47 protein-coding genes (2 of these 47 running past the window's edge) are annotated in these 57,671 nt (G+C 55.0%); 22 read left to right on the forward strand and 25 right to left on the reverse strand.

Going from position 1 to position 57,671, the window contains the following annotated elements; translation table 11 throughout:
- The 7 genes from GEOB_RS00705 to mobA all read left to right on the forward strand — a co-directional run.
- A protein-coding gene (locus tag GEOB_RS00705) for a sensor histidine kinase (RefSeq protein WP_012645247.1) crosses the window boundary here: on the forward strand, positions 1 to 888 show its 3' end. Its footprint begins 924 nt before the window's first position; the window shows 888 of its 1,812 coding nt (coding positions 925–1,812); the start codon falls outside the window, past its left edge; it ends in the stop codon at positions 886 to 888.
- Positions 885 to 2,252, forward strand: coding sequence for a sigma-54-dependent transcriptional regulator (locus GEOB_RS00710; RefSeq protein ID WP_012645248.1), 1,368 nt, complete (start codon positions 885 to 887; stop codon positions 2,250 to 2,252). The genes GEOB_RS00705 and GEOB_RS00710 overlap by 4 nt, the downstream gene beginning before the upstream one ends.
- 398 nt (positions 2,253 to 2,650) lie before the next feature.
- A complete protein-coding gene (buk, locus tag GEOB_RS00715; RefSeq protein WP_012645249.1) occupies positions 2,651 to 3,718 on the forward strand; it encodes a butyrate kinase in 1,068 nt (355 codons plus the stop codon).
- Positions 3,719 to 3,731: 13 nt separating this feature from the next.
- Positions 3,732 to 4,637 carry a bifunctional enoyl-CoA hydratase/phosphate acetyltransferase gene (locus GEOB_RS00720; protein WP_012645250.1) on the forward strand — a complete coding sequence of 302 codons (906 nt, stop codon included), beginning with the start codon at positions 3,732 to 3,734 and terminating at the stop codon, positions 4,635 to 4,637.
- A gap of 595 nt (positions 4,638 to 5,232) precedes the next feature.
- Positions 5,233 to 7,269 (forward strand): sigma 54-interacting transcriptional regulator, encoded by a 2,037-nt coding sequence (locus GEOB_RS00725; protein WP_012645251.1) that lies wholly within the window; start codon positions 5,233 to 5,235, stop codon positions 7,267 to 7,269.
- 255 nt (positions 7,270 to 7,524) lie between these two features.
- The gene (locus tag GEOB_RS00730) at positions 7,525 to 9,585 is read left to right on the forward strand and encodes a molybdopterin-containing oxidoreductase family protein (protein ID WP_012645252.1); all 2,061 of its coding nucleotides are present in this window, start codon (positions 7,525 to 7,527) and stop codon (positions 9,583 to 9,585) included.
- Between the two features lie 26 nt (positions 9,586 to 9,611).
- A complete protein-coding gene (gene mobA, locus GEOB_RS00735) occupies positions 9,612 to 10,307 on the forward strand; it encodes a molybdenum cofactor guanylyltransferase (RefSeq protein ID WP_012645253.1) in 696 nt (231 codons plus the stop codon).
- A gap of 286 nt (positions 10,308 to 10,593) precedes the next feature.
- On the opposite strand, the gene GEOB_RS00740 is transcribed toward mobA, so the two are convergent.
- Positions 10,594 to 11,844 carry a beta propeller repeat protein gene (locus GEOB_RS00740; protein WP_012645254.1) on the reverse strand — a complete coding sequence of 417 codons (1,251 nt, stop codon included), beginning with the start codon at positions 11,842 to 11,844 and terminating at the stop codon, positions 10,594 to 10,596.
- A gap of 140 nt (positions 11,845 to 11,984) precedes the next feature.
- Here GEOB_RS00740 and GEOB_RS20375 point away from each other — a divergent pair, with 140 nt between their 5' ends.
- From GEOB_RS20375 to GEOB_RS00750, 3 genes are all read left to right on the forward strand, one after another.
- Positions 11,985 to 12,167: a helix-turn-helix domain-containing protein gene (locus GEOB_RS20375; protein ID WP_268741661.1), complete on the forward strand. Its 183-nt coding sequence runs from the start codon at positions 11,985 to 11,987 to the stop codon at positions 12,165 to 12,167.
- 445 nt (positions 12,168 to 12,612) lie between these two features.
- Complete coding sequence (locus tag GEOB_RS00745) at positions 12,613 to 13,332, forward strand: hypothetical protein (protein ID WP_012645255.1); 720 nt, start codon at positions 12,613 to 12,615, stop codon at positions 13,330 to 13,332.
- Positions 13,333 to 14,011: 679 nt separating this feature from the next.
- Positions 14,012 to 14,350 carry a hypothetical protein gene (locus GEOB_RS00750; protein WP_012645256.1) on the forward strand — a complete coding sequence of 113 codons (339 nt, stop codon included), beginning with the start codon at positions 14,012 to 14,014 and terminating at the stop codon, positions 14,348 to 14,350.
- Between the two features lie 848 nt (positions 14,351 to 15,198).
- On the opposite strand, the gene GEOB_RS00755 is transcribed toward GEOB_RS00750, so the two are convergent.
- The 22 genes from GEOB_RS00755 to GEOB_RS00865 form a co-directional block, all read right to left on the reverse strand.
- Positions 15,199 to 17,166 carry a solute symporter family protein gene (locus GEOB_RS00755; protein ID WP_012645257.1) on the reverse strand — a complete coding sequence of 656 codons (1,968 nt, stop codon included), beginning with the start codon at positions 17,164 to 17,166 and terminating at the stop codon, positions 15,199 to 15,201.
- Positions 17,163 to 17,477: a DUF485 domain-containing protein gene (locus GEOB_RS00760; protein WP_407638383.1), complete on the reverse strand. Its 315-nt coding sequence runs from the start codon at positions 17,475 to 17,477 to the stop codon at positions 17,163 to 17,165. Before GEOB_RS00760 ends, GEOB_RS00755 begins: the two co-directional genes overlap by 4 nt.
- Positions 17,478 to 17,827: 350 nt before the next feature.
- The gene (locus GEOB_RS00770; protein ID WP_012645259.1) at positions 17,828 to 18,760 is read right to left on the reverse strand and encodes a ketopantoate reductase family protein; all 933 of its coding nucleotides are present in this window, start codon (positions 18,758 to 18,760) and stop codon (positions 17,828 to 17,830) included.
- A gap of 32 nt (positions 18,761 to 18,792) precedes the next feature.
- Complete coding sequence (locus tag GEOB_RS00775) at positions 18,793 to 19,251, reverse strand: hypothetical protein (protein WP_012645260.1); 459 nt, start codon at positions 19,249 to 19,251, stop codon at positions 18,793 to 18,795.
- A 221-nt stretch (positions 19,252 to 19,472) separates the two neighbouring features.
- On the reverse strand, positions 19,473 to 20,048 hold the full coding sequence (locus tag GEOB_RS00780) for an indolepyruvate oxidoreductase subunit beta (RefSeq protein WP_012645261.1): 576 nt from the start codon (positions 20,046 to 20,048) through the stop codon (positions 19,473 to 19,475).
- Positions 20,035 to 21,807: a thiamine pyrophosphate-dependent enzyme gene (locus GEOB_RS00785; RefSeq protein WP_012645262.1), complete on the reverse strand. Its 1,773-nt coding sequence runs from the start codon at positions 21,805 to 21,807 to the stop codon at positions 20,035 to 20,037. The genes GEOB_RS00780 and GEOB_RS00785 overlap by 14 nt, the downstream gene beginning before the upstream one ends.
- 73 nt (positions 21,808 to 21,880) lie before the next feature.
- Positions 21,881 to 23,224, reverse strand: a complete 1,344-nt coding sequence (locus GEOB_RS00790; RefSeq protein WP_012645263.1) for a phenylacetate--CoA ligase family protein — start codon at positions 23,222 to 23,224, stop codon at positions 21,881 to 21,883.
- A gap of 250 nt (positions 23,225 to 23,474) precedes the next feature.
- The gene (locus GEOB_RS00795; RefSeq protein WP_012645264.1) at positions 23,475 to 24,344 is read right to left on the reverse strand and encodes a 3-hydroxyacyl-CoA dehydrogenase family protein; all 870 of its coding nucleotides are present in this window, start codon (positions 24,342 to 24,344) and stop codon (positions 23,475 to 23,477) included.
- A gap of 163 nt (positions 24,345 to 24,507) precedes the next feature.
- Positions 24,508 to 25,290: an enoyl-CoA hydratase/isomerase family protein gene (locus GEOB_RS00800; RefSeq protein ID WP_012645265.1), complete on the reverse strand. Its 783-nt coding sequence runs from the start codon at positions 25,288 to 25,290 to the stop codon at positions 24,508 to 24,510.
- 257 nt (positions 25,291 to 25,547) lie between these two features.
- On the reverse strand, positions 25,548 to 26,738 hold the full coding sequence (locus GEOB_RS00805; RefSeq protein ID WP_012645266.1) for a thiolase family protein: 1,191 nt from the start codon (positions 26,736 to 26,738) through the stop codon (positions 25,548 to 25,550).
- Between the two features lie 128 nt (positions 26,739 to 26,866).
- A complete protein-coding gene (locus GEOB_RS00810) occupies positions 26,867 to 28,954 on the reverse strand; it encodes an acetate--CoA ligase family protein (protein ID WP_012645267.1) in 2,088 nt (695 codons plus the stop codon).
- 2 nt (positions 28,955 to 28,956) lie between these two features.
- Positions 28,957 to 30,204, reverse strand: a complete 1,248-nt coding sequence (locus tag GEOB_RS00815) for a 2-hydroxyacyl-CoA dehydratase subunit D (RefSeq protein WP_012645268.1) — start codon at positions 30,202 to 30,204, stop codon at positions 28,957 to 28,959.
- Complete coding sequence (locus tag GEOB_RS00820; RefSeq protein WP_012645269.1) at positions 30,197 to 30,997, reverse strand: acyl-CoA dehydratase activase; 801 nt, start codon at positions 30,995 to 30,997, stop codon at positions 30,197 to 30,199. Before GEOB_RS00820 ends, GEOB_RS00815 begins: the two co-directional genes overlap by 8 nt.
- Before the next feature lie 380 nt (positions 30,998 to 31,377).
- On the reverse strand, positions 31,378 to 33,357 hold the full coding sequence (locus GEOB_RS00825) for a sigma 54-interacting transcriptional regulator (RefSeq protein ID WP_012645270.1): 1,980 nt from the start codon (positions 33,355 to 33,357) through the stop codon (positions 31,378 to 31,380).
- A gap of 196 nt (positions 33,358 to 33,553) precedes the next feature.
- Complete coding sequence (locus tag GEOB_RS00830; protein WP_012645271.1) at positions 33,554 to 35,305, reverse strand: acyl-CoA dehydrogenase family protein; 1,752 nt, start codon at positions 35,303 to 35,305, stop codon at positions 33,554 to 33,556.
- Positions 35,306 to 35,393: 88 nt separating this feature from the next.
- Positions 35,394 to 36,263, reverse strand: a complete 870-nt coding sequence (locus GEOB_RS00835) for a 3-hydroxyacyl-CoA dehydrogenase family protein (RefSeq protein WP_012645272.1) — start codon at positions 36,261 to 36,263, stop codon at positions 35,394 to 35,396.
- Between the two features lie 163 nt (positions 36,264 to 36,426).
- A complete protein-coding gene (locus GEOB_RS00840; protein WP_012645273.1) occupies positions 36,427 to 37,209 on the reverse strand; it encodes an enoyl-CoA hydratase/isomerase family protein in 783 nt (260 codons plus the stop codon).
- 257 nt (positions 37,210 to 37,466) lie between these two features.
- Positions 37,467 to 38,657, reverse strand: coding sequence for a thiolase family protein (locus GEOB_RS00845; RefSeq protein ID WP_012645274.1), 1,191 nt, complete (start codon positions 38,655 to 38,657; stop codon positions 37,467 to 37,469).
- A 60-nt stretch (positions 38,658 to 38,717) separates the two neighbouring features.
- Positions 38,718 to 40,673 (reverse strand): solute symporter family protein, encoded by a 1,956-nt coding sequence (locus tag GEOB_RS00850; protein ID WP_012645275.1) that lies wholly within the window; start codon positions 40,671 to 40,673, stop codon positions 38,718 to 38,720.
- On the reverse strand, positions 40,670 to 40,993 hold the full coding sequence (locus GEOB_RS00855; RefSeq protein WP_012645276.1) for a DUF485 domain-containing protein: 324 nt from the start codon (positions 40,991 to 40,993) through the stop codon (positions 40,670 to 40,672). The genes GEOB_RS00850 and GEOB_RS00855 overlap by 4 nt, the downstream gene beginning before the upstream one ends.
- A 57-nt stretch (positions 40,994 to 41,050) precedes the next feature.
- Complete coding sequence (locus tag GEOB_RS00860) at positions 41,051 to 42,628, reverse strand: acetyl-CoA hydrolase/transferase C-terminal domain-containing protein (RefSeq protein ID WP_012645277.1); 1,578 nt, start codon at positions 42,626 to 42,628, stop codon at positions 41,051 to 41,053.
- A gap of 291 nt (positions 42,629 to 42,919) precedes the next feature.
- The gene (locus GEOB_RS00865; RefSeq protein ID WP_012645278.1) at positions 42,920 to 44,890 is read right to left on the reverse strand and encodes a sigma 54-interacting transcriptional regulator; all 1,971 of its coding nucleotides are present in this window, start codon (positions 44,888 to 44,890) and stop codon (positions 42,920 to 42,922) included.
- A gap of 219 nt (positions 44,891 to 45,109) precedes the next feature.
- On the opposite strand from GEOB_RS00865, the gene GEOB_RS00870 reads away from it, so the two are divergent.
- The 10 genes from GEOB_RS00870 (at position 45,110) to GEOB_RS00915 (ending at position 53,570) form a co-directional block, all read left to right on the forward strand.
- A complete protein-coding gene (locus GEOB_RS00870; protein ID WP_012645279.1) occupies positions 45,110 to 46,153 on the forward strand; it encodes an MBL fold metallo-hydrolase in 1,044 nt (347 codons plus the stop codon).
- 90 nt (positions 46,154 to 46,243) lie between these two features.
- A complete protein-coding gene (locus tag GEOB_RS00875) occupies positions 46,244 to 47,122 on the forward strand; it encodes an AAA family ATPase (RefSeq protein WP_012645280.1) in 879 nt (292 codons plus the stop codon).
- Positions 47,122 to 48,294, forward strand: coding sequence for a vWA domain-containing protein (locus GEOB_RS00880; protein WP_012645281.1), 1,173 nt, complete (start codon positions 47,122 to 47,124; stop codon positions 48,292 to 48,294). Before GEOB_RS00875 ends, GEOB_RS00880 begins: the two co-directional genes overlap by 1 nt.
- A 334-nt stretch (positions 48,295 to 48,628) precedes the next feature.
- Positions 48,629 to 49,234, forward strand: coding sequence for a hypothetical protein (locus GEOB_RS00885; protein WP_012645282.1), 606 nt, complete (start codon positions 48,629 to 48,631; stop codon positions 49,232 to 49,234).
- A 229-nt stretch (positions 49,235 to 49,463) separates the two neighbouring features.
- A complete protein-coding gene (locus GEOB_RS00890) occupies positions 49,464 to 50,816 on the forward strand; it encodes a PKD domain-containing protein (RefSeq protein ID WP_012645283.1) in 1,353 nt (450 codons plus the stop codon).
- A gap of 167 nt (positions 50,817 to 50,983) precedes the next feature.
- Positions 50,984 to 51,589, forward strand: coding sequence for a hypothetical protein (locus tag GEOB_RS00895; RefSeq protein ID WP_012645284.1), 606 nt, complete (start codon positions 50,984 to 50,986; stop codon positions 51,587 to 51,589).
- A 246-nt stretch (positions 51,590 to 51,835) separates the two neighbouring features.
- Positions 51,836 to 52,354 carry an alpha/beta hydrolase gene (locus tag GEOB_RS00900; protein WP_012645285.1) on the forward strand — a complete coding sequence of 173 codons (519 nt, stop codon included), beginning with the start codon at positions 51,836 to 51,838 and terminating at the stop codon, positions 52,352 to 52,354.
- A 41-nt stretch (positions 52,355 to 52,395) separates the two neighbouring features.
- Positions 52,396 to 52,938 carry a cysteine hydrolase family protein gene (locus tag GEOB_RS00905; protein ID WP_012645286.1) on the forward strand — a complete coding sequence of 181 codons (543 nt, stop codon included), beginning with the start codon at positions 52,396 to 52,398 and terminating at the stop codon, positions 52,936 to 52,938.
- Positions 52,939 to 53,089: 151 nt separating this feature from the next.
- Complete coding sequence (locus tag GEOB_RS00910; RefSeq protein WP_012645287.1) at positions 53,090 to 53,323, forward strand: hypothetical protein; 234 nt, start codon at positions 53,090 to 53,092, stop codon at positions 53,321 to 53,323.
- Positions 53,310 to 53,570: a type II toxin-antitoxin system RelE family toxin gene (locus tag GEOB_RS00915; protein ID WP_012645288.1), complete on the forward strand. Its 261-nt coding sequence runs from the start codon at positions 53,310 to 53,312 to the stop codon at positions 53,568 to 53,570. The genes GEOB_RS00910 and GEOB_RS00915 overlap by 14 nt, the downstream gene beginning before the upstream one ends.
- 205 nt (positions 53,571 to 53,775) lie before the next feature.
- Here GEOB_RS00915 and GEOB_RS00920 read toward each other — a convergent pair whose 3' ends face one another.
- Positions 53,776 to 54,318 (reverse strand): HAF repeat-containing protein, encoded by a 543-nt coding sequence (locus tag GEOB_RS00920; protein WP_012645289.1) that lies wholly within the window; start codon positions 54,316 to 54,318, stop codon positions 53,776 to 53,778.
- Between the two features lie 123 nt (positions 54,319 to 54,441).
- On the opposite strand from GEOB_RS00920, the gene GEOB_RS00925 reads away from it, so the two are divergent.
- Positions 54,442 to 55,638 carry a Fic family protein gene (locus tag GEOB_RS00925; RefSeq protein WP_012645290.1) on the forward strand — a complete coding sequence of 399 codons (1,197 nt, stop codon included), beginning with the start codon at positions 54,442 to 54,444 and terminating at the stop codon, positions 55,636 to 55,638.
- A 91-nt stretch (positions 55,639 to 55,729) separates the two neighbouring features.
- Positions 55,730 to 56,905: a hypothetical protein gene (locus GEOB_RS00930; RefSeq protein WP_012645291.1), complete on the forward strand. Its 1,176-nt coding sequence runs from the start codon at positions 55,730 to 55,732 to the stop codon at positions 56,903 to 56,905.
- Positions 56,906 to 57,096: 191 nt separating this feature from the next.
- Here GEOB_RS00930 and GEOB_RS00935 read toward each other — a convergent pair whose 3' ends face one another.
- Positions 57,097 to 57,671: the 3' portion of a type II toxin-antitoxin system HipA family toxin gene (locus GEOB_RS00935; protein ID WP_012645292.1), read on the reverse strand. Its footprint extends 673 nt past the window's final position; the window shows 575 of its 1,248 coding nt (coding positions 674–1,248); the start codon falls outside the window, past its right edge; its stop codon occupies positions 57,097 to 57,099.

Genomic DNA, 57,671 nt, shown 5'->3' on the forward strand with positions numbered 1-57,671 from the left:
CTGTCCACTTTTCTTCATCGTCAGGAACTCTTTGCCAACACACTGTTGGTCACGGTCCTGGGGGTGGCGACTTTGCTTCTCGGGTTCCTCATCAACTGGAACCGTGTGTTGTCGGCTCAGGTTCAAAACCACACCCGTGCCCTCAGTGAGGCACACACCAGGCTGGAGTCCACTTTTGATGAACTGTTGGTGGCGAAGAAGGTCGCGGCGGTGGGGCAGCTTGCCCTTGGTCTGTCCCATGAGATCCGCAACCCACTGTCTGCTATTCAGATGAACATGCAGATGATCAGGAAAAAAATTGACCTTGCCGGTACCTTGCGGGAAAATTTTGCCATCGTCGACGGGGAGATCCAGCGGCTTAACCGACTGCTCAAGGACGTCATGGACTTCGCCCGTCCCAGATCCCTGAACCTGCAAAATACCGAGCTCAAGGAAATTATCAGCAGGCTGATGCAGCTGTTGTCCCAGCGCCTGGAGGAACAGCTGATCAGGACAACGGTCCGCACCGAGTCCCCCATTCAACTTGTCTGTGATCCGGAGCAGATCCATCAGGTACTGCTGAACCTGATTCTGAATGCCATGGAAGCCATGAACGAAACACCAGGAGAAAGGCATCTCACCATCTTCGCCCGCAGTGCAGACGGAATGGCCTTGGTCACGGTAAGTGACACCGGGGGAGGGATCCCCCAGGGCAAGCTGGAACAGCTTTTCGATCCATTTTATACCACCAGGGCTTCCGGCGGTGGACTGGGCCTTTCCATAGTACAGACCATCGTTCTGCGTCACGGCGGGTCGGTGGCGGTGGAGAGCCAGCCGGGGCAGGGTGCCACATTTACCGTGGCCCTTCCCCTGAAAGGACCTGCAGGAACAGGAGATATGAGCCAATGAAAACGATTCTGATCGCCGATGACGATAAAGCAATCCGCCGCACACTGGAGCTGCATCTTACGGAGGTTGGCTACAGGGTGGTCACGGCCGCCAACGGTTCCGATGCGGTCAACCTGGCCCTGGCGGACACCGCCATCGGGCACAACATCGATCTGATGCTGCTGGACCTGCGCCTGACCGGAATGGACGGTTTCGAGGTGCTGACCCTGGTCAAGGAAAAGAAGCCCTTCCTGCCGATCATCATGATCACCGCCTACGATGAAATGCAGACGGCCATCAAGGCCATTCGTCTGGGAGCCATCGATCACCTGGGTAAACCGGTGGATCTGGACCATCTGGACGAGGTCATCGACAAGATCTTCGAAATGAGCGCCCTGTCCCGCACCGGCGTCACCTTCAGCGATTCCTTCGATCCCCATTTCGAGCAGAACATCATGGTTGGCCGTACCCGGGCCATGAAAGAGGTCTATAAGACCATCGGCGCCGTGGCTGACTCCAGGGCGACAGTTCTTATCCAGGGGGAGAGCGGCACCGGCAAGGAGATGGTGGCACGTGCCATCCACTTCAACAGCCAGTTCCGTAATCGGCCGTTTATCGCCGTGGCGTGTTCAGCCCTGTCACCGACTATTCTGGAAAGCGAACTGTTCGGTCATGAAAAAGGGGCTTTTACCGGTGCTATCCGTACCAAGCCCGGCAAGTTCGAACTGGCCCAGGGGGGAACCCTGTTTCTTGATGAAATATCGGAGATCAGTCCGGAAATACAGGTGAAGCTTCTCCGTTTCATCCAGGAAAGGGAATTTGAGCGGGTCGGCGGCATCGAGACGATCAAGGCGGATGTGCGCATCGTTGCCGCTACCAATAAGAATTTGTCGACTCTGGTGGCAAGCGGCATGTTTCGCAATGATCTCTATTACCGGCTCAAGGTAGTTTCCATAGACCTCCCTCCCCTGAGGGAGCGGAAAGAGGATATTCCCATTCTGGTCAAGTTCCTTCTGGAAAAGCTGCACCATGAGACCGGCAAGCGGGTGGAGATCATTCCCCAGGAAACCATGAATAAAATACTGGAACACTCCTGGCCGGGTAACGTGCGGGAGCTGGAAAATACCCTGCGCCGTGCCGTCATCCTTTCCCATGGCAACATGCTCTTGCCCGAATCGCTACACCTGGAAGAGGGCTGCGACGGCCAGGAGCGCTTTCCCCTGCTGCTGAAACCCCTCCATGAAGTGGAACGGGAGCATATCCAGAACGTGCTCTGTTATGTGCGTAACGAAAAGAAACGAGCCGCGGAGATCCTCGGTATTTCGCGGCCTACCCTTGATCGCCGTATCAAGGAATACGGACTTGAGGAGGAAGATAAGCCGTGATTGCACCTATGGATAGCTGAAATTATAATAAAACGAAGTTATCCTTTTTACATGCTTTCCCGGTTCACCCGTCATGGCAGCTGTTATAAAGCCTTTTGGCCTTGCCTTACCCATGCCTTAGTTTTATCTCGCCTCCGCCGCCCGTTCAACTTTTTACCTTATCGATCATAATTTTACATGTCCGCATCTTTTTTTATCCAAATGATAAAATGACATCCTAGTCAAACGAATAGTTTTATAAATACAACATACTGAATTTAAAAAGAAAAAATAACATTTAACATCATGTCGAGGCGGCTGGATCATATTTTGCAAAACATTATTTTGTAAATCAACCGGCTGACCATTGGGACTTCTGATGCCGGTTTTATCAACCGATGTGATGCGGAGGCTTCAATATGGAAAAAACTTTACTGGTTATCAATCTGGGTTCGACGTCGACCAAGATAGCAGTGAGCAAATCGGAAGATATGCTGTTTACCGAGTCGGTCCCCCATACAGCAGAAGAGCTGAAAAAATACCAACGGATCATTGACCAGTACGAATTGAGGGAACGGACGGTACTTGACGTGCTGGCCGAAAAAAAGGTAGCGCTGGAGCAGCTGGACGGCATCGCCAGCCGGGGGGGCAACATGAAGCCGATTCCCGGCGGCATCTATGAAATCTGCCCGGCCATGATCGATGACATGAAAAGCGGCAAATATGGCCAGCATCCCAATATGTGCGGCGGTATTGTGGCCCACCAGCTGGGGAAGAAGCTGAATATTCCGGCGCTCACCGTCGATCCGCCGACGGTGGATGAATTGTGCATCTCTGCAACCTATTCTGGAATCCCGCTGATCAGGAGGCAAAGCAGCTTTCATGCATTGAACCAGAAGGCGACGGCAAGAAAGATAGCTGAGCAGCTGGGCAGGAAATATGAAGATGTGAACCTGATCGTCGCCCATTTGGGTGGGGGGATATCGGTAGGCGCCCATCGCCGGGGCAAGGTGGTGGATGTGAACAACGCCCTTGACGGAGATGGACCTTTTTCGCCGGAGCGGGCCGGAACACTGCCGGCGGGGGATCTGGTCAAGCTTTGTTACAGCGGTGAATATTCCCGGGAGCAAGTATTGCGGCTCGTTCAGGGGGGAGGCGGCCTGATGGCCTATCTGGGGACTACCAGCGGCCTGGAGATCGAAAAGAGAATTACTGAAGGGGATATGGTCGCAGCCGAGGTCTTCGAGGCCATGGCCTACCAGGTGGCAAAAGAAATCGGCGCCTGCGCCGCCGTCCTTGAAGGACAGGTGGATGCCATCGCCCTCACCGGCAGCTTGGCCTACTCGGAGCGATTGGTTGAAAACCTGAAAAAGAAGGTTTCCTTCATCGCCCAAGTCCGGCTGGATCCCGGAGAAAATGAAATGGCGGCCCTGGCTGCAGGCGCAATGCGCTATTTCAAGGGCACCGAACAGCTTTCAATTTACTGAGAGGAGAGGAAAAATGCTGAAATCATTCGACGAACTCATTACCGCCGTACAAGAAAAACCGAGGAAAAAGATCGCCATCGTCAGCCCCGAAGGGTCGACCGTGATGAAACTGGTAAAGCAGGCACTTGAGGCAAAACTCGCCGATTTTATCCTGGTGGGAGATGAAGAAAAAATAAAGACCATGTCTGCGGAGGCTGGCTTCGATGCCAATCTCATCAATATCATCAATATTATCGACCAGAAGGAAGCGGCCGAGGAAGCGGTGCGGCTGGTGGTGGTGGGAAGCGCCAACGCCATCATGAAGGGAAATCTCCCCACCGCCACCTTCATGCGGGCCATCCTCGACAAACAGAAGGGGCTGAACGACAACAAGGTCATCAGCGAGATCACCATCTACGAGAAGATCGTCGATGCTCCGGGAGGAGGCTTCCGCTTCATTACCGACTGTGCCATCAACGTGTCGCCGACCCTGGACGAGAAAAAGCAGATCATCGAAAACGCCGTCGGCCTGGCCCACAAGCTGGGCAACGACTTGCCCAAGGTGGCGGTCATCTCGGCGGTGGAGGTGGTCAATCCCGCCATGCCGGATACCATAGAGGCGGCGGCCCTGAGCAAGATGGCCGAGCGGGGGCAGATAGAAGGATGCCTCATCGAGGGGCCCCTGGCCTTCGACAACGCCATTTCGGTGGAGTCGGCCAGATACAAGAAGATCAAGGGGGAGGTGGCCGGCCAGGCGGACATCATCATGATGCCGAATCTGCTTTCGGCGAATCCGTTGCGCAAGTGCCTGGTTTACTACACCCAGCAGCGCATCGCCACGGCAGTCATGGGGGCGAAGGCGCCTATCGTCCTTACCTCCCGCTCCGATTCGGCCGATACCATGCTGCTGACCATTGCTTTAGCGGCATATATTTCCTGAAGCGAACGCAAAAATTGTCCTGATTAGCACTAATCTTCCGCCAACAAGATTTCCCCCTTTGTGAAAGGGGGGCAGGGGGGGATTTCATAGAGCCGCAACAGCAAATCCCCCTAAATCCCCCTTTCATAAAGGGGGACTTGGATCTGAAGCGGAAGATCAGTAGTAAACACAAAAATAGTTGTAAGTGTGGTGGCGGGACACAGGAGTGTTCCGCCTTTTTTATGCTCACCGGAAACTCTGTGGAAAAAGGCAGTCGCGGCATCGTCCGTACGCTATGTCGCCACAACTGCGGACCTTGTGGTGCCGCCTGTGTAATAGGGCATGATACTTGAAGTGGCGGATCCATTCCATTCAACATGAGGCGGGTGTCTCGCTTGCCGCTGTAGCTTGTCACTCACTCCCGACGCCACGACTGCCTGCTACGGAAATGTGTGAAGAACCCTTTTTCGGTCTGCGGCATGTTAGAGCGCCTGTTGCCGTGACTTTGCCACGTGTGTAAATTCCGGGTCTTTTGCCCCCCAATTCATGGTATAAATAATCACGGCTGCGGCCCTGGTTGCTGCCGGTGATCCCACCAGATTCGGAGGAGAGATTTATGCGGGTCAGCGAAATCATGCTGGCAACAAGGGTGCAGATTCGCCCAGGCGACACCATACGCAGGGCCGTGGAGCTGCTCCAGTCATCCCGGCTGAACGGGGTGCCGGTGGTCGATGACCAGGGAAAGCTGATCGGCTATTTCTCCAAATCCCATCTCTACGATTGCCTCTTGCAGAGCGTCGATATCGATTCCACCATTGAAAAACACTATATCCGGGAGGTGGTAAGCGCCTGCGAGGACACCACCTATGACAGTCTTGAGGCGCTCTCCCAATGGCTGCAATCATGCCGGGTGGGGCAGACCATCGTCGTCAACCGGGAAAACGAGCCGATCGGCGTGGCGACCCAGGCGGGGACCGTCCTGGAGCTGCTGGATCGGACCGACTATCTTTTCCGGGAGCTGTCCGGGGTCATCGAGAACGTGCCGGCCGGCATCCTGGCCACCAGCGACACGGGCATGGTTACCATGGCCAACCAGTACGCCAAGAATATCCTCGGGGGGGTGCAGTCCGGGCGCTACATCGGTGACTACCTCCAAGAGCTGGAAAGGGATTTTTCGCCCGTCATCAGCGGCAACTGGATGCTTCCCCGCAAGATCGAGCACAACGCCCTGAAACTCATTGCCACCGCCGTACCCATATACCAGAATATGAAAAACAAGGGGGTCATTTTCGTCATTCAGGATATGACTGATGTGGAAGGGGTCGCCCATGAACTGGAAACGGTCAAGGAACTGAAAATGACCCTGGAGACGGTCCTTGAGGTTGCTTACGAGGGGGTGGCGGTCCTGGATGAGGCGGGGATGATCACCCTGGTCAATGCCCGCTTCTGCAACAAGATCGGCAAGCCGAAAGATAATATTATCGGAGAGAACATCAACAGGTTCATTCCCCTGTCCCACAACCAGATGCCGCTAAGTGTGCTGGAAATAAATGCCAAGCCCTGTGTGGTGTCCACCCTGCCGATCACCAAGGAGGGGAACACAAAGGGGTTTGTCGTCAAGATATATGAGGATCTTGATAACCTGGCCGATATCGTCCAGCAGATCAACCGGATCAACATGCAGCTCAACTATTACAAGAACGAGCTCTACAAGGTAAACGGCACCAGCTACACTGTGGGGAGCATCGTCTGCCGGGACGAGCGCATTGCCACCCTGAAATCCCAGGTGCTGCAGGTGGGCAGGAGCAATTCCACCGTGCTCATCACCGGCGAAAGCGGCACCGGCAAGGAGCTCTTTGCCCATTCCATCCACAATGCCTCCAACCGCCGCAAGGAACCCTTCATCAAGGTCAACTGTTCGGCCATTCCAGGTGAACTGGCGGAGGCGGAACTGTTCGGCTATGAGGACGGCGCCTTCACCGGGGCGCGCAAACAGGGAAAACCGGGAAAATTCGAGCTGGCCGATTGCGGAACAATCTTTCTCGACGAAATCGGCGATATGCCCCTGGCCCTGCAAAGCAAGCTGCTGCGGGTTATCCAGGACAAGGAGATCGAGCGGGTCGGCGGCGTCAAGGCCCGCAAGGTGGATGTGCGTATCATCGCTGCCACCAACCGGGACCTGAAGCGAATGGTGACCGAAGGGACATTCAGGGAGGACCTCTATTTCAGGATCAACGTCGTCGAGCTGAAGATTCCCCCCCTGCGTGACAGGCGCAAGGATATCCCGCTCCTTGCCGACACCTTTATCCGCAAATACAACAACCAGTTGGGCCGGCGGGTGGAAGGGATTACCGAGGCGGCTCTGGAGGCCTTGACCCGCTACGACTGGCCCGGCAATATCAGGGAGCTGGAAAACATCATCGAACGGATGTTGAATTATCGGGAAAGCGGACTGATCGAACTGCAGGACCTTCCCGAAGAGATCGTTGGCCGCCCAGGCGGAATGGCGGCAAAGGCTACCCAGACCTTGGCAGTCATGGAAATGGAGACGATCCAGGCCGCCCTGGCGGAGGCCGGGGGGAACAAGTCCAAAGCAGCGCGGCTCTTGGGTATCAGCCGCTCCAAGCTCTACGAAAAGCTCGGCAGCGACTGATAGTTATCGAGTTGTCTGTACGGAAAACAGACAGTTGTCCGGATTCCGGACAAAGATTCACTTGAAGAACACCATTGTTTTATCCTGCCTGCCATGTCTCACTGGAAAAATACTGCAGATTCCAGTAACTTTGCCATATCTTAGCAACTTTAATCACTAAAACATCATTTGGCATAACAGTTGCTCTTACTCCGGTAAGCATCACCTCAAGCTGAACCCTTGCCGATGCCGACACTATCCAGAGAAGGAGCACCTATGACTTCATCAAAGCAGGTATTAACCGATTGCACCCTTTGCTATCACAGCTGCGGCACCACCGTTACCGTCGAGGACGGCAAGGCGGTAAAGGTGGAGGGGCTGAAGGGGCACCCCATCAACTCCGACCAGCTTTGTCCAAAGGGTGAAGCGGCCCTTACCCATGTCTACTCTCCCCATCGCATCAAAACACCATTGAAGAAAGTGGATGGAAAGTTCGTGGAAATAACCTGGGACCAGGCACTGGACGAGATCTCCGCCAAGCTGCTCAAGCTGAAAGAGGAGTTCGGCCCCAGCGTCCTTGGCGTGTTCAGCGGTTCCATCGGCGTCGAAAACCTGGAGATGGCTCAATTGACACAGAGATTCAAGGCGGCCTTCGGCTCCCCCAACTTCTTCTCCGTGGAAAGCATCTGCTATCGCATGCGCATCCGCACCAGGCAGATCACCTTCGGCAAGTACCCTACTGAAGAACTGGATTCCAAGCTCTACATTCTCTGGGGACATAATCCGGACGCCAGTGATTTCCCTCTGAAACTGGCCCTGGAGCGGAATCTTGCCAAGGGTTCAAAACTGGTGGTCATCGACCCCCGGCGAACGCCAATGGCTGATCAGGCGGACATGTACCTGAAGATCCGTCCCGGCACCGATGGCGCCATGGCCATGGCCATGCTCCATGTGATCATCAAGGAAGACCTGGTCGACCATGAGTTTGTCGACAAATTCACCATCGGCTTCGACAAGCTGGTACCCCATGTGGAGCCCTTTACCCCGGAATGGGCAGAGGAGATCACTTGGGTTCCCGCAGACAAAATACGGGAGTTGGCGCGACTTTTCGCCACCACCAAGGGGGCTTCCATTTTCCAGGGAACCTGTACCCAGGACCAGACCGCCGGCGGCACCCAGAACAGCCGCGCCTTTTCCGTGCTTCAGATCATTACCGGCAATATCAACGTCCCCGGCGGCTGGGTGATCAGCCCCCGCCCCCACTTCGGCAATGTGGGGCTCAACGTGGAGGGGGACCCTTTAGGCATGGATGAATACCCGCTCTTTATCGAGGTCTGGGGGAGAAAGAGTCCCTACGGCGTCATCACCATGGTGCCGGAGGCGATCCCCGACAAGTTGAAGGCTTTCTATGTGGTGGGAGGCAATCCCCTCGTCTCCATGGCCGATTCCAATGCCTTCCGCGAGGCCTTCCGTCGCCTGGATCTCCTGGTGGTCCATGACATGTTCATGACCGAGACTGCCCAGGAGGCCCACTATGTGCTGCCTGCCTGTTCCCACCTGGAAAAGTGGGGTCTGGCCTATACTTACAACGTCTGCCACTGTCTGCCCTATCTGATGCTGCGCAAGAAGTGCATCGAACCCATCGGCGAAAGCTGGTCGGAATGGAAGGTCTTCACCGAGTTGGCCAAGAGGCTCGGCATCGGCGACAAGTTCCCCTGGCAGAGTGAAGAAGAACTGATCCAGTTCGAACTGGGACCGACCGGCATTACCTTCGAGCAGATGCTCCACGACCAGCCGGAAGGACTTTATTACGGCGAGAAGAAATACGTGGTCAAGGACGGGATGTTCGCGACCCCTACCGGCAAGATCGAAATCTACAGCGATGCCCTGGCCCAGGTGGGAGCCAACCCACTGCCGGAATACATCGAGCCTGAGCGGAGCCCCAGGAACAGCGATGCCAAGTACCTGAAAAAATATCCGCTGATCCTTTCCACCGGCCACCGCAACTACTACTACGTGCACAGCCAGTTCCGCGGCATCGACGAGCTGAAGGCTGAGGCTCCTCACCCCGTAGCCGAAATGGGGCTGAAGACCGGCTCCACCTACGGTCTGGCCAGTGGCGACGACATCCTTATCGAGACCAACCGCGGCTCCATCAAGATGAAGGTGGCTTTGGATGAGCGGGTGGCGGAAGGCTGCATCTTCGTTCCCCATGGCTGGTCGGGTGAGGCCAATGCCAATCTGCTCACCGACACGGATTGCCGGGAGAAAATTCTCGGCTACCCCGACGTCAAGTCTTTGATGTGCTCGGTGCGCAAGCTCTCAGCCGCAGCGTGATCAGTATCTCCATCGGAGGAGGAGTCATGCACGTCCACAGACATCACAAGATAAGGACAGCAGGCCGGCTTGCCGGAGGGAAGATTACGGGCATGACCGGCGTCATACTGGCGGGAGGGAAGTCGAGCCGCATGGGTTACCACAACAAGGCGCTCCTCCTCCACCGGGGAGGACGAATGATCGAGGGGATCTACCGCACCCTTGCCGAACTCTTCACGGAGGTGATCATCGTCACCAACACGCCGCAGCATTACCAGTTCCTCCCCTGCCGGAAGGTGTCCGACATCTTCCCGGGGAAGGGAGTGACAGCCGGCATCCATGCGGCGCTCAGCCAGTGCAACGAGGAGGCCGTCTTTACCGTTGCCTGCGATATGCCCCACCTGAACCCGCAATTGATCCGGCACCTGGCCCAGCAGTACCAGGACGTGGATGTGGTCATTCCCAGAAGCGATGGTGGCTATGAGCCCCTCCATGCCATTTATGGCATGGGGTGTCTCCCGGCACTGGAAGAACTGCTGGATAAAGGGGAACAGCGGGTCATCTCGGTGCTCCCCAAGGTTCGGGTAAAGGAGGTGGAGGCGGCAGAAGTGGCCCGGTTCGATCCCGGATTCTGTTCCTTCGCCAATATCAATACCCCGGACGATTATTACCGGTTGCGCAATGCTGAAAAGGACCCTGACCCTTTGGGACAGGAAAATGAGATGCTTTTGCAGTCGTCTTAGCGGCCGTGGTTGTAACAGGCTGTTAGGTAAAGACCGGCCACACCAAGCAACGTAAGTGAACAAGAGTGGTAAAGAGCAACAGGATCGGGGCAGGAATTGAAGGTAAATTCCTGCCCCGGTTTTTTTGCGGAAGAGTTGTTAATGTTTCGCTGTGGCGATGCCGTAACCGGTGGTTTGCCGGTTCGCCGTTGGACGCTAAAAACCAGCAAACAATGTCCCTTTTTTTGCTCGAAAATGAAAAGGGGAATAGCTGGATCGCTATTCCCTTTTCCGGTGTTTCCCGTAGTTATCTCTCTCGTATCCAAAGCAGATTCGAGCCGTCGTTGTTCTGTTCGTCGGCCACCGAAAGATTAGCCTTGTTAGAGCTGTCCAGAATCAGACGAGGATTCGATTGTCCCTTCACGCTGGCCGGTGCGGACCAGGTAGCGCCGTTGTCGTCGGAACGCCAGACTTTGATGCCGGTAAAGGTGTAATTCCAGTCCACGACCGTTCCGGTTTCAGAGGCTACAGTAATGACTTTGGTCGGCGAGACCACTACACTCGGGCCAGAGGTGATCCCACCATAGGAATGGTCGGCAATCAGGGTACGCGCTCTCCAGGTCGTGCCGCCATCGGTTGTAACCATGAGAGACAAGCTTTCTGTCGGCACTCCTCCAATAACTGCAATGTAGTAAGAGTTTGAATCCGCAACCGCCAGAGAAAGGTCCTGGCTCATGCTTCCCAGGTCAGCTACCAGTTGCGGTGCCGACCAGTTGTATGATAAAGCAGGCTTCTTGTTGAGATAGACCGACTTTGAATCGGCGACGTATGCGGCGTAGACGTTGTCGGATGAATCTACTGCCAACGCCGGTTCACCCACACGCATTTGATACGCCGGCAACGGCAGTACCGTAGGCTCGGAGAAAATTCCCCCGGGGGCTTGCGCGCCAGTGTAATACAAGGTCTCAGCCGGCTGTGCACCAGTCAACGATCCATACACAACGTGAATGCTGCCGCTTGCGGTGACTACGAGTTCGGCTCCGTTCATGACATTTGTGGTGCCGTTGATCTTGACGGGCGCGCTCCAGCCGTTCTGATCCGGTCGTGTCGCGAAGAAGGAGTAATAGATGTTGTCCACACCGCTGCTCTCGGTTGATTTCCATATGGTATGGACAATCTTCTGTCCCGGGTAGAGAGGGTCGTTGCTGATGGCTACTCGGGCGCTGAATTGGTCAACCGCCGTAAAGGCGACGGGGAATGCAGAGAAATCGGAGGTTTGAAGGGCTGTGGATCGGCCCCACAAAGCTCCTCTGTTGGCGCTTTTTACGATTCGCACCGCGTCCTGAATTCGGCCGTTGGTGTTTGCCATGGCCGCAGTCTCGGTGCCAAATGTTGCATAAAAATTCTGGCCATCAACAGCCATACGACCATGCCCTCTGCCGGGTACGCCTTCCCCGAATTTGACAGGAGCATTGAATAAAGGGGTCGATGCTGCAAAGGCCAGGCTGGAACTTACTGTCAGTGCAACAACGAGTGCTACTAATACATTTTTTCTCATGAATCCTCCTCTGTATTTGTGCCGTTAAGGCTGGCAGGCATTCTAAGGAAAAAAGTTAGCTTGAGTCAATATATAATTTTCAATTACAAAATACAAAGGCCGGCAAGGTCGGGCGTGTTTCCACTCTGGAAGTTTCTCCTATTGCTACGGCCCGTCTCAAGATCGGCCTGTCGCAGAGCGAATTTGCAAAATTGCTTGTTGTATCGCTCCGCACCCTCCAAGAATGGGAGCAAGGGCGGCGAACTCCCTCCGGAGCAGCGAAGTCTCTTATCACTATTGCCATCAAGAAACCGGAGCTTATAAAAGAACTGCTGGCTGCTTGATGCTTTCAATTATGGTGAAACGTGTAGCTCTGACACCAATATGTTACCCCCGCCAAGATAAAAGCGAAAAACTCTTTACACTGCCAGACGGATCGCTGAAACAATTTTGATCTGCTCCACTCTCTCTAACAAACCAGCAAACAACATCCTCTTTTTCCCCTTTTTCCCCTCTCGCGATATACGAAAATGAAAAAATAATTTGTTGTGTTGTTGTTGCCCGGTGATATAAGAATATTAATTATACTTTAATAATTTATCGCTTAGGAGTTTATTTTTTTACGACAAGGCTAGTGAGTCGGAATCCTGTAGAACCAAGGCATTGTGAAAGGAGGTGAGTTCTTGTGATTGGGAATTGTGGTATTCACTTATTCCACAAACTTAAATTAATCCGGGCAAAGTTTGTTCCCGCACCTTTTGACAAAACCTCGTTCAAATGGAGGGGCGTATGAAACTGAATAAGCGGATGAAAGGGTATCTCTTAGGAGCGACAATAGCCTTCTTGCTGGTGGTTGCAGGTAACACCTCAGCTCAGACATTCTGTCCGAGCCCGAAACGACCAATCGACTGTACCGTCGACTTAAAGTCGGGGACAGCTTCCCCCGGTTGCAGTATCGCACCGTTGAGCCTGCTCGTGGCACCCGTCGACTCGAATGGTGACGGGTGGTTTGAGGCATGTGTCCATGTTGATCTCAATCCTGCGTTTGGGAATACTAAAATCGCAGTGGCGACAAAGTACGGGCATGCACCCTCTGACTGGACCTTCAACGTTGGAGATTCTCTCACCAATAATGGCTTTGGTGGTGATAGCAGTACTCAGAGTAATGATAGCGAAGCGCAAGTCCTGAACAAGACGCTTACGATCTTCGCCAATGATAATGGGCCCGGGGATAGAATTTCTGAGGTCATATTCCCTAGGCTCGCCGGCCAAAAAGTCTGCTACGAGATCCGCGATCAATTCATCGGCTGGAGTGAAGGTGCATTGAGTGGGAGTTCGTCAACGCCGAACCCCACGCAGATGCTCTTTGCATTAGCAGGAGAGAGTGACTCGGAGGGACCAATTAACTACGACGTCTTTATCTGCGGCAACCGCGTGGTGGATGGTGGCAATCCCACCACACGGACGGGAAAGGGACTTCGGCGGATGCAAATCCAACTACAGCCGTGAGTAGACAATTTCCAAGAGAGGTCGATGGGACGTTGTTTGAGAGGTCGAGGGGACGTTGTTTGTTTGTTGATTTGTACATACTAACTAGCTGAAATTATGTGTATGGAGTCAACTGCCTCTCGATGCGGAAAATATGTTAGCAAACCAGCAAACAACGTCCCCTTTTCCTCTCTCGTCCCCTTTTCCTCTCTTTTCCTTTTCTGCCCTCTTTGCTAATATCAATACTCCGGAGGATTATTACCGGTTGCGCAATGAGGGTGCGCAGGATGGAGAGGTGCAACCGTGCAGGTGTTGCCGGTGATGAGTTAAAGCCGGTAATTTCTTTTGGATGCAAAAAAAAGCATCTTCCGTTGTGGAGGATGCTTTTTTTGTTGTAAACAAGGTTCCAAAGATAGCTTCATTAACAGCAAACTGTATAAAAATATTAATTGACATTTCTTGTTTATAAATGAGATATTTCTGGCCTACATAAAGGGGCAAATGTCAAAGAGAAAAAACCAGGTGTTGTCAAGGGTCCAGTGTAGCAATGGGTCCAAATCTCAAAGTCAGGCAGGCGCTATTCCAGTGCCGGCAATTGTGAACTGTTACATTGCGCTTAAGCGCCGCTGCCGACCATTAGATTTACAAAATGATCGCGCCACGAGCACGAAATAACATCAACTCACAAGGGAGAGTGAAGATGAAGATACTGCGATTAGTTTTGGCCATGGTTTTTGCCGGTATAATTTTGCTTTTCAACAACGTGGAGGAAAGCACAGCGGGAAATATCGCGACATACAACTGTAATATTGTTGATAAAGATGTTCAGGTGAAGTTTAGATATATGACGTTAGCATCTAAACGGATCCTGATCAGCACAAACAAGAGAAGTGTGGAAGTAAATTCAGATGACAGCTGGGCGACATTCTATATGCTAGCACACACAGACAGCACGGGGCTGGTTGAGGTTCAGTACGAGATCGGAGCCTGGGCAACATATTTTGAGATATTGTCGTGCGCCGAGGTCATATATCCGTAACAGCAGAACCAGGCCACTGAAGCCAGAAACATTTCTGGAGGGGCAACGAATAAGTCGTTGCCCCTTTTGTCTCAATTGAAGTAGGGAGAGGTCGAGGGGACGTTGTTTGTTTGTCGATTTGTACATACTAACTAGCTGAAATTATGTGTATGGAGTCAACTGCCTCTCGATGCTAAAAATATGTTAGCAAACCAGCAAACAACGTCCCCTTTTCTGCCTTTTCTGCCCCTTGCTCTGCTGTCCACTTTTGTAATTTGTAGATCCCTCTTATCCGTATTCCGCCGCAGACCTTACCTTAGGGTTGTCCAACTTCTCACTCTTATTTCATCTCCGCCGGATGTCTCCTGGATTTGAGGTGCTTTTGGTTGTCTCACTGGTCGGTGTTGGTGAAAGGAGATATTTGTCATTTCCTATTTTTACGCTAGGCCAAGAACAACCTGCGGCTGTGATTACACCTGATAGCAGAACAAATTTTACAAGGCATCGGAACAGGATTGACATGTGGTCTCCTCCAGAAAAATTTATGATATTTTGCAGCGGCTATTTTATATTCCAACGGATCTGGCCCTGATCTCCCATTTAGAGCCCTTTGTTCTACAGAAATTGTTCACATTCATACACCCCCGGAAGCGATAGTGTCAAGAAGTTCATTAGAGTAAGTTTTCATGCGGAATTGGGTGGATGGGGGAAAGCACGTTTTTGTCGTAACGTATCTCAATGGGTGGGGCAGGAAGGCGACAGGTTGCAGCAGTCGCCGTATATGTTGCTTAAAGCGGGGCCTTGGCAAAGGATAGGGCAGGATTTTACAATCAATCCTGCCCTTTTTGCGATCAGAATTACCTGTTCGTTCAGTGCTTGGCTGCTTTTGCCATGCCGTAACCTGTCGTCTGCCGGACAAAGAGCTCTTCGAACATTTCCTCCTCGCGCTTATTGCGGAAGAGCAGGGTGGCGGCGATAGTGACGAGGAAGCCGATCGGCACAGAAACGATGCCCGGGTTCTTCAGCGGGAACAGCGGCGCATCCAGTCCCACCAGCGAAGTGCCGTTTTTGTTCTGGGCATAGTCTGCACGGGCCTTTTCCAAGGTTTTCAGATCCTTTTCCGCAAGCACTACCCCCTCGGCCTGTTTTTTCTCCAGGGTGACGACGATCTTCTGGGCATCGGCGGCGATCTTTTTCGGATAGGTCATATTGGGCGACACCATCAATACCGCGATGGTGACGACCGTGCCGACCACCAGACCGGCGATGATGCCCGCCGAATTGAACCGTTTCCAGAACAGGGCGAAGAGCAGGACGGGAAAGTTGGCCGAGGCGACAACGGCCAGGGCCAGGCCCACCAGCTGGGCGATGTTGAGATTCTCGCAGGCAATGCCGAGGACGATGGCAACGGCGCCGACAAAGAATGAAGCTATCCTGGCAACCTTTATCTGGGTTCCCTGATCGGCCTTGCCGCTTTTGATGACGTTCACATAGAGGTCATGGGCGATGGCCGCCGATGAGGCGAGAACCAGCCCCGAGACTACTGCCAGGATGGTGGCAAAGGCGACGGCACAGACAAAGGCCAGCAGCAGGTCGCCGGCGATGGTTCCGGCGCCGCCACCCACATACTGGGCAATCATCAACCCTGCCATATTCCCCCCCTTATCCAGTGCGGTTATCTGCTGGGGTGTAACGTAGAGAGCAGCGCCGAACCCCAGGAACGAAACCATGATCAGGAAGGCGCCGATGAGGAACATGGAAACGACAACGCTCTTCCGTGCTTCCTTGGCGTTGGGGACGGTAAAAAAGCGCATCATGACATGGGGCAGTCCGGCTGCGCCCAATATCCAGGCCAGGCCAAGGGATATCTGGTCCAGCGGGTTTTTGAAGAACAGCCCCAGTTCCAGGAACCGCTGTCCGTAATCGAAACCGGGTTCGGCGGTGGCATGCTTCATTACTCCACGCACGTGGTCCTGAATGGCCTGGCTTGCGGCGACACTGTCGAAGAAAGTCAGCAGGTTGAAGCCGGATTTCCAGAGTATGGCACCGCTCAGGATGGTACCGGTGAACATGAGGAGTCCGGCTTTGATGATCTGCACCCAGGTGGTGGCCTTCATTCCTCCCAGAGCCACATAGACGATGATCAGGGCGCCGACGCCGATGATTGAAGCCTTGTAGGGGATGCCGAGCAGCAGTTGCATCAGTTTTCCCGCCCCCACCATCTGCCCCAGCAGGTAGAAAATGGAAACGACGACTGCGGAAAGGGAAGCGACGGCACGAACTGCCTTGGATGAGGAGCGGAAGGCAAGGATGTCTCCCAGGGTATACTTGCCGGCATTGCGGCACGGTTCGGCAATGATGAGCAGGATGGTTAGGAAGCTGATGATGATCCCCACCGAGTACATGAAGCCGTCGGGGCCAAAGAGGGACATGAGCCCGGTAATCCCCAGGAAGGTGGCGGCCGAGAGGAAATCCCCGGCAATGGCCCAGCCGTTCTGCATCCCCGAGATGCCTCCCCCCGCAGCATAATAGTCGGCAGCGGTGCTAGTGCTCTTCGATGCCCAGACGACAATCCCTGCCGTAGCGGCGATGATCAGCAGGAACATGCTGATGGTGAATCCACGGTTGGTCTGCATCTTTTTCGGCATGGGGGCCGGGCTTTTGGTGGCCGTGGTAGGGGGATTGGCACTTGGGGCGGCTGGCGAAAGGGCATTCGGCGCAGCTTGGGCAGAAATGGCAGCTCCGGTACCAGCGCCGGGTTTTGTCGGCGGTTCTGCAGCAAAGGCCAGGGGACCGAAAGCAAGAGCGAAGATAACACCAAGAAATACGTTTCTCATTGGCCTTCCTCCTTGCTGATCAGCTCCAGCAGCTCTTTGGTAAGGGGGTCAAATTCATTGTTGGATTTGCGGGTGTAGTAAATGGCGATGCCCCAGGCCAGCACGAACTGAAAGAGGCAAAACAGATAACCGAAATTGAGTCTGCCGATGATCCTGGTGTTGAAGAGTCCGGGTGCAGATATCGCACCGATCAGGACAAGGAAATACGAGGCCGCGCCCACCAGCCACAAGCCCACTAGAAACCGCATCTTTGCCCGGTGCAATTCCACGAATTTCGGATGGTTGGCTACTGCTGCCCAATTTATTTTCATTTCCGTCACGTCATCCTCCTTGTTGTTACCTGCATCCCGCTGTTAAAATTGCGTCCGATTGTCCCCTGGTTCCGAAAGCACAACACCTCCTTCTTCGTAGTTTTAATATGTTCATCCCGGCAGTCGCGACATCGTCCGTTCGCTCTGTCGCCACAGCTGCGGACCCTGCTGTACCGCCCGTGTAATGGTGCACGATGCTTGAATTGGCCGGTTGCTTCTCCGTTCCACATGGGGCGGGTGTCCGCTCGCCGCTGTAGCTCGTCGCTCTCTCCTGATGCCACGACTGCCTTTTCGGGGGAGGTGTCTGAGGAACCTTTTAAAGCCTCGAAATTCGTCGGCGGCATCTTCAATTACCTTGATTCGAGGGCCTTTACCAGCCCGCGGATCATGGTGTTGTAGGGGGTAGCCATGCCGGCCTGGGCGCCGTATTCCACGATCTTGCCGTTGATGTAATCCACTTCAGTTCTGCGCCCGGCTTCGATGTCCTGGAGCATGGAAGGCTTATGGTTGCCGGCGTTCTTTATGTAGTTGACGCAGTAAGGATAGAAGTCTGAACCAAGAACGAATTCGTTGGCCCTGGCCACGGCTACCCCCTCCTTGATCAGGGAGTCGACCAGGTTGAAAAGGATCGGGTCGATGATGATCTCGATCATGGTCTTGCCGGTGACGGCGCAGATGGCGTTCATGCATGAGTTCATCACCGACTTGCGCCAGACCATGTCGGTGATGCGGTCGGTGTGACGGGTCTCCAGCCCGCAGTTGGTCAGGGCATCACAGATACCGATGGCCGCGTCCCTGGAATCGGGGTCCAATTCCTGGAGAAAGTGGGGCCGGTGATGGAAGGCTATTCGCACGTGGGCAGGGCTCAAAGGCACGCAACCGTAATTGACCACCGCCCGCATCACCGATTTCCTGCCCAGGTGCTGGGCCAGGTCCAGTTCGGTATCGATGCCGTTTTGCCAGCTGACCACGTAGCGCCCTTCGCCGACAAAGTTTTCCAAGGCGGAGGCGATCAGAGGGATGGCGGTGGCCTTGACGGTGACGAAAATGACATCGGGTAGGTCGTTGACGATGTCATCAACACTGGTGGTAACCTTAGTTACTCTGGCTTGCAGCGAATCAACCCCTTCGATGATGATCCCTGGATTCAGGGCAGGTTCCAGGAGGCTCGACACAACGTCGCAGAGGGTGACCTCGTATCCCCCCTTGGCCAGGAACGCGGCAACGATAGCCCCTACGGGCCCTGCGCCGATGACGGCGAATTTTTTTGGCGAATAATTCATGGGCGTAACTCCTTGGATGGATAAAGCGGTAGCTATACCGGGCGGGGACTTTCCACCATGCCGAAAGCCTCCGCATCGAGGATCTTGATGCCATTGTCCAGCATCAGTTCGATTGCCCGGTCGTTGTCGCTGAAGCGGAAGATCATCACTGCCTTGCCGGATGAAGGGCCGGTCCCGGCCAGGGCGTACATGTATTCCACGTTGACCTGGTAATCGAGAAAGAGCCTGAGCACATTATTGGCCAGGCTGCCGGGGGTATCATCAACCTCGATGGCAACGACATCGTCAACCCGCGCCGGCAGCTGCTTCTCCATGATCACCCGGCGGGCCTTGACCACATCGGAGACGAGGATGCGCAGCACGCCGAAGCCCGCAGTGTCGCAGATGCTGAGGGACTTCAGGTTGAGCCCTGCATCCCCCAGGGCTTTCGTCGCCTCATAGAGGCGGCCGGGAGAGTTTTCAAGAAAGACGGACAGTTGTTTCAGTTTCATGGGATCTCCCTTCTTATGTGTTTCATCGGACGGTTAAGTGAACGACTGCCGCGACTTCGTCCGTTCGCTCGGTCGCCACAGCTGCGGACCTTGCACTGTTTGTTAATCTCCCCACTGGAGGATCAGCTTCCATGCGCTGGTGCCTTGTTCAGCTTCTGGCGGGTGTCCGCTCGCCGCTGCGGCTCTGTCACTCACTCCCGAAGCCGCGGCAGTCAAATTGCTCAAGCTGCCTCAGCTCCGCCGCGAAGGGCGGCCAGATTGACTTCGACTCCCTTGTCCCGCGAGATTTCCCGGACCACTCCTTCGACGACAGTGGCATCGATGGGGAGCCCCTTCATCACCGAACCGACCATGACCATGTTGACCGCCTTGGCGTTGCCCGCTTCTTTGGCAATCTGCAGGGCGTCGATGCCGTGGGCTTCAGGGCAGCCCTTGGCTATTTGCGCCTCCACGTCGGTGGGGTAGGTGGCCAGCCCCGAAGCAACCGTGCTGGGGTTGATGGTGACGTTGTTGTAGACCAGCTTGCCTTTCGGCTTGAGGTAGTGCAGGTAGCGAAGGGCCTCAAGGGGCTCGAAGGAGATGAGGATATCGGCGGTACCGGGCATGACGACCGGGGAATGGACCTTGTCGCCGATGCGGACGAAGGAGATGACGCTCCCTCCCCGCTGGGCCATGCCGTGAACCTCGTTCTGTTTCACATCCATACTGCTGGCCAGGGCGCTTTCTGCCAATACCCTGGAGGCCATGAGCACCCCCTGGCCCCCCACTCCGGCGATGACGATGTTAAATACTTTCATTGTTTCCTCCGGTCCCGACCACCGTCATGGCGTCGAATTTACATTGCTGGGAGCAGACACCGCAGCCGTTGCAGATATTGGGGTCAATGGCGACCTTCGGCTTGTCGCCGGCAGCGGTCAGTCCCAGGGCGACGCACGAGACCTTGAGGCAGGCGCGACAACCGGTGCATTTTTCAGCAGAAACTGCCACCAGCGGCTTTTTCACCCGGTAGCGGAGGATGCAGGGATTTTTGTCCACCAGGACATATGGCCCTGGAGTTTCCAATCCCTTCCTGATGGCGGCCTCGGTTGCCTGCAGATCATAGGAGTTGATCTCCACCACGTTGTCGATTCCCAGCACCTTGACCAGATCCACCATGTCCACCTGTTTGGCCGCTTCCCCCTGGAGCAGCCTGCCGGAGCCGGGGTTTTCCTGGCCGCCGGTCATGCCGGTGGTGCGGTTGTCCATGATGATCACCAGGGCGTTGCCGCTGTTGTAGACCATGCTCAACAGGCCGGTGATGCCCGAGTGGAAGAAGGTGGAGTCGCCGATGACGGCCACCGGTTTTTCGGATCTGCCGGCAATCTCGTTGACCTTGGCCATGCCATGGGCGGCGCTGATGCTGGCCCCCATGCAGATGCAGGTATGCATGGCGCTCAGGGGGGGAAGAGCGCCCAGGGTGTAGCAGCCGATATCGCCGGAGACAAAGACCTTCAGCTTGCTAAGGATCGAATAGAGCCCGCGGTGGGCACAACCGGGGCAGAAGGTGGGGGGGCGCTGGGGGAGGTTCTCCACAGGGGCCGTGCTCACCGTAGTAACCACGGCCCCTGCCGCGGCCCGAATAAGGTCGGCATTAACCTCGCCGCACAGGGAGATCCGATCCTTGCCCACATGGACCTCGATCCCCATGGCCCGGATCTGCTCCTCGAAGATGGCGTCCATCTCCTCGACGATCATCAGGCGACCGACCTGGCCGGCAAACTCCCGGATCTTCTTTTCCGGCAGCGGATGAACCAGCCCCAGTTTAAGGATGGAGGCGTTGGGAAAAGCCTCCTTCACATGCTGGTAGGAAATGCCGGAGGTAATGATACCCAGTTCCGGATCCCCCATCTCCACCCGGTTGAGTGGCGTTGTCTCGGCATATGCCTGCAGCCTGAGCAGGCGCGCCTCCACTTCCACATGCTTGATCTTGCCGAAGTTGGGGAGCATGACGTATTTGGGGACATTTTTCACCCATTCGCCGACCTTCGGTTCGATTGCGCCTTTCGCTTCCACAATCCCCTTGGCATGGGAGATCCGGGTGGTGGTGCGCAGCATCACCGGCGTGTCGAACTGCTCGGAGAGCTCGAAGCCTGCCCGGACGAAATCATAGGCCTCCTGGGAGTCTGCAGGATCCAGCATCGGCACCTTGGCGAACTTCGCATAGTTCCTGCTGTCCTGCTCGTTCTGGGATGAGTGCATCCCCGGATCGTCGGCGGCCATCAGAATCAGCCCGGCATTGACACCGGTGTAAGTAAGGGTCATCAGCGCATCGGCGGCCACGTTGACCCCAACATGCTTCATGGTGGCCAGGGACCTGCCGCCGGCAAGTGATGCGCCGATGGCCGATTCGAGCCCGACCTTTTCATTGGGCGCCCACTCGCAGTAAACCTTGCCCAGGCGGGCCACCTCTTCCAGGGTCTCAGTGCTGGGCGTTCCCGGATAGCCGGAGGCGAAGATCCCGCCCGAATCCTGAAAGCTCAAGGCAATGGCTTCATTGCCGGAAATTATTTTCTTCATGGACGCATATCCTTTCTGTGGCGTTCGGCCCCCTCAATGGGAAAGCCGAGGAAATGGAGTTCCGGTGATCTGATCATTTCGGTCTGTTGTCTATGAACCGCTTGGCTTTGCCTTCACTGCGCGGGATGGTTCCGGGAGGCATCAGGGTAACCTTGACGGTGATGCCGACCACGTCCTTGATGTCCCGCACCAGATTTTTGACGATATCCCGGGTTGCCCGGTCGTCGCTGACCCGCTGGTTTTGGCTGACCGTCATGGTCTCCGCCACATACTTGTAGGCATGCTGGTCCGTTACCTCGATCCTGACTTCAACCTCGTCCAGAGCCCCATTACGCTCAACGACAACCAGGTAATGGGGGGTGACACCAGGGTGCTTGAGGATTATCGATTCTATCTGGGACGGGAAAAAGTTGACCCCCCGGATAATCAACAGGTCGTCGGTGCGGCCGACCAGCTTTTTCATCTTGACCAGGGTACGGCCACAGGCACAAGACTCCTGGCTGAGGCTCGTCAGGTCGCGGGTCCGGTAGCGAAAGAGGGGCTGTCCCTCATTGGCGATGGTAGTGAAGACCAGCTCCCCCTCTTCGCCCAGGGGCAACACTTCCCCGGTCTCCGGGTTAATGATTTCGGGGTAGAAATAATCCTCATTGATATGAAGACCGTTGCGGGCTTCGTGACATTCGCAGGCCACACCCGGCCCGATGATCTCGGACAGCCCGTAAATATCACAGGCCTTGATGCCGAAATCCTCCTGAATCTTGCCGCGCATGGAGTCGGTCCAGAATTCAGCCCCCAAGACGGCGGTACGCAGCTTGAGCTTTCTGAAATCAATTCCCATCTCGGTTCCCACTTCCTGGACATGCATGAGAAAGGAGGGGGTAACCGTCAAGGCGGTGGTGCCGAAATCCTGCATGAGCATGATCTGCTTTTGGGTGTTGCCACCGGAGATGGGTATGACGGCAGCTCCGATCTTGATGCCTCCGTAATGGGCTCCCAGTCCGCCGGTAAAAAGGCCGTAACCATAGATATTCTGCAGGACATCGTTCTTGGTTATACCGGCACTTGTCAGGCAGCGGGCCATGACTTCGGACCAGGTATCCAGATCATTGCGGGTGTAGCCGACAATGATCGGTTTGCCGGTGGTTCCCGAAGTGGCATGGTATTCGACAACGTCCTCCTGTTTGGCGGTGAAGAGGTTGAATGGGTAGTTGTCGCGGATATCATCCTTGACGGTAAAAGGGAGTCTCCTGATATCGTCCAGGGTTTTGATCTGGGCGGGTTTCACTCCGTTTTCGTCGAGTCTTTTCCGGTAAACCGGATTATTGTCATAGACACGGCTGACAGTTTGCTGCAGCCGCCCCAGCTGAATACTCTTCATTTCGTTACGACTGCTGGTCTCAACATGGTTCCAGATCATGGTCTCACCCTCGTTTCTTGTGTGGGATCAATGCTAGGGTACGGCATAGTTTCCGCCGCCGTGGCCGCTGCCGCGACTTCGTCTGCTCGTTCGGTCGCCCCGGCTGCGGACCTTGCGCCGTCTTTCTATTTAATGGCTTAATGAGCTAGCTTCTGCCCGGTATGCTCCGTTCTGCCTTCGGCGGGTGTCCGCTCGCTGCTGCGGCTCGGTCACTTACTCCCGAAGCCACGTCATCGGCAACTGATGCAGCTCATTTTTCTTCAGAATAATCGTAGAAGCCTTTACCCGCCTTGCGTCCCACATAGCCCGCCTTGATCATGTTCCGCAAAAGGCCGGGAGCGGCGAAGCGCTCCTGCTTCATGTATTCGTGGAAGATGTTGATGACGTGGTAGCCGATGTCCACCCCCGCGAAATCCTGGAACTCCAACGGCCCCATGGGCATGTTGCAGCCGAGCTTCATGGCGGTGTCGATGTCCTCTGCCGATGCCACCCCTTCCTCAAGGAGCCGCACCGCGTCGATGATGTAGGGGACAAACAAACGGTTGACGACGAAGCCGGGGGTGTCCTTGCAGGTGATGGCAGTCTTGCCGATCTTTTTCGCCATCTCCAGGGCGAGATCTTTGGTGGCGGGTGCGGTCTGCAGGGCCGGGATCACCTCCACCAGTTTCATCACCGGCACCGGGTTGAAGAAGTGCATGCCGATGAAGTTGGCCGGGTTCTTCACCAGGGCCGCCATTTCGGTGATGGAGATGGAAGAGGTATTGGTGGCGTAGATGGTATCGTCGCCGCAGACGGCATCCAGTTTAGCGAACAGTTCCTTTTTGACATTGATATCCTCGAAGACCGCCTCGAAGATGAAAGGTACGTCTTTGAGGCTCGCCACGTCGGTGGAGAAGCTGATCCTTCCCAGGGTCTCCTCCATCTCCTTCTCGGTGATGGTCCCCTTCTTCACCACCCGCTCCAGGCTCTTGACGATAGTCTTCTTCGCCCGTCCCCAGACCTCTTCGCTCATATCCACCACTTTCACCTGCAGACCGGCCATGGCGGCAATCTGGGCAATGCCGGCCCCCATGCTCCCTGCTCCTGCCATACCTACTGTTTTGATATCTTCAAGTTTCATTGTCTGTTCTCCTCATATGGTTTAGTCAAAAAACTTGGTTAGCCACGAATGAAAGAAGCAGTTGTCGCGTCCCCCTTTAAGAAAGGGGGGTAACTTCCAATGTTTGTTTTCGATTTTCATTCGTGTTCATTCGTGTAATTCGTGGCAAAAGATGCTTTTAGGGTTATTCGTTCTTGAACTCCGGCCTTCTCTTCTCCACAAAAGCGGTCAGCCCTTCCTTGGCATCGTGGGTCTTGCTGTTTTCCGCCGAATATTTGCGCTCCACGGCCAGGGCCTGCTCCAGGGGAAAGTCTATCCCCTCATAAACCGCAGCCTTGATGTAACCCAGGGCCTTGCCCGCTCCTGCGGCCAGTTCCTGGGCGAACTGCATCACTTCCGCCTGGAAGTTCTCCGGCTCGATCAGCTTGTCCACCAGGCCTATTGCCAAAGCTTCCTGGGGGCTCATGGTCCTGCCGCGCAGCAGAATGTCCAGGGCCTTGGACAGCCCCACCAGTCGCGGCAGCCGCTGGGTGCCACCGGCGCCGGGGATGATGCCGAGCCCTGCCTCAGGCAGGCCGATCAGCGCTTTGCCCGAGGTCATCAGTCGGTAGTCGCAGGCCAGGGCCAGTTCGCAGCCCCCACCCAGGGCATGGCCGTTGATGGCGGCGATGACGATCTTCTTCATGCGGTTGAGGATATTGTTGGCACCCTGCAGGAGCTTGGAGAACTGTTCCGCTTCGGCGGCATCCTGGGCCGCCATCTCCTTTATATCGGCCCCGGCGATGAAGGCCTTTTCCAGGGCGCTGGTGATGATGACCACGGTAATATCTTCCATCTGCTCGGCTTCGCTGAAGGCCTTGAACAGCTCCTGACCGAACACGCCGTTCAAGGGATTGGTGGGGGGACGGTTGAGGCTGATGGTCAGGACGCGGTCGTCCTTTTTCAGGGTTATGAATTCGTAAGACATGGTAGTGCTCCTGTAGTTAAGGATGGTTCCCTTAAGGGATTGAGGGGATTTGCCTCTAGTACGGCAGTCGTGGCATCGTCCGTTCGTTCTGTCGCCACAGCTGCGGACCTTGCGGTGCCGCCCGTGTAATTATGCACATTTTTGAAGTGGCATTTCCCCTTTGTTCAACATGCGGCGGGTGTCCGCTCGCCGCTGTGGCTCGTCACTCACTCCCGATGCCACGACTGCCTGCTCCAACAGTGTGCCTGGTAATCCTGTCAGCTCACCTTCAGCACAACCGATGCAGCGGTATCCCCGGCGGCGCAGCCGGAGAAAAGGAGATACCCTCCACCCTTGACTGCCAGTTCCTCGATCCCTTCGATCATCAATCGAGCCCCCGTTGCTGCCTGGGGATGGCCGAAGATCAGGGAGGAGCCGTAGTTGTTCATGTTGTTCAGATCCAGCCCCATGACCTTAGCCATGACGATGTCGTTGGCGGCGAAGGGATTGTGGGTCTTGACGGCCCCCAGGTCTTTGACCTTGATGCCTGCTTGATCCAGCGCCATCTGGGCTGAGGGAGCGACGGCTGCCGCCATGTGCGCCTTTTTGGTGCGGGCGTAGCCGAAAGAGACCACCTGGATCTCGATGCCGGGGTTGGTGCTCAGTTCCTTTGCCTTCTCCCGGGTGGTGACGCAGATACCGGCATTGCCATCGGCGGGATGGGTCTGGGCGCCGAAGGTATGCACTCCATCGGGAAGCACCGGCTTGAGTGTGGCCAGCCCTTCCCTGGTGCTGGTAGTTATCCCTTCATCGGCTTCCAGGAGAATCGATTTCTTTTTGGAGATCTGTACCTCCGCGGGAAACATGTAGCGTTGCTGGAACTCCCGATCCCTGGCCAGGGCATCCAGATACTGCTCCTGCCGCCGCAGGGTGACGGCATCGCATTCTTCGCGGCTGACACCGTACTCTTTGGCCACGTTTTCCGCCGTCTGGATCATGGCTCCCCCGGCCCAGGGATCCCTGCCGAAGTTGTCCATGACCCAGTCCTCGGCAAGCTGCTGTCCGCCGGGACCGTTGGGATTGGGCCAGACGGCATGGGGACCGTTAGAGAGCCGGTCCGCCATGAGGCACCAGCTGTGATTGAACAAGCCGGTTTCTACCCCCATGCCCGCCTGGTAAATAGCGAAGGTGGAGGTGGAGCAGGCCTGGCTGACGAGGATGCCGGGGGAAGCCTCCGCCCCCATCAGGGCAGCGGCCCAAGGGCCTGAGTAGAACCACTGTTTCTGGTAGACGGTGCTGCCGACCAGGACATAGTCGATGGTCTTCGGGTCCCACCCCTTGCTCTCGAAAAATCGCTTCGAGGTGGCGGCTCCGAGAACGATGGCGTTTTCGTTGGCCAGGGTTCCCTGCCACTTGGCGAAGGGGGTGCTGTAGTAACCGCGGTAGGGGATATAGGCTTTTTGCAACATTGGTGTTCCTCCTTATGTAAATGCTTGGGTCTATTACAAGTCCCCCTTTATGAAAGGGGGATTTAGGGGGATTAGCTTTGGTCACCGATCGAAATCCCCCCTGCCCCCCTTTCGCAAAGGGGGGTAACTTAGATCCTGATCCTGCCGTCCACGGCAAAGGCGCCGTCTGCGAAAGCCATCAGCGGATTCATGTCCATCTCCTGGATCATGGGCAGATCGCCGAGCAGTTGGGAGGCGCGCTGGATGATGTTCATTACCGCTTCCCTATTGATCCCCTTCTCACCGCGAACACCGTTCAGCAGCGCTGCAGTTCGGAGTGAGGAGAGCATCTCCTCCGCTTCGACCTGTGTCACCGGGGCAATCTTGAAAGAAACATCCTTGAGTACCTCCACGTAAATCCCACCCAGGCCGAACATCACCAGGTGCCCCAATCCCCGTTCGGCGGTGGCGCCGATGATCAGTTCCCTGCCGCCGGGAAGGAATTTCTGCACGAAGAACTTAAGCGTGCCGAAGTGACCCAGGCGGCGCTGCATATCCTCGACCGTCGCCTGCACCGAGGCGGCGTCCTTGAGATTGACGGCCACTCCCCCCATGTCGCTCTTATGGTCGATTGCCTCGCAGTCCACCTTGACCACCACCGGGTAGCCGATCCGGTCTGCGGCGGCAACCGCTTCGGCTGTGTTTACCGTGACGCCCCAGCCCGCCACCGGTATGCCGTAGGCCTCGAAGATGGTGTAGACATCGGTGGCTGAAAGGACACTCCGTCCGGCCTGGCGGGCCTCTTCGACGATGGCCCGGGCCTTTGCCGCATCCACATTGGCGAACGTCTGCGGTTTGCCGATGTCACGCTGCTTCAGCCGGCCGTACCTGGTCAGGGCGCCCATGGCCTTGGCGGCGTCGCTGGGATTGGCATAGAAGGGGACCCCTCCCTTTTTGAGAATATCCCGGGTGATTTGGTACCGTTCCTGGCTCAGGTCGGTCATGAAGTTGCAAACGATCGGCTTTTTGCCCAGCCTGCTGACTTCGACGATCTGCCGGGCCACCTCGTGGGTGTCGGTGAAGGGGGCGGTGACGAAATTTATGAAAATGCTGTCCACTCCTTCCTCATGGAGGAGCACGTCAAGGGCGCCGCGGAACTGGGGACCGCCGGCGGTGGCAACAACATCGATGGGGTTTTCCAGTGCGGCCTCGGGAAACTGGCTTTCCTTCAGGCGCTCGATGGATCTTTCCGAGAGCTTCGGCACGTCCAGCCCGCAGGAGACGAGCACGTCGGTGGCGATGACCGCCGGCCCGCCGGTGTTGGTGATGATGCCGACCCGGTTTCCCTTGGGAATGGGCTGGGTGGCGAAGGCCATGGCAGCCCGCGCCATCTCCCCCTCGTCGGTGAAGGAGAGGATGCCGGTCTTCTCGAAAATCAGTTCGGTCGCTATGTCCACCCCGGCCAGGGAGCCGGTATGGGAGGAGGCCGCCTTGGCGCCCTGTTCGGTGCGCCCTGCCTTCATGGCCAGAATCGGTTTTTTTGCGGTTACTTGATGGGCAGCCTCAAGGAATGCTTTTGGGTCGGAGAATCCTTCCGTATAGAGGATCACTGCCTTGGTCCCCTCGTCTGCGCCGTAATAGCGGACGATCTCGGGGATGGAAATATCGCAGGCATTGCCGTTGGAGGCATAGAGACGCTGGCCGACCCCCAGATCCGCCAGGGCCTGCATGATCAGGGCGCCGACACCCCCACTCAAGGCCACCACTGAGACATAGCCGGGCTCGGGATAGGTAAAGGTGAAGTTGCAGTACGCCTTCAGTTCGGGATCGGAGTTGATGATTCCCTGGCAGTTGGGACCGAATACCCGCACCCCATACTCCTTGCCCCGGCGCAGGAAATCCTCCTGGAGGCGTGCTCCCTCCTCACCCAGCTCGCTGAAGCCGGCAGAGTTGATGATGACCGCCTTGATTCCTTTCCTGCCGCAATCCTCGATGGTCTGCGGCACGAATTTACTGGGAATGATCACGTGGGCTAAATCCACCTCTCCCGGGATCTCCTCCAGGGTTTTGTAGGCCTTGATGCCGCACACCTCCGGTGCAGTTGGGTTCAGGGGATAGATCTCTCCCTTGTAGCCGTACTTCTGCAGGTTGCGGATGATGACGTTGCCGATGGAGAGCTCCTTGGTGGAAGCGCCGACAATGGCGACGGCCCGTGGTTTGAAAAGTGAATCCAGCATGGCTAATTACCCTCCTCAAGCTGTTCGATAAAAGCTTCGACATTGGTTTTGGTCTGTTCATCGGAAACGCAGCGCATGTCGTTGAGATCGCCGGAAATAACCAGGTGGGGAATGCCGGTTTCTCTTTCGAGACGCTGGTGCAGCCCGTAACGGCTGTTTGAGTTGTAGGGACAGGTCTTGGCGTCGTGATAGATAATGCCGTCGATGGCGAATTTGTTGAGCATGGCCTTGATATAACCTTCCTTGTAGGTGTCGGAGCGGACGATGAAGAGTTCCAGATATGCTTTAGCCATGCTGCGTAAGGGATCACTGTCGTCGAAGGCCGGGAAGATCCAGCTGCTGCAGTAGGTGGAGGCGACAACGCCTGTCCCGAGACCGGAAAAAAGCTCCGAATGCTGGCGCAGCCGCCCCCAGATCGGCATGCCGTCCCAGTAGATACGGAAAGCTTCCCCCTCCACGGCCCCCACACCAGCAGAAATCCTCTGGCGCAGTTCGGCCAGCAGAACCTGGTAATAGCCAACAGCTTCCTGGGTTCCCCGCAGGACGACCGCCGGTCCCATGTGGATGGTACCGTCAAAGAAGGTCAGCGGGGCAGGCGATGCCGTGGCTGTCTCCAGGACCTCCTTCCACAATTGGGTGCACTCCCGGGAAAGGGCCACCGTTTCCCGGAGCCTGGCCATATCCAGCCTCGTTCCGGTGATCTGCTCCAGTATGGGGATCAGGGCCTCGATCTGACCGGCAACATCGTTGATGTGGGCGGCAGTTACTTCATTGACATTCTTGGGAGAGGTAATACCGATGCAGGGGACCTTGAATTCCCTTGCATACCAGGCAAACCAGTCCTGCACGTCGCGACACTGGTTGGTGTTGTAAACCAGGACATCGGGTTTGGGTACGGACTCAATACCCGGATAAGCCTTGGCCAGAGGGGTGAACCCTTTCAGGTAGGCGCCGATGTCCGAGGTGAGGTAGGAACAGATGTCGGGGGAGTAGCCGATGGCTGTCGCCTCCGGTATCAGGTCCGTTGCCAGCCGCGTCGCCCCGAGCATGGCGGCATGATTCTCCGGAAAATGCACGGCAAAGCCCATGGCCCGCAGCAGTTCCGCCGGACCTACACTGGTGCACCAGGCAACCTTCTGCTTTCCGGTGGTGGCGGATTCATTCAAGCCGAAGAAATAGTCAGCCATGATTTTGTTCATCAGGTCGGTGGCCTGGATCTTTTTTCTCACTGTCTTGCTCTCTTCAGCCATTGCTGTCTCCTTGAGATCTGTCATCCAAAGCATAGAGGGCGGCGCCGATGGCACCTGTCAGTTGTGGGAACGGGGGCAGCATGACCGGGCGGCCGATCATCTCTTCCGTCATTCGGACGATGTGGGGGTTGTGGGCTACGACCCCTCCGGTCATGACAACGTGCTCAGTCAGGGATTCCATTTCCAGAACCCTTTTGATCACCGAATAGAAGATCCCCTTGACGATATCGGCAACTTTTTTGCCATGGCGGATACTCTCCAGAACCTCCGTACCGGAAAAAACGGTGCAGAAGCTGCCAAGTTTGACCATTTCCTCGGATTGGCCGGCCAATTCATTCATCTTTTCCAGGGGAAGATCGAGACGGGCAGCCATCTCTTCAAGAAAAGCCCCGGTGCCGGCGGCGCACTTGCGGTTCATTTTGAAGCTGCTGCGTTTGCCGGCACTGTCCAGCTTGATGATCTTGTTGTCCTGACCGCCGATGTCGATGATGGAGAGCTCACCGGAAAAGTAATGACGGCAGCCATTGGCCAGACAGCCGATTTCCGTCTTGCTTGTTTCGGTGATAAAGGGAACATTGGCTCTGCCGTAGCCGGTGGTAACAGCCCGTGCCACCTGGGGGCGGGTCGCTCCTGCCATCTCCATGGAAATGTCCAGACAGGCAGCGGCTGTTACGGAAAAATCGGTCCCGGACTTTTTGACGGCATGGCCGAGCAGAGTGCCTTTCCCGTCTATGACAGCAACCTTTGTTCTTGATGCTCCTATGTCCAGCCCGATAAAAACAGGATTGGTCATTTCTCAGATCCTTTTTCCCATGAAGTGGAGAGAGGTGTGTTCTTATGCAAAATTTTAGAATAATGTTTTGCAGATTGCATGCCCACGATGCACAAGTTTTATTTTTAGACTTAACATGCTGAAAAATAACGTATTTAAAATTATAATAAAGTTTGTTGATAGGCATGAATGGATCGCAATCGACGATATGTCGTCGGTTGCTGCCGCTGCAGAACTATCAAGAACCACATTCGAGGGGGATCAAAAAAGGGTCCAAATATGCAATTAAGAAAGGTATTTGGCGTGGGTGAAGGAGGGTTTAAGGATTGACGACGATATTTCGTTGGAAAGACGATATCTCGCCGCGGAGGGGGTGCCGCAAGATATGAGGGGCATGTTGTTTACGGGGTTTCAGCTGACAGATGTCTTCTTCTGATGCCTAATTTCTTCATTCTGGAGTTGAGAGTTGTCGGTTTCATGCCGAGGATCTCGGCAGCGCCATTCCTGCCCCGGATGCGCCAGCCGGTCTTTTCCAGGACAGAGTTGATGTGCATCCGCTCCATTCCCTCTATGGTCATGGGTTGAGCGGTGGCAGCTGAGACACCATCCTGAATATCCATCACCAGTGATGCACCATTGTTGAGAATCATGGCCCTTTCTACAAGATTTCTCAGTTCCCTGATATTTCCCGGCCAGTGGTAGCGCTCCATGGCGTCCATGTTCTTCTTGGGAATGCGCTCGATGGTTTTGCCGAAGACTTTGCCGAATTCCTCAACCATAGCCCAGACGAGCAGGGGAATATCTTCCCGCCGCTCGCGCAACGGCGGAACCGAAATGGGGAACACGTTGAGCCGGTAGTAAAGATCTTCGCGAAAGGTTCCCTCTTTGACTGCCTGAACAAGGCTCTTGTTTGTGGCAGCGATAACGCGCACATCCACCTTGATGGGTTTAGGGTTGCCCAGCCGCTCGAACTGGCCCTCTTGAATGACCCGCAGTAGTTTGGACTGCAGTTCCAGGGGTAGTTCGCCGATTTCATCGAGAAAAATGGTCGAGCCATTGGCGGCCTCGAAGCGGCCGATCTGGGTGGAGACGGCTCCTGTATACGCTCCTTTTTCATGACCGAACAGTTCCGCTTCGATAAGTGCTCCGGGCAGTGCGGCGCAATTGACCTTAATCATTGCCCGTGCCATACGGGGGCTTGCATTGTGGATCGCCCTGGCTATCAGTTCTTTGCCGGTACCGGTTTCACCCAGGATAAGCACCGTGGAACCGGTACTCGCCACCTGCTTGATCTGGACAAGGACGTTCCGGATGGCATCTGATTTGCCGATGATTTCCTCATGTTTGTATTCCACGTGGATCTGGTCACGGAGATAAACGTTCTCAGCCTCCAGGCGGTCCTTCAGTTGCTTGATCTCCGCCAGGGCATTTTGAATTTTCTGATCGGCCCGCTTACGTTCCAGGGCATTGGCAAAGATTTCCCACAACAGGCGGAGTCTTTGGGTAAGCTCATCGGGCCATTCTCTTTTGACCCGGTATGAAACGAAAGTGATGGCACCGACAATGATGCCGCCGATGCTTGCCGGGATAAACATGATAGATTTTATGCCCCCCTGATCCTTGCAGTACTTTTTTTCGCTCCAGAATCGGTCAGGCAGTTCATCGATATCGGAAACGCGAAAAGTTTCTCCCCCGTGGATCATGCTGATCCAGACCGGTATCAGGCCGACAATGGTCGGTGGCGGCTGTTTGATCCCGGGCATGGCGAAAGAATGGGTGATATGTAAACTGTTGCCGTCGGGTGAGAGATGCCAGATGCTGCAACGCTCGAATCCCAGGAACTCAACCAGTTTCTGCAGCCCTTCCTCGATTTTTCGGTCAACTTCACTCACCGACAGATTGATGAAGGCGGAGGAAAGGTTGGAGAGAAAAGCCTCCACTTGCAGTCGTTCTGCCTGAACGCTTTCTTTTATCTTTTGCTCGGTGATATCCTGGACTATCAACCCACAGCGATAAACTGTTCCATCGTTGCTCATAAGGGGATAAGAGCAGACCAGCCAGAACTTTTCCTGGATAGACCGGTCCGGAAGGGGCTTGTGCACAACCAGTTCAAGATCCACAAACGCCCGGCCTTCGGTAATGGTGCGGGATACTACCGGCTCCACAGCCCGGGCGATCATCTGATCGACCTCCCTCAGCGTCCGGCCCGCATGGTCCTTTACCGGCAGATCGGTCATGGTTGCCATTCGATCATTGATGGCTATGTAGCGCAAGCCGCAATCGATGATGGCAATACCGAACTGGTTCAGTTCGAACAACTGTTCAAGGTTGTTGAATATGTCTTCACCCTTGCTTGGCGCAGAATTGAATGTGGCATTCATAGCTGAACCTTCCAAAGCAGAATATTGTTTTACAGAATAACACACTGTTTTTAAACAATCAATCTTCGGCTTGCTGGTGATGCATACTGGTTGGCTATGGCAAAATAAAATGATTTTTGTTTATCGATGGGGAAATAAAAAAAGGCCGTCCCTATGAAAAGACGGCCGTTTACGAGTTGCAGGGAATGATGCATTTTCAGAAAATATATTTTCCTGCCTCCTGCGCCGCCTGGGACAGCCGATGTTTTGCCTCCAGCAGCCCTTCAACCGGGCAGGCGGCCAAGTCTGCCACAGTCCTGTGCATCCTGCTCAGGTTCTCCCCAGTCAGGGCGTAGGCGCAACAGCGGCTCGCCGCTGACTGGAACTGTCTGGACAGGTCAAAGGTCAGTGCGGTTACTACCGCCTTGAGCAACTCCTGCTTTGACTGGCTGGCGGAGGCAAAGGTTTTGTCCGCTCTGAGCAGGGCGCTTTCCAGGGCAAAGGTGGTGATGACCATGTCGGCGATAGCCAGCAGCACCTCCTGGTGGTCTTTAGCCGGGACCGCTGCTCCAACCATCGTCAGGAAGAGCTGCTTCAGCCTGGCAACGGTTGTCGCGGCAGCGGTAAACTCGCCGGCATAGGCTGTTTCCGTTACTGCTCCTTCTTCGGCTTTTTTGACCAGTTTCCAGAGGGGACTGCCACTATTGTCCGCCTTGCGGAAGAGCATGGTGGGAATGAGGATGCGGTTGATTTCGTTGGTTCCCTCGAAGATGCGCTGGATGCGCGAATCCCGGTAGTATCGCTCCACCGGGTACTCGGCGATGTAGCCATAGCCGCCATGGATCTGCACTGCTTCGTCCACCACCATATCAAGCTGCTCGGTGCAGAAAACCTTGGCAATGGCGCATTCGGCGGCATATTCCTCGATGGCCTTCTGGTAACGCTCGTAATAATCGCTACCCGAATGGTCGAGGAGCGCCAGCCGGCTGTCCAGGAGTCCGGCGACCCGGTAGATCACTGTCTCGGAGGCAAAGATGGCAGCGGTCATGTCCGCCAGCTTTTCCCGGATGGCGCCGAATTCGCCGATGGTCCTGCCGAACTGCTTCCGTTCCGTGGCGTAGGAAGCCGCCTCACCAAAGGCCCCCTTGGACATCCCCAGAGCCTGGGTGGCCACCTTCAGGCGCCCGACGTTGAGGACGTTGAAGGCGATTTTATGCCCCTTGCCCGGCTCACCCAGCAGGTTTTCCACCGGTACCTTGACGTTATCCAGAACCAGCTGGGTGGTCGAGGAGCCCCGGAGTCCCATTTTCTTTTCTTCTGCGCCGACGGAAAAGCCTTCGAAGCTCTTTTCCACGAGAAATGCTGAAAAGTGAAGGCCGTCGATCTTGGCGAAGACGGTGAAGAGGTCGGCAAAGGCCGAGTTTGTGATGAACTGCTTGGTGCCGTTGAGGATGTAGTGCCTGCCGTCGGCGGATAGGGTAGCGGTGGTCCGCGAGCTCAAGGGATCGCTGCCGCAGTCCGGCTCGGTCAGGGCATAGGCGCCGAACCATTCGCCCGAGGAGAGTTTTTCCAGATAGCGCTCTTTCTGGTCGGCAGTCCCATAGTAGACCATGGGGAGGATGCCGATGCCCGTATGGCCGCCGAAGGCCATGCAGAACGACGTTGCCGGCGCCACCTTTTCGATCATCAGCATGTTGGTAGTCTTCTCCAGTTCCAGCCCACCGTACTCTTCGGGTACTTCGGCTAGAAACAGGCCAAGGTCGGCACACTGGCGCATCTTTTCCACGACGAAGGCGAAATCCTTGTCCTCGATCCGATCCAGATGAGGAAAGACCTCCTTCTTCATGAACTCATCGGTGGTTTCCGCAATCTGCCGCTGTTCGGCAGTGAATTCCTCCGGTGAGAAGGTGTCCATGCGGGCGGTGTCGGCCAGGAGAAATTCTCCGCCGCTCAAAAGGGTGCTGTGCATTGCCGTCTCCTTGTAGCGTAGGGGCGCACCCCTGTGTGCGCCCTGTTTCGCCATGTGTAAGCATGATTCCGGGCAGACAAAGTCAGCCCTATTTTTCTTCCGAATAATCGTAGAACCCTCTGCCCGCCTTGCGTCCCACATAGCCCGCCTTGATCATGTTCCGCAAAAGGCCGGGAGCGGCGAAGCGCTCCTGCTTCATGTATTCGTGGAAGATGTTGATGACGTGGTAGCCGATGTCCACCCCCGCGAAATCCTGGAACTCCAGCGGCCCCATGGGCATGTTGCAGCCGAGCTTCATGGCGGTGTCGATGTCCTCTGCCGATGCCACCCCTTCCTCAAGGAGCCGCACCGCGTCGATGATGTAGGGGACAAACAAACGGTTGACGACGAAGCCGGGGGTGTCCTTGCAGGTGATGGCGGTCTTGCCGATCTTTTTCGCCATATCCAGGGCGAGATCTTTGGTGGCGGGTGCGGTCTGCAGGGCCGGGATCACCTCCACCAGTTTCATTACCGGCACCGGATTGAAGAAGTGCATGCCGATGAAGTTGGCCGGGTTCTTCACCAGGGCCGCCATTTCCGTGATGGAGATCGACGACGTATTGGTGGCGTAGATGGTGTCGCTGCCGCAGACGGCATCCAGTTTAGCGAACAGTTCCTTTTTGACATTGATATCCTCGAAGACCGCCTCGAAGATGAAAGGTACGTCTTTGAGGCTCGCCACGTCGGTGGAGAAGCTGATGCGGGCGATGGTCTCCTCCATCTCCTTCTCGGTGATGGTCCCCTTCTTCACCACCCGCTCCAGGCTCTTGACGATAGTCTTCTTCGCCCGTCCCCAGACCTCTTCGCTCATATCCACCACTTTCACCTGCAGACCGGCCATGGCGGCAATCTGGGCAATGCCGGCCCCCATGCTCCCTGCTCCTGCCATACCTACTGTTTTGATATCTTCAAGTTTCATTGTCTGTTCTCCTCATATGGTTTAGTCAAAAAACTTGGTTAGCCACGAATGAAAGAAGCAGTTGTCGCGTCCCCCTTTAAGAAAGGGGGGTAACTTCCAATGTTTGTTTTCGATTTTCATTCGTGTTCATTCGTGTAATTCGTGGCAAAAGATGCTTTTAGGGTTATTCGTTCTTGAACTCCGGCCTTCTCTTCTCCACAAAAGCGGTCAGCCCTTCCTTGGCATCGTGGGTCTTGCTGTTTTCCGCCGAATATTTGCGCTCCACGGCCAGGGCCTGCTCCAGGGGAAAGTCTATCCCCTCATAAACCGCAGCCTTGATGTAACCCAGGGCCTTGCCCGCTCCTGCGGCCAGTTCCTGGGCGAACTGCATCACTTCCGCCTGGAAGTTCTCCGGCTCGATCAGCTTGTCCACCAGGCCTATTGCCAAAGCTTCCTGGGGGCTCATGGTCCTGCCGCGCAGCAGAATGTCCAGGGCCTTGGACAGCCCCACCAGTCGCGGCAGCCGCTGGGTGCCACCGGCGCCGGGGATGATGCCGAGCCCTGCCTCAGGCAGGCCGATCAGCGCTTTGCCCGAGGTCATCAGTCGGTAGTCGCAGGCCAGGGCCAGTTCGCAGCCCCCACCCAGGGCATGGCCGTTGATGGCGGCGATGACGATCTTCTTCATGCGGTTGAGGATATTGTTGGCACCCTGCAGGAGCTTGGAGAACTGTTCCGCTTCGGCGGCATCCTGGGCCGCCATCTCCTTTATATCGGCCCCGGCGATGAAGGCCTTTTCCAGGGCGCTGGTGATGATGACCACGGTAATATCTTCCATCTGCTCGGCTTCGCTGAAGGCCTTGAACAGCTCCTGACCGAACACGCCGTTCAAGGGATTGGTGGGGGGACGGTTGAGGCTGATGGTGAGGACTCTGCCTTCCTGTTTGAGGGTAATGAATTCGTAAGACATGGTATTGCTCCTGTAGCTAAGGATGGTTCCCTTAAGGGATTGAGGGGATTTGCCTCTAGTACGGCAGTCGTGGCATCGTCCGTTCGTTCTGTCGCCACAGCTGCGGACCTTGCGGTGCCGCCCGTGTAATTATGCACATTTTTGAAGTGGCATTTCCCCTTTGTTCAACATGCGGCGGGTGTCCGCTCGCCGCTGTGGCTCGTCACTCACTCCCGATGCCACGACTGCCTGCTCCAACAGTGTGCCTGGTAATCCTGTCAGCTTACCTTCAGCACAACCGATGCAGCGGTATCCCCGGCGGCGCAGCCGGAGAAAAGGAGATACCCTCCACCCTTGACGGCCAGTTCCTCGATCCCTTCGATCATCAGCCTGGCGCCGGTGGGGGCCTGGGGATGACCGTAGATGAGGGATGAGCCGTAGTTGTTCATGGTGTTCACATCCATGCCCAGCTCTTTGGCCATGGCCAGGTCGTTGGCGGCAAAGGGGTTATGGGTTTTTACCGCCTTGATGTCGCTGACCTTGATTCCGGCCTTGTCCAGGGCCATCTGGGCCGATGGGGCTACGGCTGCCGCCATGTGCGCCTTCTTGGTGCGGGCAAAGCCGAAGGAGACAATCTGGATTTCCAGGCTGGGGTTGGCGCTCAGCTCCTTTGCCTTCTCCCGGGTGGTGACGCTGATGCCGCAGTTGCCGTCGGCGGGGAAGGTCTGGGCGCCGAAGGTGAGGACGCCGTCGGGAAGAACCGGTTTCAGTCCGGCCAGCCCCTCTTTGGTGGTGGCCATTACCCCTTCGTCCGCTTCCAGGGTAATGGTCTTCTTTTTCGAGATCTGGACTTCCACCGGGAACATGTAGCGTTTCTGGAACTCCCGGTCGCCGGCCAGGGCCTGCTGGTATTGTTCATAACGCCGCAGCGTCAGCTCGTCGCACTGCTCGCGGGTGATGCCGAATTCTTTAGCCACATTCTCGGCGGTGCGGATCATGGCTTCACCGGCCCATGGGTCTTTGTTCACATTGTCCATGAACCAGTCTTCGGCGATGGGCTTGCCGCCGGGGCCGGCGGGGTTCGGCCAGACGGCATGGGGTCCATTGGAACAGCGGTCAGCCATAAGGCACCAGCTGTTGTCGAACATGCCGGTTTCGACGCCCATTCCTGCCTGGTAGAGGGAAAAAGCGGAGGTTGAGCAGGCCTGGGTGATGAGTACGCCGGGAGAGCTTTCTGCCCCCATCATCGCCGCAGCCCACGGTCCGCTGTAGAACCACTGCTGCTGATAGACGGTGCTGCCGACCAGGACATATTCAATAGTCTTCGGGTCCCACCCCTTGCTCTCGAAAAACCTTTTGGAGGTGGCAGCGCCAAGAATGATGGAATGCTCGTTGGCCAGGGTCCCCTGCCACTTGGCGAAGGGGGTGCTGTAGTAGCCGCGGTAGGGGATGTAGGCTTTGGTTAACATGTGAATCTCCTTGCTGTTTGGAATAACTTCCCACTGATGGGGAAGCCGTCATGAATGGAGTTAATGGTCACTGGCGTCGGCCATGCCGTAACCTGTGTTCTGCCGGATATACAGTTCATCGAACATCTCCTCTTCCCGGCGACTGCCGAAGAGGAAGGTGCCGGCGATTGCGGCCAGGAAGCCGACCGGCACCGAGAGGATGGCCGGGTTCTTCAAGGGGAAGAGCGGTGCATCGAGACCGACCAGGGACTTGCCGTCCTTGTTCTTTTCATAGTCAGCCCGCGCTTTCACCAGAGCCTTCGAGTCCTTGTCGGCGAGCACCATCCCGGATGCCTGTTTCTTCTCCAGCTGCTCGACGATTTTTTTCGCGTCGGCAGCGATCTTCTTCGGATAGGTCATGGTGGGAGAAACCAGGACGACGCCGATGGCAAAAATGGCGCCGACGCTGAGGCCGGTGACGATGCCCCCGGCATTGAAGCGCTTCCAGAAGAGGGCGAAGAGGATCACCGGGAAGTTGCTGGAGGCGACCACGGCAAAGGCGAGCACCACCAGGTGGGCGATGTTTTGCTTTTCGCAGGCGATGCCCAGGACAATGGCAATGGCGCCGATGAAAAAGGCGGAGATCCTGGCAATCTTCATCTGTTCCCGCTGGTCGGGCTTGCCGTCCTTGAGGACATTGACGTAGAAGTCATGGGCGACGGCGGCGGAGACCGCCAGGATCAGCCCGGAAACCACGGCGATAATGGTGGAGAAGGCAACGGCACAGACGAAGGCGAGGAAAATGTCGCCGCCGAGGGTGCCTGCGCCGCCACCCACAAACTGGGCGATCATCGGGGCTGCCATATTGCCCCCCTTATCGACGGCCGTGATCTGCTGGGGGGTAATGAATAACGCGGCGCCAAAACCGATCATCGTCACCATGATCATGAAGGCGCCGATGAGCACCATGGAGATGACGACGCTTTTGCGCGCTGCCTGGGCGTTGGGCACGGTAAAAAAGCGCATCATGATGTGGGGCAGCCCGGCAGCGCCGAGGGCGAAGGCTATGCCCAGCGATATCTGGTCCAGCGGGTCCTTGAGGATCAGTCCCGGCTCAAGGAAGCGCTGGCCGTAATCAAAACCTGGCTGGGGAGTGGCATGCTTAAGCAGTCCGCGGACATGCTCCTGAATGGCCGGGCTGGAAGCTACCGCATCATAGAAGGCGAAGAGATTGAAGCCGAATTTCCCCAGCATCAGCACCGTGATGGTGACGCCGCTCAGCACGAGGAGAAATGCCTTGATGATTTGCACCCAGGTGGTGGCCTTCATGCCGCCAAAGGTGACATAGAGGATCATCAGGGCACCGACGCCGATGACGGAGACACTGTAGGGGATGCCCAGCAGCAGCTGCATCAGTTTGCCGGCACCTACCATTTGCCCCAAAAGATAGAAGGTGGAGACCACCACCGCCGACAGGGCAGCCGTGCCGCGGACTACCTTTGAAGCAGAGCGCAGGGAGAGGATGTCTCCCAGGGTGTATTTGCCTGCATTGCGGCATGGCTCGGCGATGACCAGCAGGATGGTGACAAAGGAGAAGAAGGGTCCCACCGCATACATGAAGCCGTCGGCGCCGAAAACGGAGGTGATGCCGGCGATGCCGAGGAAGGTGGCGGCCGAGAGGTAGTCGCCGGCGATGGCCCAGCCGTTCTGAAACCCGGAAATTCCACCGCCGGCAGCATAGTAGTCAGCGGTGGTCCTGGTGCTCTTTGCTGCCCGCACGACGATATAACCGGTAAAGAGGATGATTGCCACAAACATGGTCAGGGTAATGGCCTTGTTGGTCTTTACCTCGCTTGCCAGAGGGGCGGCGGTTCTGGTGGTGACCGGGTCCTTTGCGGAAGGGACGCCTGCTGCTGAAAGAGGGACAGGTCCGGCGCTTGTGGAAGCGGCTGCCTGTGCCGGTTCATGGGATGGCGCGGCGTAGCAGAGCGGAGCAATGGTCATGCACAGGATCAATGGAATCAATAAACGTTTCATGCCTGACCTCCTCCGTTAATATCTGCCAGCACCTCTTTCGTCAGTGGATCGAAATAGGTGTTGGACCGGTGGGTATAGATGATGGCAATTGCCCAGGTCATGATAAATTCGAAGAGGCAGAAGAAGTAGGTCACATTAAGTCGACCCAGAAGCTTCACCTTCATGAAATCCGGCGCATAGCCGGCGCAGATGGGAAGCAGGTAGAACAAGATGGAGCCAATGCACCACAGGGTGAGGAGAAAGGATTTCTTTCTGCTGTGCAGCTCGATAAATTTCGGCATGTTTGCCAGTTTTGCCCAATCTTTGCCAATTGCTGTCATGAATAACTCCTTCTCATAAATTCAGCCCATTACAGTATTGATTGCTTCTTTCTCTGGTCAGTCCCAGTTTTCCAGCTTCATGGTCCCTTTTTCCTCCAGGTTCCGGTACATCTTGAAAACCTTATGGAGCATGTGCGGCTCGTGGGCACTGTTACTGGCCAGGCATTCCTTCAGCGCGCGATGGAAATAGTCCTGCAAGAGCGGCTTGTATTCGGGATGGGCGCATTGATCGATGATCCTTAGCGCCCTTTCCCTTGGTGACAGGCCGCGCAGGTCGGCAAGACCCTGTTCGGTGACCAGGACGTCCATGTCGTGTTCGGTATGGTCCACATGGGTTACCATGGGCACCACACAGCTGATGCCGTGGAGGTCCGCCTGGGATGGACGAGTGGAAGGAGTGTGCATGATGGACAGGTAGGCATTGCGCATGAAGTCGCCGGAGCCGCCGACCCCGTTGAGCAGGCGCGAACCGTTGACGATGGAGGAATTGACGTGGGCGTAGATGTCGAACTCCACCGGGGTATTCATGGAAATGAGACCAAGGCGCCGTACCGGCTCGGCATGGTTGGTGATCTGGATGGGCCGCAGCAGAGTCCGCGATGTATATTTTTCCCAATTGGCCAGCAGGCGCTTGATGCCGTTGTCCGACAGGGAGAAGGAGGCGGTGGTCACGTAGTCGAGCTTTCCCGAATCGAACATGTCCAGCAGGTTGTCCTGAAAGACCTCGGTCCAGACATTGAGGTTCTCGAAGGGACTGGTAAGCAGCCCGCCGATGACGGCATTGGCGATGGAACCGACGCCGGACTGGAGCGGCAGCAGATTTTTCGGCAGCCTCCCCTGCTTCACCTCGAACTGCAGGAAATCGATGATGTGGTTGGCGATGAGCACCGAATTGCCGTCCGGGGCACCCAGGGGCCGTCCCACCGGATCTCTGTAAGACTCGACTATGGCCACGATCTTGTCGGGGTTGCAAGGAATGCTGGTGGTGCCGATCCGGTCTTTTACACTGAGGATGTTGTAGACCTGCTTGTTTGGGGGAAGGGTGACGCCGACGCAGTCATGGAGCCCTTCCAGGGAAGGGATCTTGCTGTTGATCTCGATTATGATCTTGTCTGCCCGCTCGACGATTTCGGCAATGATGCCGACCGCCAGGGTCGGCACGATGCTGCCGTCTTCGGTGATGCAGCTTGCCTCGATGATGCCGATGTCGATCTTGCCGCCGTTGTCCAGGGTGTAGTAACCATAGCCGAAATCCTGGGCATACATTGACAGGTAGCGGTCGCCGTAGGCGATCTCGCCGGCGTTGATCGCCTTGCGGATAGCATTCCCCTGCTGGTGGGGCCAGCGGCGGCCCAGCATGCCCAGCTTGGCCCAGCGGTCATCCACGTCGGTGCCGATAGAGGCGCCGGTGTAGACGTTGAACTTCATTTTGCCGATACCATGTTTTTCCACATGGTCTGCCAGCAGTGCCGGAACGGTTTTCGGGTGTCCTTCGGCAAAGCCCGAAAATCCCAGATACATACCATCCTTGAAAAATTGGAGCGTATCTTCCGCCTCCATTATCTTGCCGAAAAGGGCAGGATTTCGAATTCGCTTCAAAAACTCGCTTTCCTGTTTAACCGCCAGTTGGTTCATTTCTCGTTCTCCCATTTACAGGTGACATGGAATATTATCATTATACAAACACTGTTTTGCACAATGTATTCCAGCAAGGGGTTTTCTTGGGATAATGGCTATAAATGGTGTGATATTGGTGGGTTAGAAGATAAAATAATATTTTGTAAGGCAGGGGGGGTGGTATATCTACGAAATTTCGGATGATGGTGCAGACGGCAGAGGTCTTATCCCTATGACAACGGGAGGTAACTGTGCGAAAGACGGAAGAAAATCAGGCGGGTAAAAATAATCTCCGATATTTCGGAGAGGTTACGATATTTCGGAGGATGACAGGCAGCGCTTGATACCCAGTTTTTTCATTCTCGATTCCAGGGTAGTCGGCTTGAGTCCCAGAAGTTCAGCGGCGCCGTTCTTGCCGCGGATGCGCCAGCCCGTTTTTTCCATGATGGAAAGGATGTGCAGCTGTTCCACCTCTTTAAGCAGTGCTGCCCTGGCTACAGTAGTCGGGGTACCGTCAGGAATATCAATCTCAAGGGTCGGGCCGTTGCTGAGGATCATGGCCCGTTCCACCATGTTGCGCAGTTCCCGGATATTACCCGGCCAGGTGTAATGCACCAGTGCATCCATGTTTTTTTTCGGCACCCGCTCGATGGTCTTGCCGAAAGCACCGGCAAATTCCTTGACCATGGCCGAGACGAGCAAGGGAATATCCTCCTTGCGCTCCCGTAGCGGGGGGACCGAAATGGGGAAAACGTTCAGTCGATAGTAGAGATCCTCCCTGAATCGGCCTTCCTTGACTTCCCGGGCCAGGTCCCGGTTGGTGGCGGCAATGACGCGGGTATCGACGTCGATGGGCCTGGTGCTGCCAAGTCTTTCAAACTGCCCCTCCTGAAGAACTCTGAGAAGCTTTGACTGGAGATCAAGGGGCAGCTCTCCGATTTCATCCAGGAAAATGGTCGAGCCATTGGCGGCTTCAAAGCGTCCCACATGCCTTGCCGCGGCTCCCGTGTAAGCCCCTTTTTCATGGCCGAACAGTTCGGTTTCGATCAGGGTGGCCGGCAGGGCGGCGCAGTTCACCTTGATCATGGAGCGTTCCCGGCGTCCGCTCAGGTTATGGATGGCGCGGGCCAGTAGTTCCTTTCCCGTACCGGTTTCCCCCAGGAGAAGAACGGTGGAGTCGGTATGGGCCACCTGTTGCAGTTGCCGCAGCACGCCGCGGATAGCCGTCGATTGGCCGATGATATCGTCCGGTTTGTACTCGATGTCGATCTGGTCGCGCAAATAGATATTTTCAGCTTCGAGCCGGTCCTTCAGGGTCTTGATTTCCGCCAGGGCGTGCTGAATCTTCTGATCCGCCCGTTTCCGCTCCAGGGCATTGGCAAAAATCTCCCACAGGATGCGCAGGCGCTGAATGAGATCGTCGGGCCAGGCCCGGATGACGCTGTATGAGACAAAGGTGATGAATCCTTCGACCACACCGCCAACGCGGGAGGGAATGAACATGATCGAGCGGATGCCTCCCCGGTCACGGCAGTAGAGCTTCTCGCGCTGGAACGATTCGGGCAGTTCATCGCTATCGGAAATCTTGAAGATTTCACCGGATTTGACCATGGAATTCCAGACGGGAACCATATCGGGCGGGAGAATGGGCAGGGGAGGCATGATGCCGGGGAGTTCATAGGAGTGGGTGCAGATCATTTCACCGGTGTCCGGATCGACCCGCCAGACAGTACTGCGGTCGAAACCGAGGAAGTCGACAATCTTCTGCAGTCCCTGGACGATCTTGCTGTCAACTTCACTGACCGGCACGTTGATAAAGGTTGTGGAAAGTGTCGAGAGAAGCGATTCGAATTGCAGCCGCTCAATCTGCGCTGCTTCTCTCAGTTTCTGCTCCGTAACGTCCAGTACGACAAGACTTACACCCAGCACTTCACCATCATCGGCGTTAAGGGGGTAGCAGCGGACCTGCCAGGTGTTGTTCATTGCCGTGTGGGCTGCGGCGGTGCTGTGTATGTCTACCGCCAGTTCGAAGAACGGCCTGTTGTCCCTCATGACGCGGAGCAGAATGGGCTCCATGGCCAGGGCGATCTGCGGGTTTATATCTTCGATGCTTCTTCCGGCATGTTGCTCGACGGGCTTGCCATCAATCTTTGCCAGCTGCCCATTGACGTGTATGAAGTGCAGGTCCCTGTCAAGGACGGCAAAACCGAACTGCAAATCGGCAAACAAATCTTCAAGCTCCCTGAATTTTTCCAGAAAGAAATCAGATGAGCTCTTCATTCGTCGGCCTTTCATTTGCATGAGTGAACCAGTCCTTTGCGGATATATAAAGTTGTTCTACATCAAACATGGTGTTGGTCGTGCAATTTCAGCTTGTGCCATTTCCTGCATTATGATACCAGTTTATAAGAAAAGCAAACCGTTTTATATTTACTCCCTTGCCATCCGAGCGAGGAAGTCTTGTTGAAGCTGAAGCTGAATATCAGCATAGGACATACTATGACAGAGCAACATGTTGCCGTTTCATCACCGGCGCCCCTGACATTTCCCTATGACGCCCCCCAGTCCAAGGCAGAGCTGGTTGATATCAGCCCGGAAATCAAGTGGCTTCGCATGCCCATGCCCTATGCCCTCGATCACGTGAATATCTACCTGCTGCAGGTTGGGGGAGGGTGGCTGATAATAGATACCGGCCTCGATTCGACTGAGGCACGGGAAATATGGGAGGAGGTATTTTCCGGGCCGCTGCGCGGTGAGAAGGTGGTGGGCGTTTACTGCACCCACTATCATGTGGACCATCTCGGGCTGGCAGGTTACCTGACGGAGCGGTGGAGGGTGCCGCTGTTCACCACCTACGAGGAATACTTCACTCTGCGCGGCTGGCCTGACCTGGTAACGGTGCCCTGGCAGCACGCGGAATTCTTCCAAAGAGCCGGCTTCCCACAGGAACGGCTGCAGGAGACACTGGTGATGTTCCAGTTTTTTCCCGAGATATCACCGATGCCGCCGTCCTTTATCCGTTTGCAGGAGGGAAGCATTCTTCCCATTGGCAAGGACTGGCGGGTCATTATCGGCCGGGGGCATTCACCTGAACATGCCTTGCTGTTCTCTGGGGATCGTGGAGTCCTTATATCCGGCGATCAGCTCCTGCCCACCATCACCACCAATGTATCGGTCAGCGTCATGAACCCGGAGGACGACCCGCTCAGCCACTGGCTTGTTTCCCTCGACCGTCTCGCTGAGATTCCCGACGAGGTCCTGGTGCTCCCCGGTCACGGGCTCCCCTTCCGCGGGGCGAGGAAGCGGGTTGCGGAGTTGCAGAGCCACCATCAGCGAAGGTTCCAGGTGATACGGGATGCCTGTTTCGACAGGGAGCTGTCTGCCTATGAGCTCGTGCAGGTCATGTATCCCGCCCCTCTTTCCGATTTTGATCTGCAACTGGCGCTGGGGGAATGTCTTGCCCATGTGCGCTACCAGATTGCCAGCGGGGGATTGACGCTGAGGCTCGATGAGAGCGGGGTCAACCGTTACAGAACAGTTTGATAGGAGCAGTTTGTTGACAGTAAAAGGGTAAAATGGTACTTTTTTACATATTTGAGAGGTACACTTAAATCACCTAAAGGAGAGATCGCTATGAGCAATCTCCAGTTTCATCAATTCCGCGGCACCGAGGGTTATGTGGCCTCCAGGGCGCTGCAGGACGTGGTCAATGTGGCCATTGCCCTGGAGCGGCCGCTTCTGCTCAAGGGGGAGCCGGGTACCGGCAAGACGCTCCTCGCCCATCACATTGCCGAGGCTCTTGACATGGAAATCATTCTCTGGAATGTGAAATCCACCACCAAGGCCCGCGACGGCCTCTATACCTACGACACGGTCCAGCGCCTCAACGATGCCCGCTTTGGCGACGGCGATGTGAAAGATATCCGCCATTACATCAAATACGGACCGCTAGGGCGGGCCTTCGCCAGCGGCAAACGGGTGGTGCTCCTCATCGACGAGGTGGACAAGGCGGACATCGAGTTTCCCAACGACCTCCTCTTCGAACTGGACGAGATGCGCTTCCATGTCCTGGAGACCGATGAGTGGGTTAAAGCCGACCAGCGGCCGGTGGTCATCGTCACCTCCAATTCGGAAAAGGAGCTGCCGGATGCCTTCCTGCGCCGCTGCGTCTTTCACTATATCGATTTTCCTGACGAGGCACAGATGCGGGCCATTATCGAGGTCCACTTCCCCGATCTTGGCGTGGAACTGATGGGCAAGGCCTGCAAAATCTTCTTTGGTCTGCGCGAGGTGCCTGGGCTGCGCAAACGGCCATCCACCTCCGAGCTTCTTGACTGGATCCGCGTTCTTTTGGCCAGCGGAGCAAAACTGCCCGAGGGGGATGTTCCATCCCTGGAATCGGTGCCGTTTCTCGGTGCCCTGGTCAAGATGCAGGAGGATACGGAGACCCTTTCCCGTCACGCCAACCGACCGGCCGATGTGCGCACCGCGGGCCGCCGCTTTTTCAGCTGATGTTTCTGGCTCTATATCATTCACTGCGGGCGTTGAAGGTACCGGTCAGCCTTACCGAGTGGCTTACCCTGCTGGAAGGGCTGGCGAAGGGGCTGCATAATGACAGCCTTGAGGATTTCTACTATCTCTCCCGCAGCCTGCTCGTCAAGGACGTGGCCTATTACGACGCCTTTGACCAGGCCTTTGCCTACTGCTTCAAGGATGGAGCCCTACCCGACGACTTGGCCACCAGGGAAAAGATCCTGGAATGGCTGCAGGACCCGCGAATGCCAAGGCCCTTCTCCCAGGAAGAGCTGGACCGGCTCAAGGCGCTTCCCCTGGACGAGCTGTTGCGGCAGCTGGAAGAACGGTTGCGTGATCAGAAGGAGGCGCACAACGGGGGGAAAAAATGGATCGGCAGCGGCGGTACGAGCCCTTATGGCATCAACGGCAGCCATCCATCGGGCATTTCCTTTTCTGCGGAGCGACAGGGGGGACGGGCGGCACTGCAGGCCTTTGCCCGCCGTTACCGGAACCTGCGCCATGACCTGACCCTGGATGTGCGCCAGATAGGTGTCGCCCTGAAAAGGCTGCGCGACCTGCGGGACTCTGGCGCGGAAGAGATCCTGGACATGGATGCCACCATCGAGAAGACTTGCAGGAATGCCGGAGAAATCGACCTGATCTTCGGCCGGGAGCGGGAGAACCAGGTGCGACTGCTCCTGGTGATGGACTCGGGGGGCTCCATGGAACCGTACCGGGACCTTTCCGAGCGGCTCTTCTCGGCCGCCCACGGCCTCAACCATTTCAAGGATTTCCGCGCCTTCTACTTCCACAACTGTGTTTACGAAAATCTCTACACCAACCTGGACACCGATGAATTCGTGCCGACTGCCGAGGTGATGCGGGAGTACGGCAAGAACTACCGCCTGGTCATCGTCGGCGACGCCGCCATGTCCCCCTACGAGCTCATGACCCCCCACGGCACCCTGGAGCGCTACCGGACCAGCAACGTCACCGGTCACGAGTGGCTCCGCCAGTTCTCCGACGCCTTCCCCAAGCGCGCCTGGCTGAACCCCCTCCCCGAATCCTACTGGAACCAGTACGAAACCGTCCCCACCGTGGCCGGTCTCTTTCCCATGTTCCCCATGACCCTGGAAGGGCTGGGGAGAGCGGTCAGGCAGCTGCATTAAACTGGCGTCGCACTCCCTCCTTCCACCCAGGCCGGCTCTGTTTCTCTGTACGACCTCACACCCCTTTTTCGAGAAAGCGGATGAAAATTTTAATGATCAGTGATATATTCGCCAGCGGCTTTTGCCGGATACCTGATGTTGAATGTCAATTTGGCAGTGGGGGAAAAGGGCTCTTCCAGCTTAAAAGTTTATAGATGTATAAACCCGGCAAGGCTGGTGAAAAAGGCAAAGTTTATAATAGTAGAAACCGAAAGGTTTATAGATGTAGAAATAGTTTATACATCTATAAACTTTCTAACTGCTCAATCAGTAGTTGGGTGACAGAAAGAGACGCATGAAAATCATTGAAAAACACATAACACGACGCGATATTATAACTTACTATGTCAAATATGATAGACAGAAGAAGGGACTGCCTGTAATCAAAAACCTCGAAACATGGCCGTGGAATGACGCAAATGCTATTGATAAACAACTTCAAAGTAATAATTTGAAAACAGGGGTTTTATCAGCGTATTGCGAATGGCAACTTGCCCAATTAGACTATGCTGATATCGCAGATTGCGCAATCGTTAATCACATTTTCCCAGGTCAACCACAGGCTCTTGGGCGAATTAACCAAAGTCATATCGCAAAATCTAAGCCTAATGGCAATCCAGAGTGGTGGGAACCACTTTCTTCAGGGTCCGATATCCCACGGGAATGGGCACTGATTTTGCGGCCTACAGTTGCGAGCGAACTTCCAGCAAAGTGGTACATCGAAGATGGTAGTGGTCGCGCACTCGCGTTATTCCAACGCATGCTGGTGAATCAAGAACTTTGGCGCACAGCTTATGCATATCTTGGTATTATTCCAGATGAAGGCAGTCATTTCATACAAAAACGCCCTGAGCTTTTAAGGAATTGTGTCGAAAAAGGGGGACAGGCTGTTTTTTGGTAGCATGTTCAGAAAAGCGGCCTGCACCTTCTTCCCGCCTGCAATCCGATGCGGGGAGCCTTAAGGGGACGTAGTTGATTTGTTGATTAGCACTGCGGGATAGTCAACTAATCAACTACGTCCCCCCCCTAGCTCCCGAACGGGTCAACTGCGCGAACCGTTGAACATCAAGTCAAAGCTCCGTCTTGGTGCCGGACGGTATTCCTTGGTGTCAACAACAGGAGGGCATGAAATGAGTAAGAATATGATCAATGTGATGATGGGGTTATTTGTTGCATTGGTGTTTGGCATTTCTGGCTGTGGAGGGGCAACAAATTCGAATAATCCTGGCGCAACGCAGACGCAGCCAGTAGCAAATGCTGGAAGCAGTATGCGCGTTATCACTGGAGCAGTGGTGCAACTCGACGGCAGTGCAAGCAAAGCTACAATTGGGACTTTAACCTATATATGGCACATCACCGCAAAACCAAGTGGAAGTAATGCGACACTTTCAGCCGAAAATATCGTAAATCCCACGTTTACACCAGATGTTGCTGGAACATACACGATTGGTTTGGTAGTAACTGATTCTGTTGCTGCAAGCACTGAATCAAGCATTACGGTTACTGCAACGCTTCCGATTGCCCCAGTTGCAAATGCAGGTACGTCTCAAAGTGTTACCATGGGAACAGTTGTAACTCTCGATGGCTCAGCTAGTACGGTAGGTGCAGGTAAAACTGCTTCCTACAGCTGGGCAATTGCCACAAAACCGTCAGGGGGTGTCGCATCAATTTCAAATCCAACGACTGTCAAACCGACATTCATACCAGATGTAGTAGGCACATATATATTCACACTGACTGTTTCTGATGGTTATTTTACCGATACAGGAACCGTGACCGTCTCTGTCGCACATAACCCAGGGGACATTGTAAGAACAATTCCTTTCCCGGCAGGGATAAGTGGAGTGAGCGACGTTGTTTTTGATAGTTCATCACAAACCTTATTGGTCTTTGCTTATGATGTCTTGGATAATTGGAAGGTCACAAAAATTATACAGATTGATTACTCCTCTGGAGCGACTTTGAACACGACAGCAATTGTTAATCCAGATTTTTTTATGAATCAGTCAAGCGAGTTTACTAAAGCTGGTGATTATTATTATGGGACAAGTTATGGAAATAGTAATGGTGTTCCTCAATCATTTATTTACAAAATTGATATGAATGGCAATGTGATAGCTTCATTTCCTTGCCCAGCTACAAACGCAGGTGGTTTCTGCGAAGGTCTCGCATGGGATGGTCAATATTTATGGTCGGGTGCATCAGACAATAAGAACCTTACTCAATTCTCAACAAATGGATCTGTACATGCAACAATAACCGCTTGGAATTACATAGGTACGACAGATGTAAGCTACGATAAGACCATGAATCAGTTGATAGTTTCCTTGAACAATAGGCTACATCGTGTTGATCCAGTTACCGGCACTGAGAATAGTAGTGTTTATACTGGGTTTTCAAGAGTGGGCGACTGGGATGGCAATCTGTTTTGGGCTGTCAATTCGAGTACCAAGCAATTGGAAGGAATTTATATAGGAAATTAATTTAAAATATCAGTAAAGAAGAAGATAAAGGGGCCTTAAGGGGACGGGGCCTTAAGGGGACGTAGTTGATTTGTTGATTAGCACCTGCGGGTTAGTCAACTAATCAACACGTCCCCCCCCTAGCTTTCCAATCAGTAGTTGAAAACAATAAGTATTCAGGGGAAATAATGAAGAGAATTCGGGTGTTTTTATCAGTCTGCTTTTGTTTAATAAGTGGAAGTATTGTTGTTGAAGCCGCAGCTCAAGAAAAACAGCCGGTAGCTATAATTATAGCTGCACTCAATGCACGTGTTGAAGCTCAGTGTTCAATCGCACGCATGCGCCAGTCGTTAGCAAGCACGGCATATGAGAAAGCTCAGGTAAATGCTGCAGTGAAAATGAATTGTGAATGCCTGCCACCAGAGATTGAGCGCGCAGGAAATGATCTCAGCGGTGGAAATCCGGATGCCACTATTACCGAAAAAGTCTACGAGACAAGATTAAAGGCCGCAATTAACTTGTGCGTAGCAAAGGGAGTCAGAGAAGATATTCAGACGCGTTGCGAAAATGAAGACATAACTGCACTTGGCATCACAGATAAAAAAGCGTATTGCGGATGTGTAGTACGCCAAGTTAAAGGATTATCCGATGAAGCTATCGCTTCAGCTAGCACAGTGACCAAGATGCATTTTGAAGAAAAAGTTCGAGCGAGAATGGAGGGAAAGCCTGATCCCGTGTCACCGCTCACTGCTATTGATGAAGTCACAAACTTCTGTAAGCAAGAAGAAAAATAGAAACAGCTTGACTCTTTAGGGGGTATAAGATTCGCTATTTCATTTTTAACTCGTCGCTGAACTCGGACAGGCAACGAAGGCTGCCGCTTCGCGGCGGCGTTGCCTGCCTGTTAGCTCGGCGTTGGGCATTTAAAAATGGGGGCATGAAATGAATCTGTCAGAATTCCGATTACGCTGTCATCTCCACACAGGGCCACCAATGGCAAGCTTTACGGTGCTGGACATACGGCAATAGTCTTTTCCAATATGGACACCAACGATCAAAGCGAATGGGAGCCGGCGGTTAATGCCTTACTTTCTGATGGATATCAGATCCTGACATATGATTATCCTGAGCATATCGATGACCAATCGAGAACCCTTGAAGATGCTATTTCATTCATTGCTGCAACTGGTGCAAGAAAAATAATCCTCGTTGGTGCGAGTAGAGGTGGCGTCGCATCTATAAAGGTAGCCGCTCGTAACACTAATAGCGACGCCATAGTTGGAGTTGTTGCTCTTTCGGCTCCTATCGAATATGAAGGAACTATTTTTTATAACAATCACGAATTGAGCGACATTAAAATTCCAAAGCTATTGATAAATTCCGAAAATGATGATGGGGTAAATGATACTCGTAAGATGTTCGAGTTATTTGAAGGTTCAAAAGAACTGTTAATCTGTCCGGGGAACGCCCATGGGACTGAACTCTTTCATCAAGAAGAATCAATAATTAAAAAACTACGGAACTTTGCAAAGTCAGTTTTTGCAGCATATGGCTCTTGAGGTGTATGACACATATTCTTCCTCAAAAAGGAGCAAACCCCATGAAAAAAGCTTTACTGGTCATTGACGTACAGAACGAATACTTTTCCGGCAAGCTTCCGGTGACTCACCCGGCGGGGAGCCTTGAAAAAATCGGTAAGGCCATGGACGCCGCGGCGGCAAAGGGTTTGCCGGTCATTGTCGTGCAGCATACGGCAGTGCCCGATTATCCTTTCTTTCGCAAAGGGAGCCAGGAATGGATGCTGCACCCGGAGGTGGCGAACCGCCCTAACACTCTTCTGATCGAGAAGAATCTGCCGGGAAGCTTTACGGGCACGAACCTGGAAGCGTGGCTCAGGGAGAGGAATATCGATACGGTGGTAATCAGCGGCTACATGACCCAGATGTGCTGCGACACCACCGCGCGGCAGGCGTTTCATCGGGGCTTCGGCGTGGAGTTTCTCGCCGACGCCACCGGCACCCTCTCCCTGGCTAACAATGCCGGGTCGGTGACCGCTGAGGAGTTGCACCGGGCCATCCTGGTGACGCAGGGGATGCTCTTCAGCAAGGTATTGACGACTGCCGAGTGGATAAGCAGTCTTTAGGGAAAAAATGGGGTCACCCATCAGGATCTAGGCTATTGTCGAAGTGGTGGAGGTTCAACAGCCCGTTCCGCCTTTCGCGGACCAGAAAACCACATGACGTCTTGACGCTATAACATCATGGTGCTACATTGTGCGACAGGAGGTGCGAATCATGAGTACTCTCACCAAACGGGCAACAGTATATTTTGATCCTGCCATACACCGGGCATTGCAACACAAGGCTTTGGTAGCCTCGCGATCTCTTTCTGACATCGTCAACGATGCAGTACAACAAGCACTGGCAGAGGATGCCGAGGATCTGGCCGCGTTTGAAGAGCGGGTCCACGAGCCGCTGGTTTCTTATGAAGCGGTGCTGAAAGAGCTGAAGGCAAATGGCCGGCTATAGCATTTTCTTCAAGGATTCAGTCAGGAAAGATTTTGAGTCCATTCCGAAGAATGACCTGCAGCGGACTATGGAACGGATTGCCGCCCTCGCTGAGAATCCACGGCCGATGGGGTGTGAAAAACTTTCGGGGCAGGAGAAATACCGGGTCCGCCAAGGCAACTACCGGATCGTTTATTCGATTCAGGATAGCCAGCTGACGGTCTGGGTGGTCAGGGTCGGCCACCGCCGAGAAGTCTACCGTCCCTGATTTGTATTCCCAACGGTACATGTGGGTCTTAAATCAGATAATTACCCGCCTGTTAAAAAATCCGCCATTTGATGGTACCCTTTTAAGTAAACCTCTAAAGAAATGGGGCCTAGGCTTGCAATTGTGCAGTTAGAAATGTAGTCGCAAAAAGCAAATCAGACAGGCTGCTTTTGCCGGAAAGCAGCCTGTCCCTCTTGCCCTGCGCTTATTTGATTTTCCAGAGAACGGCATGCGTCTCTGCCGATCCCGGGCTGGTCTGGCTATAACCCACCGCCTGCTTATGATTGTTGATGGCCTTGGCAAAGCTGTTCCCACCCAGCGAACCCAGATCGGTCATCACGCCTTTCTGCCATATGAAGGCCTTTGTCGGGCCTAAAGTCGCAGAACTGAAACCCACCACCTGTCCCTTATCATTGATATCGAATACTCTGGTTTGACCTCCGAAAAGCGTACCCAGGTCAGTCATGACACCATCCTGCCAGAAGAAACCGTGAAAAAGTGCCGAGGAATCTAGATCCGAGCCCGCCACCTGCCCCCTGTTATTGATAAAGATATCCACGGCGGTCCTTTCATCTTTATCAATCGGGCCCAAATCGGTCATCTTGCCCTGGACGAGGTGTTGCTGCACTTCTCCAAGAAGCAGAAGTCGGCAAGGCAGAAGTATGAGGTATTCATAGCTGATGGTGTCGAACGCGGGTCCCCTTAGAACTACCTGGAAGGGCTGGGGAGAGCGGTCCGGCAGCTGCACTGACCTTAATCCATCTCCCTTACGAGGTCTTTACCTGGACCGAAACTTTTAATAACGTTGTTGCTTATTTAAAGTTTCTATCGTAACATTAAATAACTAATCCGGTTATTAAAGGTTTTGACTATGCGCAAGAGCGATTTAAGTCCGGAGCGGCGAGGGTTACTTGTTCCTGTCAGGGAGTATTCCGGCAGCTTTGCCCTGGTTCCCCCTCCCACCCCTCGTGCCCGTGATCTGGTCGGGTTACCGGGATTGGAGGATAAACTGGTCAGGGCTCGCGAGGCTCTTGACAGCTTGCAACGGTTATCGGCGGTGCTGCCGAATCCGGATCTGGTCACCAGGACTGCCGATCGCCGGGAGGCGGTCAGAAGCAGTCAGATTGAGGGAACCCAGTCGGGGATCAATGACCTCCTTGCATTCGAGGCGACCGGTAGCGACGAGGGCTTACCACCAGATGTTCAAGTGACAAAAAACTATGTGTATGCACTTGAGCATGGCCTGGAGCAGGTACGGGAGAGCGGGGTTTCGGCGTTCAGTTGCGGGCTCATCAAGCAGATTCATGCCCGGCTCATGGAGAAGGTTGCGTCCTTTCAAGGAATTCCCGGAGAATTCAGGGACAGGCAAAACTGGATTGGTGGAGGGTTGAGGATCGATCAGGCAAAGTTTGTTCCCCCCCCTGCCGAATACATAGACCCCTGTATGGAGGACCTTCTCCAGGTGCTGCATTACACGCCGGAGGAAGAAGATTTTTTTGAATTTTCCATCATAATGAGGATGGCCGTTGTTCATGCCCAGTTTGAAACTATCCATCCCTTCATCGACGGCAATGGAAGGGTCGGGAGGATACTCCTCCCACTGATGCTGGCCGCCGAGGGCCTGCCCCCTGTGTACCTTGCAGGTTACCTGAAGGAGAACCAGCGCGAGTACTATGAAGCACTGGCAGGGGTGCAACTGCGCGGAAGATGGGCAGAGTGGATTCGTTTTTTTTCAGCAGGTGTGGAGGCCGCTGTTCAAGAGGCGATAGATACCTCTGTCGGATTGGATGCAATCGTAAAGAAATGGGAAGCCATAGTGGCAGATATGGGACTTCGGCGTCAGTCGGTGTTGCATAGATTTCCGAGGCTCATGGCAGGCACCCCTGTACTGACCGCAAACCAGGTCAAAGACGCTCTCAATATTTCATTCCCGTCGGCAAGTGCTGCTCTGGCGAAATTGGAAGAAGTCGACATCTTGGTTCAACGGCAACCTCATCGGCGCAACAGGTGCTTCTATGCGAAGGAAGTCATCGAGCTTCTTGACCGGGCGCCCAAGGTGCGGCGATAGATTAATGGCGGGCTGGGCCTGCACAGAAGTAGCACTGACCGTTGCGTTCAGACATCGTCTGCCATAACTTTTGAAGACAAAGAGGACACACATGCAACACTACATGATCGGCATCCTGATATTGACCATCTGCATGGGCGGCTGTGCCCGCACGCTTCCGCCCAGTGAGGAACTTACTCAGGCGGTGACCAAGAGCTTCGCTGCCACGGGATTCAACTACACCTCGAAGAGCAGGATTACCGACCTGAATGTGCCCCGGAAAGACCTGCCCAAAATGCCGGGCAAGAAGACCAATCTGGCCCTGGACAAGGGGCTTGAGGTGCTCGACAGTCTTTCCGTCACTTTGGACGGCGCCGTGGACACGACGGCAAAAAGGTCCCAGGTGCTCTATGCCCTGCGGTACGAAAGGGACAATCTGGAAATTTCCGTCAAGCTGCCCATTTTGATGGATTACGGGACGCAGACGGTCTACCTGGGCACCTCCATCTACACGACGGTCCTGGAGTCACTCTACCCGCAAGCTCCGCCAACCAGGGGCAAGCTGATCCGGATCGACCTCAACAAACTCTTGCAGGAGGGAACCGCCAAGAAGCCCGAGTTGGCAAAGGTGGTCGGCAGCAATCTCCTCAATGGCAAAAACATCGACCTGATCAACAATGCCATAAAGGCTGCGGTCCTTAAGGAACTCCCCAAACTGAAGGAGGACTGCTTCAGGGATCAGCCGCTCTCCGACAAGGACAGGCAAGCGGGGGTGATCCGCCGCATTCGGGTGGATCTCGGCCGTAGCGAGTCCGTTTCACTGGCCCTGGGGGCAATGGAGAGTGTCGTCGAGGCCCTCTATCAGCAGCAAATTATTCCCGAGCAGGTGTACACGGTCCTGCTTACTCTGACCGATCCCAAATTTGCGGAAGAGGCAAAGGAGAAACTTTCAATAAATGCGACCTTCCATGTGGGTATTGCCCCTTCCGGGCAGGTGGCGTATGTGGAGGGACAGTATGACATGGCTGACCGGCAGGAACAGTTCCGCGTGGGAGTAGAAACGGTCAGCACCTTCTCCAATTATGGCGCTCCCCGCTTCACCTTGTTGCCGGAACAAAGCGGGGTTGTGGATTTCACCGAGCTCCTCAAGGTGATTGCTGTTTCGGCCCAGGAAAAAAAGGCCGACGTTGATGCCTCAAATGCGGAAGAGATTGACGAAACGAGTAAGGACGGCACGCTCGATACAAAAGGTGATGTGTGGCTTCAAAGAGCCGATGTTGCCCTCTGACCAGGCGAATCTGGCACAGCGATCCAGGACAAGGACAGGGGGACGTAGTTGATTAGTGGAGTAGCGATGCTTGATAACAAACAACTGCTGTCCCCCACCACCTGTCCCTTATAGTTGATGTCGATCCCAAAGCTGTGATCATGGGAGGTTTGGGGATGCCCCGTTGTCGTCCCTCTGCTTCGCAGCAACACTCATAAAAGCTTCCGTAAGGTATTCTCCGTCTGCCCCCCGATAAATTCCATCAAACGGTACAATGCATCGCACCTGTAGGGAGCGAAGCTGCCATTGAAGAGCTGCAGCCGGATCTCCTCGATCCTTTTCGCCAGTTCAACAACGCGGCTGAGCACCAATCGGGGCTTGATTCCGGCCTCTTCGGCAAACAGCTCCCAGTGTTTTTTCCGGAGAGAGTCCGGATCGCTAATGCCGCCGATTTTCATCGCCAAACCGGATGCCAGTCCGTAATGGGCAAAGATCCTGGTCGAAACCAGATCGTAGAATGGCGCCAGCACTGGGCCTTTCGGCAGCAACAACAGGGAGATGTTTTTGCCATGGGCATCGGAGTTGCCGATAAGGTAGTTGAAGATCAGCCAGTTCAGCAGGGAGAGCACATCTTTCCCCGACCTGATGCTCGCATGGCGCAGGAGATCGATGCATGAGACCAGAGTCGGGCCACCTTCCGTTTCATACTTGAACTCGGGGGGGATTGCGAGCGCTTGGCAGAAGTCTTCCTGATGCAGTCTTCTGGTACCCCCTGCAACGGCAAGGC

Origin of the sequence: Geotalea daltonii FRC-32 (genome assembly GCF_000022265.1) — a bacterium.
In the GTDB taxonomy this organism is placed as follows: Bacteria; Desulfobacterota; Desulfuromonadia; order Geobacterales; family Geobacteraceae; genus Geotalea; species Geotalea daltonii.

What these genes read in the sequence shown, in the direction of transcription:
- GEOB_RS00710 (WP_012645248.1), top strand. Translation starts at nt 885, where the DNA reads ATGAAAACGATTCTGATCGCCGATGACGATAAAGCAATCCGCCGCACA.
- buk (WP_012645249.1), top strand. Translation starts at nt 2,651, where the DNA reads ATGGAAAAAACTTTACTGGTTATCAATCTGGGTTCGACGTCGACCAAG.
- GEOB_RS00720 (WP_012645250.1), top strand. Translation starts at nt 3,732, where the DNA reads ATGCTGAAATCATTCGACGAACTCATTACCGCCGTACAAGAAAAACCG.
- GEOB_RS00725 (WP_012645251.1), top strand. Translation starts at nt 5,233, where the DNA reads ATGCGGGTCAGCGAAATCATGCTGGCAACAAGGGTGCAGATTCGCCCA.
- GEOB_RS00730 (WP_012645252.1), top strand. Translation starts at nt 7,525, where the DNA reads ATGACTTCATCAAAGCAGGTATTAACCGATTGCACCCTTTGCTATCAC.
- mobA (WP_012645253.1), top strand. Translation starts at nt 9,612, where the DNA reads ATGCACGTCCACAGACATCACAAGATAAGGACAGCAGGCCGGCTTGCC.
- GEOB_RS00740 (WP_012645254.1), bottom strand. Translation starts at nt 11,844, where the DNA reads ATGAGAAAAAATGTATTAGTAGCACTCGTTGTTGCACTGACAGTAAGT.
- GEOB_RS00745 (WP_012645255.1), top strand. Translation starts at nt 12,613, where the DNA reads ATGAAACTGAATAAGCGGATGAAAGGGTATCTCTTAGGAGCGACAATA.
- GEOB_RS00750 (WP_012645256.1), top strand. Translation starts at nt 14,012, where the DNA reads ATGAAGATACTGCGATTAGTTTTGGCCATGGTTTTTGCCGGTATAATT.
- GEOB_RS00755 (WP_012645257.1), bottom strand. Translation starts at nt 17,166, where the DNA reads ATGAGAAACGTATTTCTTGGTGTTATCTTCGCTCTTGCTTTCGGTCCC.
- GEOB_RS00760 (WP_407638383.1), bottom strand. Translation starts at nt 17,477, where the DNA reads ATGAAAATAAATTGGGCAGCAGTAGCCAACCATCCGAAATTCGTGGAA.
- GEOB_RS00770 (WP_012645259.1), bottom strand. Translation starts at nt 18,760, where the DNA reads ATGAATTATTCGCCAAAAAAATTCGCCGTCATCGGCGCAGGGCCCGTA.
- GEOB_RS00775 (WP_012645260.1), bottom strand. Translation starts at nt 19,251, where the DNA reads ATGAAACTGAAACAACTGTCCGTCTTTCTTGAAAACTCTCCCGGCCGC.
- GEOB_RS00780 (WP_012645261.1), bottom strand. Translation starts at nt 20,048, where the DNA reads ATGAAAGTATTTAACATCGTCATCGCCGGAGTGGGGGGCCAGGGGGTG.
- GEOB_RS00785 (WP_012645262.1), bottom strand. Translation starts at nt 21,807, where the DNA reads ATGAAGAAAATAATTTCCGGCAATGAAGCCATTGCCTTGAGCTTTCAG.
- GEOB_RS00790 (WP_012645263.1), bottom strand. Translation starts at nt 23,224, where the DNA reads ATGATCTGGAACCATGTTGAGACCAGCAGTCGTAACGAAATGAAGAGT.
- GEOB_RS00795 (WP_012645264.1), bottom strand. Translation starts at nt 24,344, where the DNA reads ATGAAACTTGAAGATATCAAAACAGTAGGTATGGCAGGAGCAGGGAGC.
- GEOB_RS00800 (WP_012645265.1), bottom strand. Translation starts at nt 25,290, where the DNA reads ATGTCTTACGAATTCATAACCCTGAAAAAGGACGACCGCGTCCTGACC.
- GEOB_RS00805 (WP_012645266.1), bottom strand. Translation starts at nt 26,738, where the DNA reads ATGTTGCAAAAAGCCTATATCCCCTACCGCGGTTACTACAGCACCCCC.
- GEOB_RS00810 (WP_012645267.1), bottom strand. Translation starts at nt 28,954, where the DNA reads ATGCTGGATTCACTTTTCAAACCACGGGCCGTCGCCATTGTCGGCGCT.
- GEOB_RS00815 (WP_012645268.1), bottom strand. Translation starts at nt 30,204, where the DNA reads ATGGCTGAAGAGAGCAAGACAGTGAGAAAAAAGATCCAGGCCACCGAC.
- GEOB_RS00820 (WP_012645269.1), bottom strand. Translation starts at nt 30,997, where the DNA reads ATGACCAATCCTGTTTTTATCGGGCTGGACATAGGAGCATCAAGAACA.
- GEOB_RS00825 (WP_012645270.1), bottom strand. Translation starts at nt 33,357, where the DNA reads ATGAATGCCACATTCAATTCTGCGCCAAGCAAGGGTGAAGACATATTC.
- GEOB_RS00830 (WP_012645271.1), bottom strand. Translation starts at nt 35,305, where the DNA reads ATGCACAGCACCCTTTTGAGCGGCGGAGAATTTCTCCTGGCCGACACC.
- GEOB_RS00835 (WP_012645272.1), bottom strand. Translation starts at nt 36,263, where the DNA reads ATGAAACTTGAAGATATCAAAACAGTAGGTATGGCAGGAGCAGGGAGC.
- GEOB_RS00840 (WP_012645273.1), bottom strand. Translation starts at nt 37,209, where the DNA reads ATGTCTTACGAATTCATTACCCTCAAACAGGAAGGCAGAGTCCTCACC.
- GEOB_RS00845 (WP_012645274.1), bottom strand. Translation starts at nt 38,657, where the DNA reads ATGTTAACCAAAGCCTACATCCCCTACCGCGGCTACTACAGCACCCCC.
- GEOB_RS00850 (WP_012645275.1), bottom strand. Translation starts at nt 40,673, where the DNA reads ATGAAACGTTTATTGATTCCATTGATCCTGTGCATGACCATTGCTCCG.
- GEOB_RS00855 (WP_012645276.1), bottom strand. Translation starts at nt 40,993, where the DNA reads ATGACAGCAATTGGCAAAGATTGGGCAAAACTGGCAAACATGCCGAAA.
- GEOB_RS00860 (WP_012645277.1), bottom strand. Translation starts at nt 42,628, where the DNA reads ATGAACCAACTGGCGGTTAAACAGGAAAGCGAGTTTTTGAAGCGAATT.
- GEOB_RS00865 (WP_012645278.1), bottom strand. Translation starts at nt 44,890, where the DNA reads ATGAAGAGCTCATCTGATTTCTTTCTGGAAAAATTCAGGGAGCTTGAA.
- GEOB_RS00870 (WP_012645279.1), top strand. Translation starts at nt 45,110, where the DNA reads ATGACAGAGCAACATGTTGCCGTTTCATCACCGGCGCCCCTGACATTT.
- GEOB_RS00875 (WP_012645280.1), top strand. Translation starts at nt 46,244, where the DNA reads ATGAGCAATCTCCAGTTTCATCAATTCCGCGGCACCGAGGGTTATGTG.
- GEOB_RS00880 (WP_012645281.1), top strand. Translation starts at nt 47,122, where the DNA reads ATGTTTCTGGCTCTATATCATTCACTGCGGGCGTTGAAGGTACCGGTC.
- GEOB_RS00885 (WP_012645282.1), top strand. Translation starts at nt 48,629, where the DNA reads ATGAAAATCATTGAAAAACACATAACACGACGCGATATTATAACTTAC.
- GEOB_RS00890 (WP_012645283.1), top strand. Translation starts at nt 49,464, where the DNA reads ATGAGTAAGAATATGATCAATGTGATGATGGGGTTATTTGTTGCATTG.
- GEOB_RS00895 (WP_012645284.1), top strand. Translation starts at nt 50,984, where the DNA reads ATGAAGAGAATTCGGGTGTTTTTATCAGTCTGCTTTTGTTTAATAAGT.
- GEOB_RS00900 (WP_012645285.1), top strand. Translation starts at nt 51,836, where the DNA reads ATGGACACCAACGATCAAAGCGAATGGGAGCCGGCGGTTAATGCCTTA.
- GEOB_RS00905 (WP_012645286.1), top strand. Translation starts at nt 52,396, where the DNA reads ATGAAAAAAGCTTTACTGGTCATTGACGTACAGAACGAATACTTTTCC.
- GEOB_RS00910 (WP_012645287.1), top strand. Translation starts at nt 53,090, where the DNA reads ATGAGTACTCTCACCAAACGGGCAACAGTATATTTTGATCCTGCCATA.
- GEOB_RS00915 (WP_012645288.1), top strand. Translation starts at nt 53,310, where the DNA reads ATGGCCGGCTATAGCATTTTCTTCAAGGATTCAGTCAGGAAAGATTTT.
- GEOB_RS00925 (WP_012645290.1), top strand. Translation starts at nt 54,442, where the DNA reads ATGCGCAAGAGCGATTTAAGTCCGGAGCGGCGAGGGTTACTTGTTCCT.
- GEOB_RS00930 (WP_012645291.1), top strand. Translation starts at nt 55,730, where the DNA reads ATGCAACACTACATGATCGGCATCCTGATATTGACCATCTGCATGGGC.